This window comes from Mesorhizobium sp. 2RAF45, from assembly GCF_052115225.1.
Lineage (GTDB): Bacteria > Pseudomonadota > Alphaproteobacteria > Rhizobiales > Rhizobiaceae > Mesorhizobium > Mesorhizobium jarvisii.
The window spans coordinates 224,972-276,031 of sequence record NZ_JBFRGG010000007.1 but is presented as its reverse complement, the minus strand read 5'-3'; the positions used below and the strand labels follow the sequence as shown (position 1 = coordinate 276,031).

General features: G+C 63.2%; 47 protein-coding genes, 1 tRNA gene, 1 pseudogene and 1 riboswitch (1 of these 50 running past the window's edge). Of the genes and pseudogenes, 27 read left to right on the top strand and 22 right to left on the bottom strand.

The features are described 5' to 3' along the window. Window positions 1-170: pseudogene (locus AB4Z43_RS20625) on the top strand (5-aminolevulinate synthase); the annotation flags it as partial. A gap of 44 nt (window positions 171-214) precedes the next feature. Here the strand turns inward: AB4Z43_RS20625 and AB4Z43_RS20620 are convergent. Both AB4Z43_RS20620 and mscL read right to left on the bottom strand, forming a co-directional pair. After that, the gene (locus AB4Z43_RS20620) at window positions 215-1,381 is read right to left on the bottom strand and encodes a pyridoxal phosphate-dependent aminotransferase (protein ID WP_441938824.1); all 1,167 of its coding nucleotides are present in this window, start codon (window positions 1,379-1,381) and stop codon (window positions 215-217) included. Between the two features lie 231 nt (window positions 1,382-1,612). Further along, window positions 1,613-2,032 carry a large conductance mechanosensitive channel protein MscL gene (gene mscL, locus AB4Z43_RS20615; protein WP_027047745.1) on the bottom strand — a complete coding sequence of 140 codons (420 nt, stop codon included), beginning with the start codon at window positions 2,030-2,032 and terminating at the stop codon, window positions 1,613-1,615. Window positions 2,033-2,282: 250 nt separating this feature from the next. Between mscL and AB4Z43_RS20610 the strand changes: the two genes are divergently transcribed. After that, entirely contained in the window at window positions 2,283-5,792 is a 3,510-nt protein-coding gene (locus tag AB4Z43_RS20610) for a PAS domain-containing hybrid sensor histidine kinase/response regulator (RefSeq protein ID WP_441938823.1), read from the top strand. A gap of 33 nt (window positions 5,793-5,825) precedes the next feature. Here AB4Z43_RS20610 and AB4Z43_RS20605 read toward each other — a convergent pair whose 3' ends face one another. Next, window positions 5,826-6,461 (bottom strand): TetR family transcriptional regulator, encoded by a 636-nt coding sequence (locus tag AB4Z43_RS20605; protein ID WP_441938822.1) that lies wholly within the window; start codon window positions 6,459-6,461, stop codon window positions 5,826-5,828. A gap of 93 nt (window positions 6,462-6,554) precedes the next feature. Here AB4Z43_RS20605 and AB4Z43_RS20600 point away from each other — a divergent pair, with 93 nt between their 5' ends. Then, the gene (locus AB4Z43_RS20600) at window positions 6,555-7,211 is read left to right on the top strand and encodes an O-methyltransferase (RefSeq protein WP_441938821.1); all 657 of its coding nucleotides are present in this window, start codon (window positions 6,555-6,557) and stop codon (window positions 7,209-7,211) included. A 165-nt stretch (window positions 7,212-7,376) separates the two neighbouring features. Next, the gene (locus AB4Z43_RS20595) at window positions 7,377-8,438 is read left to right on the top strand and encodes an MFS transporter (protein WP_441938829.1); all 1,062 of its coding nucleotides are present in this window, start codon (window positions 7,377-7,379) and stop codon (window positions 8,436-8,438) included. Between the two features lie 42 nt (window positions 8,439-8,480). On the opposite strand, the gene AB4Z43_RS20590 is transcribed toward AB4Z43_RS20595, so the two are convergent. Then, window positions 8,481-9,389 (bottom strand): LysR family transcriptional regulator, encoded by a 909-nt coding sequence (locus AB4Z43_RS20590; RefSeq protein WP_019863168.1) that lies wholly within the window; start codon window positions 9,387-9,389, stop codon window positions 8,481-8,483. Window positions 9,390-9,523: 134 nt separating this feature from the next. Between AB4Z43_RS20590 and AB4Z43_RS20585 the strand changes: the two genes are divergently transcribed. Beyond that, window positions 9,524-11,032, top strand: coding sequence for an MFS transporter (locus tag AB4Z43_RS20585; protein ID WP_441938820.1), 1,509 nt, complete (start codon window positions 9,524-9,526; stop codon window positions 11,030-11,032). A gap of 17 nt (window positions 11,033-11,049) precedes the next feature. Here AB4Z43_RS20585 and AB4Z43_RS20580 read toward each other — a convergent pair whose 3' ends face one another. Then, window positions 11,050-11,709: a response regulator transcription factor gene (locus tag AB4Z43_RS20580; RefSeq protein WP_441938819.1), complete on the bottom strand. Its 660-nt coding sequence runs from the start codon at window positions 11,707-11,709 to the stop codon at window positions 11,050-11,052. 182 nt (window positions 11,710-11,891) lie between these two features. Beyond that, window positions 11,892-12,326 (bottom strand): hypothetical protein, encoded by a 435-nt coding sequence (locus AB4Z43_RS20575; RefSeq protein ID WP_441938818.1) that lies wholly within the window; start codon window positions 12,324-12,326, stop codon window positions 11,892-11,894. A gap of 107 nt (window positions 12,327-12,433) precedes the next feature. Here AB4Z43_RS20575 and AB4Z43_RS20570 point away from each other — a divergent pair, with 107 nt between their 5' ends. Both AB4Z43_RS20570 and AB4Z43_RS20565 read left to right on the top strand, forming a co-directional pair. Then, the gene (locus AB4Z43_RS20570) at window positions 12,434-12,784 is read left to right on the top strand and encodes a DUF952 domain-containing protein (RefSeq protein WP_038644484.1); all 351 of its coding nucleotides are present in this window, start codon (window positions 12,434-12,436) and stop codon (window positions 12,782-12,784) included. After that, entirely contained in the window at window positions 12,781-13,860 is a 1,080-nt protein-coding gene (locus AB4Z43_RS20565) for a quinone-dependent dihydroorotate dehydrogenase (protein WP_441938817.1), read from the top strand. Before AB4Z43_RS20570 ends, AB4Z43_RS20565 begins: the two co-directional genes overlap by 4 nt. Here the strand turns inward: AB4Z43_RS20565 and AB4Z43_RS20560 are convergent. Further along, window positions 13,853-15,193 carry an MATE family efflux transporter gene (locus AB4Z43_RS20560; protein ID WP_027047741.1) on the bottom strand — a complete coding sequence of 447 codons (1,341 nt, stop codon included), beginning with the start codon at window positions 15,191-15,193 and terminating at the stop codon, window positions 13,853-13,855. The genes AB4Z43_RS20565 and AB4Z43_RS20560 overlap by 8 nt on opposite strands. Before the next feature lie 133 nt (window positions 15,194-15,326). Here AB4Z43_RS20560 and AB4Z43_RS20555 point away from each other — a divergent pair, with 133 nt between their 5' ends. Beyond that, entirely contained in the window at window positions 15,327-16,229 is a 903-nt protein-coding gene (locus tag AB4Z43_RS20555; RefSeq protein ID WP_027047740.1) for a histone deacetylase family protein, read from the top strand. 104 nt (window positions 16,230-16,333) lie between these two features. Here AB4Z43_RS20555 and AB4Z43_RS20550 read toward each other — a convergent pair whose 3' ends face one another. Next, complete coding sequence (locus AB4Z43_RS20550; protein ID WP_027047739.1) at window positions 16,334-16,597, bottom strand: DUF6460 domain-containing protein; 264 nt, start codon at window positions 16,595-16,597, stop codon at window positions 16,334-16,336. Between the two features lie 435 nt (window positions 16,598-17,032). Between AB4Z43_RS20550 and AB4Z43_RS20545 the strand changes: the two genes are divergently transcribed. The 9 genes from AB4Z43_RS20545 (at window position 17,033) to AB4Z43_RS20505 (ending at window position 26,006) form a co-directional block, all read left to right on the top strand. Then, window positions 17,033-17,650, top strand: a complete 618-nt coding sequence (locus AB4Z43_RS20545) for an outer membrane protein (protein ID WP_038644480.1) — start codon at window positions 17,033-17,035, stop codon at window positions 17,648-17,650. Between the two features lie 176 nt (window positions 17,651-17,826). After that, the gene (locus tag AB4Z43_RS20540; RefSeq protein WP_051726711.1) at window positions 17,827-18,213 is read left to right on the top strand and encodes a hypothetical protein; all 387 of its coding nucleotides are present in this window, start codon (window positions 17,827-17,829) and stop codon (window positions 18,211-18,213) included. A 49-nt stretch (window positions 18,214-18,262) separates the two neighbouring features. Beyond that, entirely contained in the window at window positions 18,263-18,937 is a 675-nt protein-coding gene (locus AB4Z43_RS20535) for a response regulator transcription factor (protein ID WP_038644477.1), read from the top strand. Beyond that, window positions 18,934-20,364: a sensor histidine kinase gene (locus tag AB4Z43_RS20530; protein WP_064984673.1), complete on the top strand. Its 1,431-nt coding sequence runs from the start codon at window positions 18,934-18,936 to the stop codon at window positions 20,362-20,364. The genes AB4Z43_RS20535 and AB4Z43_RS20530 overlap by 4 nt, the downstream gene beginning before the upstream one ends. A gap of 110 nt (window positions 20,365-20,474) precedes the next feature. Next, window positions 20,475-21,500: a glycosyltransferase family 2 protein gene (locus AB4Z43_RS20525; protein ID WP_019863154.1), complete on the top strand. Its 1,026-nt coding sequence runs from the start codon at window positions 20,475-20,477 to the stop codon at window positions 21,498-21,500. Between the two features lie 151 nt (window positions 21,501-21,651). Continuing rightward, a complete protein-coding gene (locus AB4Z43_RS20520; RefSeq protein WP_441938816.1) occupies window positions 21,652-23,145 on the top strand; it encodes a hypothetical protein in 1,494 nt (497 codons plus the stop codon). Between the two features lie 214 nt (window positions 23,146-23,359). Continuing rightward, window positions 23,360-25,246, top strand: a complete 1,887-nt coding sequence (locus AB4Z43_RS20515; RefSeq protein ID WP_019863152.1) for an acyltransferase family protein — start codon at window positions 23,360-23,362, stop codon at window positions 25,244-25,246. Window positions 25,247-25,343: 97 nt separating this feature from the next. After that, window positions 25,344-25,417: transfer RNA gene (locus tag AB4Z43_RS20510), tRNA-Gly, on the top strand. Between the two features lie 139 nt (window positions 25,418-25,556). Continuing rightward, window positions 25,557-26,006: a hypothetical protein gene (locus tag AB4Z43_RS20505; RefSeq protein WP_069090964.1), complete on the top strand. Its 450-nt coding sequence runs from the start codon at window positions 25,557-25,559 to the stop codon at window positions 26,004-26,006. 84 nt (window positions 26,007-26,090) lie between these two features. Here AB4Z43_RS20505 and AB4Z43_RS20500 read toward each other — a convergent pair whose 3' ends face one another. Further along, on the bottom strand, window positions 26,091-27,080 hold the full coding sequence (locus tag AB4Z43_RS20500) for a LysR family transcriptional regulator (protein WP_027047738.1): 990 nt from the start codon (window positions 27,078-27,080) through the stop codon (window positions 26,091-26,093). 312 nt (window positions 27,081-27,392) lie between these two features. Between AB4Z43_RS20500 and chvE the strand changes: the two genes are divergently transcribed. The 4 genes from chvE (at window position 27,393) to araD1 (ending at window position 32,726) form a co-directional block, all read left to right on the top strand. Next, complete coding sequence (gene chvE, locus AB4Z43_RS20495; protein ID WP_010913404.1) at window positions 27,393-28,463, top strand: multiple monosaccharide ABC transporter substrate-binding protein; 1,071 nt, start codon at window positions 27,393-27,395, stop codon at window positions 28,461-28,463. A gap of 161 nt (window positions 28,464-28,624) precedes the next feature. Then, on the top strand, window positions 28,625-30,157 hold the full coding sequence (gene mmsA, locus AB4Z43_RS20490; RefSeq protein WP_038644461.1) for a multiple monosaccharide ABC transporter ATP-binding protein: 1,533 nt from the start codon (window positions 28,625-28,627) through the stop codon (window positions 30,155-30,157). Then, a complete protein-coding gene (mmsB, locus tag AB4Z43_RS20485; RefSeq protein ID WP_019863148.1) occupies window positions 30,154-31,440 on the top strand; it encodes a multiple monosaccharide ABC transporter permease in 1,287 nt (428 codons plus the stop codon). Before mmsA ends, mmsB begins: the two co-directional genes overlap by 4 nt. A gap of 290 nt (window positions 31,441-31,730) precedes the next feature. Then, entirely contained in the window at window positions 31,731-32,726 is a 996-nt protein-coding gene (gene araD1, locus AB4Z43_RS20480; protein ID WP_441938815.1) for an AraD1 family protein, read from the top strand. 180 nt (window positions 32,727-32,906) lie between these two features. On the opposite strand, the gene AB4Z43_RS20475 is transcribed toward araD1, so the two are convergent. Both AB4Z43_RS20475 and AB4Z43_RS20470 read right to left on the bottom strand, forming a co-directional pair. Next, the gene (locus AB4Z43_RS20475) at window positions 32,907-33,680 is read right to left on the bottom strand and encodes an ABC transporter substrate-binding protein (RefSeq protein ID WP_027047736.1); all 774 of its coding nucleotides are present in this window, start codon (window positions 33,678-33,680) and stop codon (window positions 32,907-32,909) included. A 101-nt stretch (window positions 33,681-33,781) separates the two neighbouring features. Continuing rightward, window positions 33,782-34,876: a 2'-deoxycytidine 5'-triphosphate deaminase gene (locus AB4Z43_RS20470; protein ID WP_019863145.1), complete on the bottom strand. Its 1,095-nt coding sequence runs from the start codon at window positions 34,874-34,876 to the stop codon at window positions 33,782-33,784. 138 nt (window positions 34,877-35,014) lie between these two features. After that, window positions 35,015-35,092, top strand: a riboswitch (SAM riboswitch). A 55-nt stretch (window positions 35,093-35,147) separates the two neighbouring features. Between AB4Z43_RS20470 and AB4Z43_RS20465 the strand changes: the two genes are divergently transcribed. After that, window positions 35,148-36,338 carry an O-succinylhomoserine sulfhydrylase gene (locus AB4Z43_RS20465; RefSeq protein WP_019863144.1) on the top strand — a complete coding sequence of 397 codons (1,191 nt, stop codon included), beginning with the start codon at window positions 35,148-35,150 and terminating at the stop codon, window positions 36,336-36,338. A gap of 32 nt (window positions 36,339-36,370) precedes the next feature. On the opposite strand, the gene AB4Z43_RS20460 is transcribed toward AB4Z43_RS20465, so the two are convergent. Continuing rightward, window positions 36,371-37,522 carry a ceramide glucosyltransferase gene (locus AB4Z43_RS20460; RefSeq protein WP_441938814.1) on the bottom strand — a complete coding sequence of 384 codons (1,152 nt, stop codon included), beginning with the start codon at window positions 37,520-37,522 and terminating at the stop codon, window positions 36,371-36,373. Between the two features lie 279 nt (window positions 37,523-37,801). Between AB4Z43_RS20460 and apaG the strand changes: the two genes are divergently transcribed. Beyond that, window positions 37,802-38,194 carry a Co2+/Mg2+ efflux protein ApaG gene (gene apaG, locus AB4Z43_RS20455; RefSeq protein WP_019863142.1) on the top strand — a complete coding sequence of 131 codons (393 nt, stop codon included), beginning with the start codon at window positions 37,802-37,804 and terminating at the stop codon, window positions 38,192-38,194. A 37-nt stretch (window positions 38,195-38,231) separates the two neighbouring features. Here apaG and AB4Z43_RS20450 read toward each other — a convergent pair whose 3' ends face one another. From AB4Z43_RS20450 to AB4Z43_RS20440, 3 genes are all read right to left on the bottom strand, one after another. Then, on the bottom strand, window positions 38,232-39,263 hold the full coding sequence (locus AB4Z43_RS20450) for an Hsp33 family molecular chaperone (RefSeq protein ID WP_081296126.1): 1,032 nt from the start codon (window positions 39,261-39,263) through the stop codon (window positions 38,232-38,234). Between the two features lie 129 nt (window positions 39,264-39,392). After that, complete coding sequence (gene argF / locus AB4Z43_RS20445) at window positions 39,393-40,304, bottom strand: ornithine carbamoyltransferase (protein ID WP_019863140.1); 912 nt, start codon at window positions 40,302-40,304, stop codon at window positions 39,393-39,395. A 16-nt stretch (window positions 40,305-40,320) separates the two neighbouring features. Further along, the gene (locus tag AB4Z43_RS20440) at window positions 40,321-41,520 is read right to left on the bottom strand and encodes an aspartate aminotransferase family protein (RefSeq protein WP_064984660.1); all 1,200 of its coding nucleotides are present in this window, start codon (window positions 41,518-41,520) and stop codon (window positions 40,321-40,323) included. Between the two features lie 358 nt (window positions 41,521-41,878). Here AB4Z43_RS20440 and AB4Z43_RS20435 point away from each other — a divergent pair, with 358 nt between their 5' ends. Beyond that, complete coding sequence (locus tag AB4Z43_RS20435) at window positions 41,879-42,397, top strand: GcrA family cell cycle regulator (RefSeq protein ID WP_019863137.1); 519 nt, start codon at window positions 41,879-41,881, stop codon at window positions 42,395-42,397. 102 nt (window positions 42,398-42,499) lie between these two features. Here AB4Z43_RS20435 and AB4Z43_RS20430 read toward each other — a convergent pair whose 3' ends face one another. The 3 genes from AB4Z43_RS20430 to AB4Z43_RS20420 form a co-directional block, all read right to left on the bottom strand. Beyond that, window positions 42,500-43,507, bottom strand: a complete 1,008-nt coding sequence (locus tag AB4Z43_RS20430; protein WP_010913391.1) for a magnesium and cobalt transport protein CorA — start codon at window positions 43,505-43,507, stop codon at window positions 42,500-42,502. A 96-nt stretch (window positions 43,508-43,603) separates the two neighbouring features. Further along, entirely contained in the window at window positions 43,604-44,329 is a 726-nt protein-coding gene (phoU, locus tag AB4Z43_RS20425) for a phosphate signaling complex protein PhoU (protein ID WP_019863136.1), read from the bottom strand. A 105-nt stretch (window positions 44,330-44,434) separates the two neighbouring features. Next, the gene (locus tag AB4Z43_RS20420) at window positions 44,435-45,703 is read right to left on the bottom strand and encodes an ATP-binding protein (RefSeq protein ID WP_019863135.1); all 1,269 of its coding nucleotides are present in this window, start codon (window positions 45,701-45,703) and stop codon (window positions 44,435-44,437) included. Between the two features lie 113 nt (window positions 45,704-45,816). Here AB4Z43_RS20420 and ppk2 point away from each other — a divergent pair, with 113 nt between their 5' ends. Further along, the gene (gene ppk2, locus AB4Z43_RS20415; protein WP_019863134.1) at window positions 45,817-46,725 is read left to right on the top strand and encodes a polyphosphate kinase 2; all 909 of its coding nucleotides are present in this window, start codon (window positions 45,817-45,819) and stop codon (window positions 46,723-46,725) included. A gap of 58 nt (window positions 46,726-46,783) precedes the next feature. On the opposite strand, the gene AB4Z43_RS20410 is transcribed toward ppk2, so the two are convergent. From AB4Z43_RS20410 to AB4Z43_RS20400, 3 genes are all read right to left on the bottom strand, one after another. Continuing rightward, window positions 46,784-47,548 (bottom strand): enoyl-CoA hydratase-related protein, encoded by a 765-nt coding sequence (locus AB4Z43_RS20410; protein ID WP_038644448.1) that lies wholly within the window; start codon window positions 47,546-47,548, stop codon window positions 46,784-46,786. Continuing rightward, window positions 47,545-48,183: an acyl-homoserine-lactone synthase gene (locus tag AB4Z43_RS20405; RefSeq protein ID WP_019863132.1), complete on the bottom strand. Its 639-nt coding sequence runs from the start codon at window positions 48,181-48,183 to the stop codon at window positions 47,545-47,547. The genes AB4Z43_RS20410 and AB4Z43_RS20405 overlap by 4 nt, the downstream gene beginning before the upstream one ends. A gap of 98 nt (window positions 48,184-48,281) precedes the next feature. Further along, window positions 48,282-49,013, bottom strand: a complete 732-nt coding sequence (locus tag AB4Z43_RS20400; protein ID WP_019863131.1) for a helix-turn-helix transcriptional regulator — start codon at window positions 49,011-49,013, stop codon at window positions 48,282-48,284. A 299-nt stretch (window positions 49,014-49,312) separates the two neighbouring features. On the opposite strand from AB4Z43_RS20400, the gene AB4Z43_RS20395 reads away from it, so the two are divergent. Continuing rightward, a complete protein-coding gene (locus AB4Z43_RS20395; protein WP_276315163.1) occupies window positions 49,313-50,125 on the top strand; it encodes a transporter substrate-binding domain-containing protein in 813 nt (270 codons plus the stop codon). A 31-nt stretch (window positions 50,126-50,156) separates the two neighbouring features. On the opposite strand, the gene AB4Z43_RS20390 is transcribed toward AB4Z43_RS20395, so the two are convergent. Next, window positions 50,157-50,570: a tellurite resistance TerB family protein gene (locus tag AB4Z43_RS20390; protein ID WP_038644445.1), complete on the bottom strand. Its 414-nt coding sequence runs from the start codon at window positions 50,568-50,570 to the stop codon at window positions 50,157-50,159. Window positions 50,571-50,727: 157 nt separating this feature from the next. Here AB4Z43_RS20390 and AB4Z43_RS20385 point away from each other — a divergent pair, with 157 nt between their 5' ends. Next, window positions 50,728-51,060, top strand: the 5' end (the start) of a protein-coding gene (locus tag AB4Z43_RS20385) for a lysine--tRNA ligase (RefSeq protein WP_038652069.1). It continues 1,314 nt past the right edge of the window; the window shows 333 of its 1,647 coding nt (coding positions 1-333); its start codon is at window positions 50,728-50,730; its stop codon lies beyond the right edge, outside the window.

Below are 51,060 nucleotides of genomic sequence, written 5' to 3'. Positions count from 1 at the left end.
TGCGCATCACGCCGACGCCGTTCCATTCGGATGCGCTGATCGCTGGACTGCAGGACGCGCTGGTCGAGACATGGGACGCGCTCGGCATTCCCTACGGCTCGGCAGGACGGCCCTCGGTCGCCAAAAGCGACCGGATCGTTCCGCTGCTGGTGCCCAAGTCAGGCGGCTGAAGCCCATTTGAAACGCTGTTCGACTGCCGGCCGACGCAAGTCGACTAGACAGTCCTCATCCATTTCGCCAGCCGGTGCGCGGCGTCCTCGACCTGGTCGAGGCGGCGATGGAAGCACAGCCTGAGGAAGGCTTCGCCGCCGGGGCCGAAGGCGGTGCCGGGTGCCAGGCCGACATTGGCCTTGTCGACGATGTCGAAGGCGGCGGCGCGGGAATCGGTGATGCCGTCGACGGCGAAGAACAGATAGAAGGCGCCCTGCGGCACGGTAAACCGAGCGCTGCCGGTGGCGCCGAGAATACCGCAGACCAGGTCGCGCGCTTTTCTCGCCCGCTCCACCTGTTCGGCGACGAAGCCATCGCCCTCGTCAAGAGCTGCGACCGCGCCGCGCTGCATGAACTGGGCAACGCCGGAATTCGAATACTGGATCAGGTTCTCGAACACCTGCTGCAGGCTCGGATGCGTCTTGATCCAGCCGACGCGCCAGCCGGTCATCGCCCAGTTCTTGGAAAAGGAGTTGACGAACAGGATGCGGTCTTCCTCCGTCGCGATGTCGAGGAAGGACGGCGCACGGCCATGGCCATAGTGGAACAGCGAATAGATCTCGTCGGCGATGATCCAGACGTTCCGGGCGCGCGCCAGGTCGAGGATCGCCTGCAAGGTCTCGTGATCGGCGGTCCAGCCGGTCGGGTTCGACGGCGTGTTGATGAACAGCGCCTTGGTGCGCGGCGTGATCGCCGCGGCGATCTTCTCGACGTCGCAGGACCAGCCATTGCCGGAATGATCGAGCGTGACGGGCACCGGAACGGCTCCCGACAGGGCGGCGGCGGCGTCGAAATTCGGCCAGGCCGGCGACAGATAGATCACCTCGTCGCCGGCGCCGGCGAGAGCGGTAAGGGACATCTGGATGGCATGCATGCCGGATCCGGTGACGATGAACTGCTCCTCCGGGAACGTCTTGCCGAAATGCCTGGCGTAGTATCGTGCCAGCGCCTGCCTGAGATCGGGGATGCCCCTCTGCCAGGTGTAGAACGTCTCGCCGCCGGCCAGCGCCTTCGACGCGGCATCGGTGATGAAGGCGGGTGTCGGCAGGTCGCCCTCGCCGGCCCATAACGGGATCAGGCCCTCGCGCAGGCGACCGTAGTTGACGACGGCGACAATGCCGCTTTCCGGTGCGGCGCGGGCTTCGGCGCGAAAGCTATCGATCAGGCTCATGGACAAATCCGTTTTCCCTTAGAGCAGTTCACTGTTTCATGGAAACGGCAAACCGCTCTAACTCTTTGTTTTAACGCAATTCCCCAGGGAAAGCGCTACGCGGTTTCCCTAGGAAACCCGTTTCACACTTTTCCTGGAATTGCTCTAGGCTTGCCGCTCTTTACCAGATACGAAAACAGAAAACCCCAGCCGCGAACGACCGGGGTTTTGGTCCAGCAATGGTCGGCTGAATTATCGTTTGGCGAGCAGATCGCGGATTTCGGTGAGGAGCGCGACATCGGCGGGGGGTGGTGCGGCCGGGGCAGCCGGCTTCTCGCGCTCGAGCCGCCGGCGCAGATTGTTCACCCCCTTGACCATCAGGAAGATGACAAAGGCGATGATCAGGAAGTTCAGCGCCACCGTGATGAAGCTGCCATAGGCAAAGACAGCGCCTTGCTTGCGCGCATCTTCAAGGTTTGTCGCAGTCACGTTGTGCGACAGGCCAATGAAGTAGTTGTTGAAATCGACCCCTCCGAGCGCGCCAATGAAAGGCATGATGACATCATCGACCAGCGAAGTGACGATCTTGCCGAAGGCCGCGCCGATGATGACGCCGACGGCCAAGTCCATCACGTTACCCTTGGAAATGAATTCCTGGAATTCTTTCAGCATTCGACCCTCCTTGTCATGACCGGCCGCGCTGCCGTTCCGTCCTTGCGGCATCGACCCGGCGACAACATAACAAAAACCTCCGGTTGCAACATGGGCAAAAAGGAGAAAGCAACCGCTTTCTCCCTCCCCTGCGTCAACCTCGAGAAATCACGCGCTTCATGCGCCCAAAGCCGCAATGGACTCCGGCGCCAAGCTGTGATTGCGTTCGGATAAGCCGGATAAAAAGACGGCAAAGGAGGAAATTCCAGGCGTGCAAGGCTTGTTCATCGTCATCATCGCGATCGCCTATGTGACGTTGCTGTTCGCCATCGCCAGCCTGGGCGACCGCCGCTCGGCCATCTCCGGGCCCGGTCGTGCGCGACCCTTCATCTATGCACTCAGCCTGGCGATCTATTGTACCTCGTGGACCTTCTTCGGCTCGGTCGGGCTCTCCTCCGAACGCGGGCTCGAATTCCTCGGCATCTATACCGGCCCGGTGCTGGTGTTCGTGTTCGGCTTTCCGCTGCTCAACCGCATCGTGCGGCTGGCCAAGACCGAGAAGATCACCTCGATCGCCGACTTCCTCGGCGCGCGCTACGGCAAAAGCTTCACCGTCGCGGCGATCGCCACGCTGATCGCCACCATCGGGGCGGTGCCCTATATCGCGCTGCAGCTGAAGGCGATTTCCGGTTCGGTCAGCCTGATGGTCGAGCACTATACGGGGTCGCCGCCCTCCTTCGATCCGTTCGTCAGCGACATATCGCTGGTCGTCGCCATGCTGCTGGCCTTGTTTGCCGTCTTGTTCGGCACCCGCCATGCCGACGCCACCGAACACCAGGACGGGCTGGTGCTGGCGGTGGCGGTCGAAACCGTCGTCAAGCTCGCCGCCTTCCTGGCGATCGGCCTGATGGTCACCTTCCTGATCTTCGGCGGCCCGGGCGACATGTTCGCCAAGCTGGCGCAGAATGCTCAGGTGCGCCAGGCGATGGGCTACAACACCTCGCTCGCCACCTGGCTGGTGCTGACTTGTCTGAGCGGCTTTGCCATCGTCATGCTGCCGCGGCAGTTCTACGTCACCATCGTCGAGAACCGCGGCGAGGCCGAGTTGCGTACCGCGACCTGGGTGTTTCCGCTCTACCTCGTGGCGATCAACCTGTTCGTGCTGCCGATCGCCTTTGCCGGCCTGTCGCTGGTCGGCACCGGCACCAGCAGCGATCTCTATGTGCTGTCGCTGCCCCTGTTCAGCGGCCACGACGTGCTGGCCATGGCCGCCTTCATCGGTGGGCTGTCGGCGGCAACGGCCATGGTGATCGTCGAAAGCGTGGCGCTGTCGATCATGATCTCCAACGACCTCGTCATTCCGCTGTTCGTGCGCCGCCTGCTCAAGACCTCGACCTCCGAGAACGAGGACTGGTCGACGCTGATCCTCAATGTGCGGCGCGGGGCGATCTTCATCCTGTTGTTCATCGCCTTCCTCTACTATCGCGAAAGCACCAACTCAGCGCGGCTGTCGTCGATCGGCCTGATGTCCTTCGCGGCCATCGCGCAGTTCGCGCCGGCGCTGATCGGCGGGTTGATCTGGCGCGGCGCCAATGGCAGGGGTGCCGCACTCGGCATGGTCGCCGGCATCATCGTCTGGGGCTACACGCTGCTCCTGCCCTCGCTTGTCGCGCCCGACACCGACATCGTCGTGCACGGGCTCTTCGGCTTCGAGGCGCTGCGCCCGCAAGCCCTGTTCGGTACCGTGGCCGAGCCGCTGAACCACGGCGTGTTGTGGAGCCTGTCGATCAACACGCTGTTTTTTGTCCTTGGCTCGCTGTCGCGCGCGTCGGTGCCGCTGGAGCGCATCCAGGCGTCGATCTTCGTGCCACGCGACGCCGGTCCGATGCCGAGCCTGCGCCGCTTCCGCACCGCCATCACCGTCAACGACCTCAAGGACGCGATCGCCCGCTACCTCGGCGTCGAGCGCACCGAGCGCTCTTTCCAGTCGTTCGAGAAGACCAACGGCACCTCGCTGCACGGCAAGGAGCAGGCGAGCATGGACGTCATCCGCTTCTCAGAGCAGCTGTTGGCCAGCGCCGTCGGCTCCTCCTCGGCGCGGCTGATCCTGTCGCTGCTGTTCCGGCGCCATGACCGTGAATCCAGGGATGCCTTCCGCCTGCTCGACGACGCCACCGAGGCGCTGCAGCACAACCGCGACCTCTTGCAGATCGCGCTCGACCAGATGGAACAGGGCATCACCGTCTTCGACCGCGATTTCCGGCTGATCTGCTGGAACCGCCAATACCGGGTGCTGTTCGACCTGCCCGACGAGATGGGCCAGGTCGGCGTCTCGCTCGATCAGATCCTGCGCCATCTCGCCGAGCGCGGCGACATCCCCGCCGACCAGCGCGTGACGACGCTCAACCGGCTGACCAGTTTCGTCAGCCCCTGGCAGATGGAACTGAAGACCAGCGGCCGCATCCTGGAACTGCGCTCCAATCCGATGCCGGATGGCGGCATCGTCGCCACCTATGCCGACATTTCCGGGCGCGTCGAACAGGATCTGGCGCTAAAGCGCGCCAATGAATCGCTGGAGCAGCGCGTGAAAACCCGCACCATCGAGCTGACTAGCGTCAACGAGGAGTTGACCCGGGTCAACGAGGAACTGGCGCAGGCGCAGATGCTGGCCGAGGAGGCCAATCTCGGCAAGACGCGCTTCCTCGCCGCCGCCGGCCACGATATCCTGCAGCCGCTGAACGCCGCCCGGCTCTATTGCTCCTCGCTGATCGAGAAGGCCGGCAAGGGCCCAGCAGGCAAGGCGGCGGTCAACATCGAATCCTCGCTGGAATCGGTCGAGACGATTCTCGGCGCCGTGCTCGACATCTCGCGCCTCGATGCCGGCGCGATGAAGCCGGACGATACCGCCTTCAACCTCGACGGTTTGCTGCGCCAGATCGGCAATGATTTTCGGCCAATGGCCGCCGAGAAAAAGCTCGGCCTGACGATCATGCCGTCTTCGCTAACGGTGGTGACCGATCGCAATCTGCTGCGCCGCCTGATCCAGAATCTGGTCTCGAACGCCATCAAGTACACGCGCAGGGGCCGCATCCTGGTCGGCGTGCGGCGGCGCGGCGAACTGGCGGAGATCCAGGTGATCGATACCGGCATCGGCATTGCCGGCGAGAAGCTGAACACGGTCTTCCATGAATTCACCCGGCTCGATGAAGGGGCGCGCGAAGCCGAAGGTCTCGGCCTTGGGCTCTCCATTGTCGACCGCATCGCCCGGGTGCTTCGGCTGGAAATCCGCATCTTCTCCAATCCGGGCAAGGGCACGCGCTTTTCCGTCATCCTGCCCGTCGCGGCGGTGCAGGAGCCGCGACGCGAGGTCGAAACCAAGGCTCCCGCCCGTGCCGCGGCTTCGCTCGCCGGGCTGCATGTGCTCTGCATCGACAACGACGCCCGCATCCTCGAGGGCATGCGGCTGCTGCTCGAAGGCTGGGGATGCAAGGTCGATACCGTGTCCGGCTCCCGGGATCTGGAGAAGGCCGCAATACATCGCCCGGATATCGTGCTTGCCGACTACCATCTCGACGGCGAAACCGGCCTCGACATCATCGCCCGACTGCGGGCGACCCATGGCAACGATCTGGCCGCCGTGCTGGTCACCGCCGACCGGTCCAACGAGGTGCGGGCGGCGGCAGGCGGGTTCGATATTGCGGTGATCAACAAGCCGCTGAAACCGGCGGTGCTGCGCTCGATGATGGCCAGGGTGAGGCCGCTGGCATCTGCCGCTGAGTGACGCCAACGGGCCGGCCGGCCACGGCTGGCTATCTCAAGCCCTGTGCCCCAGGCTCCTGAGGTAGGCGCAGAACATATCGGCTATGGCATCGGAATAGGTCTCGATCTCCGCCGGCATTCGCGGACTTGCGGAAAATTCCCGTCCCCCCGCACTGAGCATCGTTATGACCAGGTCGCCGGCCAAGGCTCGGGTGGCATCCGGGGCCTCTGGTAGTGTCTCCTGCATGAATATCTCGACCGTTCGCTGCGCCGAAGCCCTCGCCGCTTGCGCCTCGGGCGCGTCCCGATAAAGCGGTGCCGCGTCGTCGAGCGCGCCACGCACTGCCGCTTCTTCACATTCCGAGCGGACAAAGGCATGAACCAGGACGCGCAACCGTTCGAGGGGAGGCTTCTCGACCTCCTGGAGAATACGGCACAGCAGGTCGGTCGTTTGCTGCCATTCGTCGCTCTGCAGCCGGAACAGAAGCGCCGCCTTGTTGGGGAAATACTGATAGAGCGAGCCAACGCTGACCCCAGCCTTTTCCGCCACCCGCGTGGTGGTGAAACGCTGCGCGCCTTCCTTCTCCAAAACCTGAACAGCAGCTTGCAAAATCGCCGCGACAAGGTCCGTGGCACGAGCCTGTTTGGGCTGTTTTCGTGAGGAAATCGAAGGGCTTGGGCGTCCGGTCATGTCGCGGCTCGGCAATGCGAATTGGAAACCTGAAGGATTATTCGTATTTTTCGGCACAACACAAGCACGCAGCCATTTCGACCGGAGACTTTCATGACGACGCTGACCAATGTCCCGCTGGCCCCGCTGCTCGCCCGCCTGTTCGAAGAAGCCAATGCCGCGACCAGTCCGGCGGTGGCCGCACTCTCGCACGAGGAACGGGCGCGCCTGCTCAACAGCAAGACCGAATATCTCGATTTCTACGGACGGTTGAAGGACCTCTGGCTGGCGATCTCGCCGGAGACCGGCACGCTGCTCTACATGCTGGCGCGCAGCAGCGGGGCGCGCATCATCATCGAATTCGGCACCTCGTTCGGCATCTCGACGCTCTATCTTGCCGCGGCGCTGCGCGATAATGGCGGCGGTCGCCTGATCACCACCGAATTCGAGCCGTCCAAGGCGATGCGGGCCAAGGCCAATCTGGTCGAGGGCGGCCTCATCGACCTGGTTGAGATCCGCGAAGGCGACGCGCTTGAAACGCTGAGCGCCGACCTGCCCGAAACGATCGACCTCTTGCTGCTCGACGGCGCCAAGGCGATCTATCCGGAGATCCTCAGCCTGGTCGAGAGCCGCTTGCGGCCAGGCGCGCTGGTCATCGCCGACAATGCCGATTTCTCGCCTGAATATCTGGAACGGGTGCGCTCGCCGGCATCGGGCTACATGTCCACGCCGTTCGGCGAGGACGTCGAACTGTCGGTGCGGCTCGGCTGAAGCCGGCCCCATCGCCGTCTGGGATTCTACCACGCGGCTCAAACCTCCCTGTCGCTCCAGGGCGACCGTAGGCGTTCACGTCAATCAACGCGCGAACCCCGGGCCGTCGACCAAAGTCAGGCCACCATGCGCAGGTGACGTCATGATCAACATGCTTCCTTCCTCATAGCCGACCGCGTCGGCCGGCGGCCGGTGCTGATTGCATCCTCGCTCGGCGTCGGCACCGGCTTCCTGGCCCTGTTCTTTGTGCACGGCGTCGCCGTTACCGCGATCGTTCTGCTTGCGACCGGCATATGCGAATCGGTGCTTCATCCGACGATCTTGACCGCGATCGCCGACGTGACCCCGCCATCCGCCCATCCGCGCTGGTTCAGCCTGGCGCGCGTGAGTTCGAGCGTCGGGCAGATTCTCGGGCCGGCCTGCGGCGCCCTGCTTGCGCTCGTATCGCTACGCAGCGTTTTCCTCGCCGGCGGCACGATACTTGTGCTGGGCGGGATCGTGATGCTCTTCGCCCTGAACGAGACGAGCGGCATTGGCCGCGCCGCCGGCGACGATCGCCTCGACGGTGGGGACGATGAAGAGGAAGGGCTGTCCGCGCTGCTGCCGGCGTTCCGCGACGGCCGGCTGGCGAAGCTGCTGCTCTGGGTCATGCTGTTCGAGGTCGCCGGCAACTGGATCGAGGCGGTGATCCCGCTCTATGCGCAGGATGCCGCGACGCTGACGCCATCCGGCGTCGGCGCACTGTTCGCCTATGCCGCCGCGCTGACGGTCGGCCTGCAGATGCTGGTCAGCCGCCTGGTCGAGGTGCGATCCGCTCTCTGGTTGACGGTCGGTGCCGGCCTGGCGACGATCCTCGCCTTTGCACTGCTCGCCGCCTCGCCGGCGATGCTGACGCTGATCGGAGCCGTCAGCCTGTGCTCGATCGCGCAGATGCTGGTCGGGCCATTGGTGCCGACCGCCGTCAATGCGTTGGCGCCGCCCGCGCGACGCGCCTCCTACATGGCGGCCTCGTCGGTGGCGGTCGACCTCAAGGACTCGCTTGGGCCATCGATCGGCACGGCGCTCTACGCGCAGGCGCCACGCCTGCCCTGGATCGCCGGCATCCCGCTGGTGGCGATCGCATCGCTCGGCCTTGGCGCCGCGATAGGCCGTGCGCGGCGCCCTTCGCGGCCGACCGAGGATGATGCCACGCCGCAACTGGGCTCAGCCGTCGAAAACTATCGCTGAGATAGTCGTTCGACATCATCGCGCAGACACGGGTCGGAAACCTCAGACGGGGTTGTCGACCATCTGCGAACTGCGGAACCGGGGCCTCGCGCCGTTGGCCGCCGCGGACGGACGATGCTCGCGAAACGCCATGGCAAGGGTGCGCAACGCATCACGCGATTGAGCGTCCGAGAGCGTGGACAAAAGCATGATCTCCGACGCCGGCAACGGCGGCAGGCCGAATTTGCGGCTGACCTCGATGGTGCCGGGCGGAACCAGGCGAGACGAGAAGGCCCCGGCTGCGAGGCCGGCGGAAACGGCCTCGGCAACGGCGAAGGATCCGCAGCCGAGGAAAACCTGCGTCCACGGTATTCCAACCGCATCGAGCGTGCCGGTGATGACGTCGCGGATGCTGCAGGATGGGGCGGAGGCGGCCAGCCGCAGTGGCTCGCCGGCGCGGTAGACGAAATCCGGCGTGGCGTACCAGCCGAAATGTTCGGGCGCCAGCACCTCACCATCGCGGCGGTCGTTCTCGCGCCGGACGATCGCGGCATCGAGCTCGCCGCGATCGAACGCAGCAATCAACTCGCGTGTATCGTCAAGCCGCACCTCGATGGTCAAGGCCGGATCATGCGCATTGAGGCGTGCCAGCAAGGTCGGCACTTCGGCACCGCCGACATGGGTGGCAATGCCCAGCCGAAAATGGCGGCGAACAGCAGCGAGACTGGCGACGGCACGGTCGTGCGCGGCGAGCAGCTCGCGCGCCGGTTCGAGGAACACCGCACCACGCGCTGAAAGGCGCACCAGTCGCGGCGTCCGCTCGATCAGCTTCTGCCCCACCCGATCCTCCAACCGCTTCAGCTTGACGCTGATTGCGCCTTGCGTGCTGCCAAGCGCCTCGGCCGCGCGCGTAAAACTGCGCAACTCGGCGACGGCGACGAAAGCTTTCACCGCATCTACGTCCAGCGTCATGTCAGTTATCTCGCTTTGTTGTCTCTGAAATAGCCAACCATGCAATTCTAAAATGATCAAGCCTGCCCTAGTCTGGCTTGGCGTGGCGGCCGTCATACCGGTTCGTCCTGCCCAAGAAGTCGAAAGGTTTGATCATGCCCACTGCCCTGACCCGTCGAGGCATCGTCGTTCTGTCCGCCGCATGCCTGGCGTGCCTGACGTTCGGGCTGGAGATTTCGAGCATTCCCACCATCCTGCCGACATTGGAGCAAGAGCTGCATGCCGACTTCAGGCAATTGCAATGGGTGATGAACGCTTACACGATCGCGGTCACCACCGTGCTGATGGCGGTCGGCACCATCGCGGACCGCTACGGACGCAAGCGCGTCTTCCTGGTCTCCATCGCCGCCTTCGGCCTGACGTCGCTGATCTGCGGCCTGGCGGACGATGTATCGACCTTGATCGTCGCCAGGTTCCTGCAGGGTTTGAGCGGCGGCGCGATGCTGATCTGCCAGCTCGCCGTGCTGTCGCACGAATTCAGGGAAGGGCGTGAGCGCGCCGTCGCCTGGGGCTGGTGGGGCGTGATCTTCGGTGTCGGCCTCGGCTTCGGACCCATCATCGGCGGTGGCATCGTCGCGGTCTCGAGCTGGGAATGGGTGTTCCTCATCCACGTGCCGGCAACCGCCGTGGCGTTCGTGCTGGCCTGGACCGGCGTCCACGAATCGAAGGATCCGGAGGCGGGCAAGCTCGACCTTGCGGGCATCGTGACGCTGTCGCCGTCGGTCTTCTGCCTGGTCTTCTATATCACCCAGGGACCGGATCTCGGCTTCGCCAGTCCGGCCGCGCTGACGATCCTCGGCCTCTCGATCGCGAGCTTCATCGCCTTCTTCATCGCCGAGCGGGTCAGCAAGCGGCCCATGTTCGACTTCTCGGTCTTCCGGATCCGGCCCTTTTCGGGCGCCATCGTCGGTTCGGCGGCGATGAACCTCTCCTATTGGCCTTTCATGATCTACCTGCCGATCTGGTTTCATGCCGGACTGGGCTATGACAGCGTCTCGACCGGTCTTGCCTTGCTTGCCTACACGCTGCCGACGCTCGTCATGCCGCCCCTGGCGGAGCGGCTTTCGCTGCGCTACCAGCCCGGCATCATCATTCCGGCCGGGCTTGCCATCATCGGCGTCGGTTTCATCCTGATGAAGTTCGGCAGCGCCGCCGCGCGGCCTGACTGGTTGACGATGTTGCCCGGCTGCCTGATCGCCGGAGCCGGTCTTGGCATCACCAACACGCCCGTCACCAACACCACGACGGGCTCCGTTTCGAGCGACCGGGCGGGCATGGCCTCGGGCATCGACATGAGCGCCCGCATGGTTTCGCTGGCGGTGAACATAGCGGTGATGGGCTTCATCCTGGCAAGCGGCGTGCTGGCGCATCTGAGCACAGCACTGCCCGACCTCGACCCCAGCCAGCTGCGTCACTTCGCCGGCGGGATCGCTGCCGGAAATCCCAACCCCGGTCTTGCCGATTCCGTTGTCCACAATGCACTGCGCAACGGCTTTGGCTGGGTGATGCTCTATGGCGGCATCGGCGTCTGGATGATGGCCGCCATCAGTTTCGTGAGCTTCAACGCCCGACCTGTGCGGACGGAGGTTCAGTGTCCCGATTGAACGGGCGACGCAGACGCTCAGCTGTTGGTCTGCAACGGGTCGGTGCCGATCTTGGACAGAAGGATCACCGCCTGGGTGCGGCTGTCGACGCCGAGCTTCTGCAGGATGGCCGAGACATGCGCCTTGATGGTCGCCTCGGAAACGCCGAGCTCATAGGCGATCTGCTTGTTGAGCAAGCCTTCGGCCAGCATGCCGAGCACGCGGGTCTGCTGCGGCGTCAGCGCCTGCAGCCGCTTGATCAGGTCCGATATTTCGGGATCGCGCTCGACACCGAGATCGACGCCGACGGGCGCGGCGATGTCGCCGGCCAGCACCGATTGCACGGCGTTGCGGATCTCCTCCATGCTGGCCGATTTGGAGATGAAGCCGGATGCGCCGAGATCGAGCGCCCGCCTGATGGTCGTCGGATCGTCATGCGCCGAGACCACGATCAGCGGTACCGCAGGATGAATGCCGCGCAGCGAGACCAGGCCGGAGAGGCCGCTGGCGCCCGGCATCGACAAATCGAGCAGCACCAGATCGACATCCTCATTGGCCACGACCAATGCCTTGGCGCTTTCGAAATCGCCGGCCTCGTGGATGGCGGCGACATTGCCGATGCCGGCAAGCGCCTCGCGCAGCGCGCCGCGAAACAGCGGGTGATCGTCGGCGATGACGAAAGAATAGCCTGACGGCAAATGTTCCTCCCCGAATCCCGTCGATGATTTTTAAGCTTTTCGGGACCAGTCGGACGATTATGAGGGGCAGCGCGCGGTTTTCAAGCGGCAAAACCAGCGCGCCGCGTTTTCCCTACTTCGCAAGATCAAAGTGCTACAGCGTCCTTTGCGCGTCCAAAAGGACGCGCGGCGCTGCCGGAAGCTCAGGTCTTCTGCGAGTTGAGCTGGGCGCCGCCGCCATTGTCCTTGTCCATATCCTTGACGATGCCCATGAAGCCGCGCAGGAAGCGCTCCATATAGCTCATCGTCTTGTTGAAATCCTCCTCGCTCGGCAGTTTCGATTCGAGGCGGACGGAGAGCGAATTCTCCAGCTTGGTGACGCGCTCGTCCATTGCCTTCATCGAGGTCTGCAGGCGGTCGATTTCGTCCTGGAACGCGGCGCGTTCGTCGGCCGCCACCTTGCAGACGAGCTGACCCGAGCGTTCCTCGCAGATCGACATCGCACCGGTCTGCGTGTCCATGCGGACATAGCCGTTGGCGGATTTTTCCAGCCGGTAGCGGTCGGTCTCTTCCGAATAAGCAGATACCGCGACCAGTGAAACCAGCGCGGCGGGGATCAAGATGTGTTGCAGACGCATGTTGTCCTCCATGGCCAAGGCTTGAAATATCGCATGTTTGCGCCGGAAATGGCGAAGACCTTTGGCGTGGTCTTCCCCGCACGACTGGTTCGGACTATAGCGCAACCATGTCTCAGTTTATCTACAAGATAACCCCGCAAGCGCTTTGGCGCGAGGCCGAAGCCAGTGGCCGCTTCACCGGCGCGCCGATCGACGTCGCCGACGGCTTCATACATTTCTCCACGGCGGCGCAGGTCCGGGAAACCGCGGCAAGGCATTTTTCCGGCCAGACAGACCTTCTGCTGGTCGCCGTCGACGAAGTCAGCCTGGGCGACGCCCTGAAATACGAGGTTTCACGCGGCGGCGCGCTGTTTCCGCATCTTTACGGTGTGCTGGAGCTGGATACCGTCAAATGGGTGCGGCCGCTGCCGCTCGGTGCCGACGGTACGCATCAATTCCCGCCGTTGGAGGGCCAATGAGCGTGCTCGACCGGCTCGGCCAGAAGCTGCTGTTCACCTTCGATCCTGAAACCGCGCACGGCCTGTCGATCGCAGCGCTGCGCTGCGGCCTGCCGGCCGGCGTGCGGACGGTGCGCGACATCAGGCTGAAGGTCAGCCTTTGCGGCCTCGATTTCCCCAACCCGCTCGGCATGGCGGCCGGATACGACAAGAATGCCGAGGTGCCCGACGCACTGCTTAGCCTTGGCTTCGGCTTTGCCGAGGTCGGCACCGTCACGCCGCTGTCGCAGGCCGGCAATCCGAAGCCGCGCATCTTCCGGCTGACGGCGGATGAAGCCGTGATCAACCGGCTGGGCTTCAACAATGAAGGTCATGCGGCGGCTGAAAGACGCCTTGCCGCGCGCAAGGGACGTTCCGGCATTGTCGGCGTCAACATCGGCGCCAACAAGGACAGCGCCGATCGCATCGGCGACTATGAGCGCGGCGTCACCCGCTTTGCCCCCTATGCCAGCTACCTCACGGTCAACATCTCCTCGCCCAACACGCCCGGCCTGCGCAACATGCAAGCACGCGAGCAGCTCGGCGAACTCTTGTCGCGTTTCATGGCCGCGCGTGCGTCAGCCGCAGCCCAGCCGCCCATTTTCCTCAAGATCGCGCCGGATCTGGTCGAGGCCGAGCTGGAGGATATCGCCGCCGAGGTTATTGAAAAACGGATCGACGGCATCATCGTCTCCAACACCACCATTTCGCGGCCGCCGCTGCGCAGCGGCGACGTCGCACGCGAAACCGGCGGGCTTTCGGGAAAACCGCTGTTCGAACGCTCGACCACCGTGCTGGCGAAGATGCGCAAGCTGCTCGGGCCGGGCATCGCCATCATCGGGGTCGGCGGCGTCGATTCCGCCGAGACCACGCTGGAGAAAATCCGCGCCGGAGCCGATCTGGTGCAGCTCTACACCGGCATGATCTATGCCGGACCCGCGCTGCCGGGCCGTATCGTCGCCGGCATGGCACGCTTTTGCGAGGCGGAGCGGTTGAAGTCCATTGGCGAATTGCGCGACAGCCACCTCGATCGGTGGGCGTCCAAGCCGCTCAGCTGAACGCCGTCCGCACCCGCAGCCGCAAAATGGTCAGCAGGCTGAAACCGCGCGCCAGCAGGAAAACGTGCAGCGCCGCCCACAGGCCATGATTGCCGAAGGCAGGCGCCAGCGTCAGCAGCGCGACGGCAAAGACCAGGAACGACAGCAACATCATGTTGCGCATGTCGCGCGACCAGGTTGCGCCGATGAAGACGCCATCCATCTGGAACGCCAGCACGCCGCTCAGCGCGGTGAACGCCGCCCAGGGCAAATAGATGTCGGCCACGGAGCGCACCTCCTGCGAGGTTGTGACGATGGCGACCAGATTGGCGCCTGCCGACAGCAGCACCAGGGTCGCGGCGCCGGCCAGCCCTAACCCCCAGAACAGGGTCAGCCGCACCGCCTGCCGGAAGGGCTGTTCGGCGCGCGCGCCGACGGCGCGGCCCGCGAGCTGCTCGGCCGCGGTGGCAAATCCGTCGAGGAAATAGCCGGCGACAAGGAAGAAGTTCATCAACACCGCGTTGGCGGCCAACGTCACCGTGCCGAACTGCGCGCCCTGGCGGGTGAACAGTGCGAAGGCGGCAAGCAGCGAGAACGAGCGGATCATGATATCGCGGTTGAGCGACAGCATGCGCAGGAAGGCGGCCATGTCGAGCAGCCGATGGCGCGGCAAGGGCGAGGTCGCGCGGAAGCGGCGGACCACGATGGCGAGGCCCAGCAGCATGGCCAGGAATTCGCCCGTGACGGTCGCCCAGGCGACGCCGGCAACGCCCCAGCCAAGCTCCAGGCCAAGCAGGAAGCAGAGCGCGATGTTGATGCCGTTGAGCACCAGTTGCAGCACAAGGCCGAGCCCGCCCTCGCCACGCCCCAACACATAGCCGAGAATGGCGTAGTTGATCAGCGAGAACGGTGCGGCAAGCAGCCTGATCCTGATGTAGACGCCCATCGCTTCGCTGACGCGCGGTTCGGCGCCCATGAACCATTGGCCTGCGATAGCGATCAGCGGCGAAAGCGCCGCCAGCACGATGCCGGCAACGACCGCGATCAGCACGGCGCGCCAGAACACCGCCTGTTCCTCCAGCGCGTCGCCACGCCCGAAAGCCTGGGCAACGAGGCCGGTGGTGCCAGAACGCAGGAAATTGAAGCTGGTGAAGACGACGTCGAAAACGAGCGCGCCCGCCGCAAGGCCGCCGAGAAGAGCCGCGTCGCCGAACTGGCCGACAACAGCTGTGTCGACCAGGCCGAGCATCGGCGTGGTCAAATAGGCGAGTGTCATTGGCACCGCTATGGCGAGCACGGAACGGTTGGTGACGACAAAAGATCTGGCGTCGACTGGAGTTGCGCCCTTGTCCAAGGGATTGCTGCCTTGCTGATTTGCGGCTTGATCGAAGAGCCGATGTGCCCCATTTTCCGGCCACCGCGCAATCATTCTTCCCGCGATGGCCAACCGAAATCCCGGTCTGGCGCGAAGCCGCCGGATTCTGTTCATGCCCCTGCAGATCGTCCACCACCCCGACTACGACGCCGGCTTTGCCACCAACCATCGCTTCCCGATGAGCAAGTACCCGCTGCTGATGGAGGCTTTGCGCGCACGCGGCCTGGCCAGGCCTGAAGCGCTCAACACGGCTGAGCCGGCGCCTGCATCATGGTTGAAGCTTGCCCATGCCGCCGACTATGTCGACCAGGTCATCAGCTGTTCGGTGCCGGAAAAAATCGAACGCGAGATCGGCTTTCCGGTCGGCCCCCGCGTTTCGCTGCGCGCGCAGCTTGCCACCGGCGGCACGATGCTGGCGGCGCGGCTCGCCTTGCGCCATGGCATCGCCTGCAACACCGCGGGCGGCAGCCATCATGCGCGGCGCGCGCAAGGCGCCGGCTTCTGCACCTTCAACGACGTTGCCGTGGCCTCGCTGGTGCTGCTCGGCGAGGGTGCCGCGCAAAACATCCTGGTCGTCGATCTCGACGTGCATCAGGGCGATGGCACCGCGGACATTCTGGGAGACGAGCCAGGCGTGTTCACCTTCTCCATGCATGGCGAGCGCAACTATCCCGTGCGCAAGATCGCCTCCGATCTCGACATCGCGCTTCCCGACGGCACGGGCGATGCCGGCTATCTCCGGAGGCTGGCCACGATCCTGCCGGAGCTGTCGGCCCGGGCGCGCTGGGACATCGTTTTCTACAACGCCGGCGTCGACGTCCACGCCGAGGACCGGCTTGGCAGGCTGGCGCTTTCCAATGACGGCCTGCGCGCCCGCGACGAGATGGTCATCGGCCATTTTCGTGCGCTCGGCATTCCGGTCTGCGGCGTCATCGGCGGCGGCTATTCCACTGATGTGCCGGCCCTTGCCGCACGGCACGCCATCCTGTTCGAGGTTGCCTCGGCCTGCGCCTAGAGCAGTTCACCGTTTTACGGAAACGGCGAACCGCTCTAACTCTTTGTTTTGACGCAATTCCCAAGGGAAAGCGCTACGCGCGTTTCCTGGAATTGCTCTAAAAATCACTTCCGATAGTTGGCGATCCTGAGCAGGATGAAAGCCGGCACGACGATCGCGGCACCAAGCAGGATGTAGCCGAGGAAGCGGTCAATGGCGTGGAAGCCCAGGTTCCAGAGGTCGATAAAGAACTTCTGGATGCCGTAGAAGACATCCATCGGCGACCAGCCGAAGGCATTCATGACAAGGCCGACGAGGAACGACACCACCAGCAGCTTCAGGATCACCCTGAGCGGCGAGTCGCCGAGGAAGCGCGTCAGTGCGGACAAGGTCGTCTCCCGATTGAGATGCCCAGACTCACAGGCATGGCCCAGAGATACGTGCTTGGCGGCCATCCATCAAGCGCGGTTGTGCCCGGGGAAGCCTGGAACAGGTGATCGAGACGCCGAGCCTCAGACGGCTCGCAATTCTTAAATATAGGTAAACAAGATCATTTTAATTTGTTGAAAATAAAGCACAAAATCGTCATTTTTCGATTTCGCGCAATGTGCGTGCAATTTTCACTTGCGAGACAGTCGGCGTCTTTCAGGTGACTGGTTGCGCGGCGCTCCGCCCCCCTACCACAGCTGGCGAACGCCAGTCTCAGGGCCGTGCAGCCACCCTGAAAGACACCAAACCGGAGCCTGACCGCCCTAACGGCCAAGCTCCTCGGGAGTTAACCTGCGTGTCGATTGCTGGATGCGCGTTTGTGTTGGAGTAATGCTGTGTCCTCTCGAGTAAAGATCGTCCTGACGGCGGCTGGCCTCGCCTTTTGCCTTCTCGGGCCGGCGATGGCCGCCGACCTTTCACCCACCTACAACGACCCGCCCGCCTTCCAGTGGAGCGGCGCCTATGTCGGCGTCCATGGCGGCACGGCGTCCACCGGGATGCCAAACCCGTTTGCAGGCCGCAATGGCTTCAGCGGCGGGGTCCAGGCCGGCTACAACCAGCAGATGGGTCCCACGGTTCTCGGCGCCGAGATCGAAGGCTCCTATCTGGGCGGCGCCGAACACGACGTCCAGGGCGGCAAGATCAAGGAGAAATGGCGCGGTGCCGCCAAGGCCAAGGCTGGATTGAGCTTCGACCAGACGCTGCTGTTTGGCACCGGCGGTGTGGCCCTGACCAAGTTCGACAAGGGCGACAACGTCAGCAGCACCGACGGATGGAAGGTCGGCTACCTCCTGGGCGCCGGCATCGAGCAGGGCTTCGCCGGCGGGCTGTCCGCCAAGGTCGAGTACGACTATGTCCGCACCCCCAGCGTCGAGACGACATCGGCTCTTGGCACGTCGAAGACGACGATCGGCAGCCATGAACTGAAGGCCGGCATCAACTACCGGTTCTAGTACGAGCGAACCGGATTGCGCGATGCCGCTGGGCACAGCGCAATCCGGTGTCTCGATATCCACCGCACAGCGGCTTTTTCCGCAATGGCGCCCTTCCCGCGCCGCGCTGCAATGTCGATGCAATCTTCGCGATCTAGGTCCGTGCGTGAATTTTCACCATGGGAATCTGTTCCAATATGTCCACGCATGGCGCCAGCCTCCTGACACAGGCCCCGAAGGTCTTTTTCATCGCAATCGCGCTCGCAGGCTGTGCCTCCGACATCATGAAGAACTATGTCGGGCAGCCGGTCGAATCGGTCGTCCTTGATTATGGTCCGCCCACGGCGATCGTCGATCTTGGCCAGGGTGAGCGCGCCTATCAGTGGCGCAAGGTGTCGACGTCGGCGGTTTCCGGAACATCGAGCGGCGAGGTTCGCGAGACAAAGCACGGAACCGTCTATGAAGAGACCGAGACGCCCGGCTATATCGAGCGTCAGGAATGCTTCTACACATTCTATGCCCGCGCTTCCGGCGGCCGCTGGTTCATCACCAATTTCCGCCAGCCAAAGCTGGAATGCGAATGAATTGCCGCGGCCGCAGACCCGGACCGGCCGCGGATAAAGGAGACTATTCATGCGCGTCCTGTTGATCGAGGACGAACCGGAAATGGCCTCCGTGCTGAAGGCCGCGCTCGAGCGTGTGGACATCATCGTCGACCATGCAGCGACATTGGCCGATGCCGAGGCGATGGCCCGCCTGGGCTATCACGACGCGGTGGTGCTGGACCGCCGGCTGCCGGATGGCGACGGTCTCAGCCTCATACCGCGCCTGCGTGCCTTGCATCTGGATGTGCCTGTCATCGCACTGACGGCGATGAGCGGGTTGGACGACCGGGTCGCCGGGCTCGATGCCGGCGCCGACGATTACATGGTCAAGCCCTTCGCCACGGTGGAACTCGTCGCGCGGCTTCATGCCTTGCACCGGCGCTCGTTCACCTCGCGCGCCAACCAGACGATGGTCGGCCGCCTCACCTATGATTTCCGCCATCGCGAAGCGCTGATCGAGGACCAGGCGCTCGATCTGCCGCGGCGCGAGAGGCTGGTGCTTGAAACGCTGCTCCGCCGGCCGGGCCGGACCATCATGCGCAGCGCGCTAGAAGAGGCCGTCTACGCGTTCGACGACGAGATCGGCTCCAATGCGCTCGATGCGCATATTTCGCGGCTGCGCCGCAAGCTCGACGATGTCGCCGCCGGCATCGAGATCCGGGCGATCCGCAACCTCGGCTATCTTCTGCGGGCGGTCTCGTGAAGAAGGTCCGTACCGGCTCGCTGCAATGGATCCTGGTCCGGCGGCTGATCCTGCTGCAGGCGGCGACGCTGCTCATCTTCATCGTGCTTTGCGCGGCAGCCCTTTGGATCGCCAACCCGCGCCTGCTGATCGACAATGAGGCCGCCGTCGCGGCCGTCAAGGATGCGGTCGACCGGGACAAGGACGGCAGGCTGATCGTGCGTGAAACGGAAGAACTCACCGCGTTTCGCGAGAGCTTCCCCAATGTCTGGTACATCGTTCGCGACGGCAGCGGCGGGAGCGTCCGTGCCGGCAACATACCCGACATCTACACCAAAGGCTTCGGCGAGCTGCTTGACAGGGCCGATCACGCCACGATCGGATTCTCCGACAAGGACATGCGGCCGGAAGCCTTTATCGAAAACGCGTCGACCAAGGCCGGCACGGTGCAGATCGTCGCCGCGACGCAGTCGTCGCGCCAACAGACAGACGGCCTCGAGATCAACATTTCGGCCACTGTCGAAGTCGCCCGCAATCCAGACGGCAGCAGGAATTGGGAGCGCGCCCTGCCGGCCCTCGCGCTCGTCATCGCGATCCTGCTTTTGCCCATAATCCTCGTCATGGGCGCGACGACGCTGGTGACGACGCCAGCCGTGGTGCGCCGTTCCTTCGCCGGCCTTGTCGAAACGGTCCGCCAGGCAGCGCGCATCGACATCGGCACCCGCGCCATGCAACTGCCGGTCAAGCAGGTGCCGCAGGAAATCGCGCCGCTCGTGCATGCCTTCAACGAGGCGCTTGCCCGCCTCGCCCACGGCTATGACCGCCACAACCGCTTCCTCACCGACGCGGCGCATGAACTGCGCACGCCGATCGCCATCCTGCGCACACGCGCTGAATTGCTGAAGCAGGAGCCACAGAGCGCCCGGCTGCTGCAAGATATCGAACGCCTGTCGCATCTTGCCCAGCAACTGCTCGACCATCAGTTGCTCGACCGCTCGTCGGACCAGCGCCAGATCGTCGATCTCGACGATCTCGTCAGCCGGGTGGCGGCCGACTTCGCACCGCTGGCCATCGAGGCTGGCTATGACCTTGCCTTCGAGCCGTCGCCAAACAAGGCCCGAGTAGAAATCAATGTCCTGCAGATCGACCGGGCGCTCGCCAACCTCGTGCGCAACGCGATCGAGCATGGCGGCGGCAGCGGCACGATCACGATCGCCATCGACGAGGCCGGTGGAATCGAGGTGCGCGACGAAGGGCCGGGCATTCCCGCGGAAGAGCGCGAGAACGTCTTCGAGCCCTTCTATCGCTTGCAGCCGCAGTCGCGCGGCGCGGGGCTGGGACTGAACCTCGCCCGGCAGATCGCGCTGCTGCATGACGGGACGATCCGCATCCTGACGGGCTCCTGGCGCGGCGCCCGCATCCGCATGGAGTTGCCGGTGCGTTCGTGACGTGCCGAGCCATCGTCTCGGCCGGCCGAAGCCCCCATGTCGATCCCTGGCTTATCTGTTTTCTAACCAATTGCCGCTATTGCCATTCCAAGAGCGGGAGCCAGGCTTTGGTGGGAACGGGAAAAATCGGCGCGCGCCGCGCGGTCACGCTTTCGGTCGTCGTGCCATGCTACAATGAGCGTGACGGCGTGGCCGAGCTTCACCGACGCGTCAGCGCCGTATGCCTTGAGCAAAGCCATTCCTACGAGATCGTGCTTGTCATCGACGGGGCGACCGACGGCACCCGCGAGGCCATTTTCGAACTGGCCGAAAAGGACGACCATGTCGTCGCCATCGACCTTGCCCGCAATTACGGCCACCAGATCGCCTTGAGCGCGGGGCTGGAATTCTGCCGCGGCGAGCGCATCCTCATTCTCGACGCCGATCTCCAGGATCCGCCCGAATTGCTCGGCGCGATGATGGCGAAGATGGATGAAGGCTTCGATGTCGTCTACGGCCAGAGGGTGAAGCGCGACGGTGAAGGCTGGTTCAAGCTGGCCTCCGCCTCGATGTTCTACCGCCTGCTCGGCCGGATGGTCGATGTCGAGATCGCACCGGACTCCGGAGACTTCCGGCTGATGAGCCGCCGGGCGCTCGACCATCTGAATGCGATGCCCGAACGCTACAGGTTCATTCGCGGCATGGTGAGCTGGATCGGGCTCAGGCAGGTCGCCTTCCCCTATGAGAGGCACCGCCGCTTTGCCGGCACCACCCACTATCCGCTGAAGAAGATGATCCTGCTGGCGGTCGACGCGATGACCAGCTTTTCGATCGTGCCTTTGCGGTTTGCCTCGATGCTGGGGATGATGTTCGGCCTGCTCGGCCTGGTCGTGCTCGGCTATACACTGCTTGAATGGTCCAGGGGCAACGTGGTGCCCGGCTGGACGAGCCTTGCCGCGATCATGCTGATCCTGGGCAGCGTCCAGCTTCTGGTGCTCGGCATTTTCGGCGAGTATCTCGGCCGCATGTACATGGAGACGAAGCGGCGGCCGCTCTACTTCGTTAACGAAATCGTTTCGCGCGACCAGCCGGCCAAGGACAGCGACCTGCCCGTCCATCGCCTGCAGGAGATGGCGAAAAGAGCCGCGCGTGGCTGAGGCGAAGGTCGAGCGGATGCAAGGGGAACGGCATGGGCAGGATGCGGTCGGCTCTTCCGTTTGACGTCTCGCGGATGCTGCGCTTTGGCGCCGTCATGTATGCAGGCCTCATCGCAATCGCGAAGGCGACACCGTCACCTGGAGCCGTGACATGACCCAGGCCGCTGCAATCGCGACGGCGACGCCATCGCTCGGGGACGCGCAACGCAGCAGGCTGATACTTTGCCTTCTCTGCGCCTGCCTGGTGGCCTATTGGCTTGCCACCTCTGCCAGCGCGATGCTTCAGGATCCCGACAGTTGGTGGCAAGTGAAGGTCGGGCTGGACTTTCTGGACAACCGGACGTTTCCCGTCGTCGACCCCTATTCCTATACGTTCGCCGGTCAGCCCTGGATCGCCAAGGAATGGCTGGGGCAGGTCTTTCTGGCCCTCGCCTACCGTGCCGGCGGCTGGAATGGCGTCGTCACACTGATCATCGCCACGGTCAGCTTGACGGTCTTCCTGATGGGATGGTTCCTCAGCGCATGGCTGAAGCCGACACTGGCGATAGCGCTGGCCTTCGCCGCGGCTTTGCTGATCGCCCCGATCTATACGGCTCGTCCACACGTCTTCACCTTGCCGATCATCGTCGTCTGGACGGCAATGCTGTTTCGCGCCGCGCAGGAAGAGAGAGCCCCGCCTTTGTGGCTGCTCGTGCTTGTGGTCTTGTGGGCCAACCTTCATGCCACGTTCACCCTTAGCTTCGTCATTGCTGCCTTTGCCGGGCTCGATCTCCTGGCGCGCTCGGGCTTGTCGAAACCCGCCCTCCTGGCAAAATGGGTTGCTTTCGGCCTGCTCTGTCCGCTGGTCAGCCTGATGCATCCCTATGGGATGAAAGCCATCCTGGCGACGTTCACGGTGGCCTATGGCAACGAGGCGGTGCCACTCATCCTGGAGTGGCGGGCGTTCAACGCGCAGGAGCAGGTCTTCCAGGAAGCGGTGATGCTGTTGGCGCTTTTCGGACTTTTAGTATCGAGGCTGCGGATCGGCTGGGCCAAGGCGGTGTTCATCGTCTTCGCCTTGCATGTCTATCTCGCCCATCTGCGGTTTGTATATCTGCCCTTCCTGCTGATCCCCCTGGTGATCGCGGTCGAGGTCGCCCGGCAATACCCCACAGTCTCGACCACGACCTGGCTGGCGGAAAAGCGTGACGGACTGGAAAAACTCTTCGCCAGCCAGTTTTACGCGATCTGCGGCGCAATCGCTGTCCTGCTGGTCGGTGCGGTCGTCATCCTCGGCAGTGCCTACCAGGTTGCGCCGAGCCCGAAGACGGCGGCCAGCGGCGCCCTCGCATACGCACGGGATCACCAGCTTTCCGGCAACGTGCTGAATTCCTATAATTTCGGCGGCACGCTGATTTTCCACGACATCAAGACCTATGTCGACGGCAGGACGGACCAGTTGTTCCTCGGCGGCTTCACGAAAGCCGAGGACGCGACGGGACACAGCGACGGAAAACCACTGCTCGAGGCCCAACTGAAGAAATACGCCATCGGCTGGGCACTCCTTACATCAGACGATACCCGCATCCCCTTCTTCGCGGAGTTGGGCTGGAAGCGAGCCTATGCGGACGACGACGCCGTGATCTACCTGCCCCCCGGCGCCTGACTTACAGCGTCCGGACGAAACCGGTTTCGTCAGCGTTCGAAGGTCTGGCGTCCGCCTTGACATGGATGTTGCAGTGCAGCAAACTTGTGTTGCAGAGCACAGTCCGTAAAGCCCACGAGCCACGATTTTTCGAACGACGGGGACATCGCCGCATGAGGAGCATGTCAGGTTCTGCCGCACGGCTGCCAAGGACCTCGGCGTACGGACCCGCCGAATGAACTACAGGCGCGATATTGATGGCCTGCGGGCCGTTGCGGTGCTGCCCGTCGTGCTCTTCCATTTCGGCGTATCGGCCATTCCCGGCGGCTTCACCGGTGTCGATATCTTCTTCGTCATATCGGGCTATCTGATCAGCGGCAGCCTGCTCGACGATCTCGAGCGCGGCCAGTTCTCGATCGGCCGCTTTTACTGGCGCCGCGCGCGGCGCATCCTGCCGGCGCTGACCTTCGTCATCCTGCTCGCCAGTATCGCCGCCTGGTTCATCCTCCTGCCGTCGGATCTCCATGAGTACAGCCTCAGCGTGATCGCGGCCTCGACCTTCTGGTCGAACATCTATTTCTGGAAAACGACCAACTATTTCTCCATCGACGCGGAATTGCGGCCGCTTTTGCACACATGGTCGCTTTCGGTCGAGGAGCAGTATTATATCTTCGCGCCGGTCCTCGTATATCTGATCTACCGATACGCCTCGAAGCGCTGGCTGACGATATTGCTGCCGATTGCCATAGGCAGTTTTGCCCTGGCGGTCATGGCAACCACGCTGGCGCCGACCGCCGGCTTCTACCTCTTGCCGACGCGCATCTGGGAACTGGCGCTGGGCGCCATGCTCATGCTGAGAAAGCCGCCGGCGCTTGCCAGCCGTCCGCTGACTGAACTGATCGGGCTGGCCGGTTTTGGCCTGATCGCCTTCGGCTTCCTGACGATTTCGGAAAGCGATCCGTTTCCGGGCTACAATGCCCTGTTTCCCTGCATCGGAACGGCGCTGCTCATCTATGCTGGCCAGCCCCATGCGGACAGGCCGGTCCCTGTCGCCACGCAGGTGCTGCGGCTCACACCGCTGGTGTGGATCGGCCTTATCTCCTATTCGCTCTACCTCGTTCACTGGCCGATCAATTCGTTCGTCCATTATCTCTCGCTCAAGGCCATCGGCGTGCCGACGATCATGGCGATGATCGTGGCCAGCGTCGCGCTGGCGACGTTCTCGTGGAAATATGTCGAGCAGCCCTTCCGCCAGAAGCGGGCCTTCACTGCCCCCCTGCCCATCTTCGCGTTCTCGGCGACGGCGATCGCCCTGTTGTGCGTCGTCGGCTTGGCTGGTGCGCTGGGCAAGGGTTTTCCGCAGCGGTTCCCCGATTTCTCGACGGAACGGGTCCTGGTGGGTGACTGGCGCAACGGCGTCTGTTTCAACGAGGGCGGGAGCCGGATCGAGAACTGGAACCTCGCCGACTGCACGCGGACGCATGGCTTTGCCACCAATGTGCTGCTGTGGGGCGATTCCTTCGCCGCGCACTACGTGTCGGGGCTGGAGGCCAATGCACAGAAGATCCAGGCCAACGTCGTCCAGTACACCTATGCCGGCTGCCCGCCCAATCTGAGCTACTTCTCCTATGCTCGGCCGGCCTGCACGCGCTTCAACGAACGGGCGCTGTCGATCATCCGCGATGCCAACATCCAGGCGGTGATCCTGAGCGGCAGATGGACCGACTACCAGGCAAGGGGCTTTGACGGTCTGCAGAAGACGGTGGACCGGCTGCGCGACATGGGCGTCAAGGTCTATGTCATCGGCCAGTCTCCGGAGTTCATCGCCGACGTCCAGAAAATCGCGTTCTTCGCAAAACGGGAGCACGCCGCGAACACATCCTGGCCGATGGCCATGGATCCGGACATCAACAAGCAGGTGTTGCCATTCGTCAAAGGGGCAACTTTCATCGACCCGTTGGCCTATCTGTGCGACCCAGCAGGCTGCTCCTATGCCGACGCCGGCACCCGGCAGTTCCTCTACTTCGACTACGGTCATTTCTCGTCCGCCGGCGCGACGCTCGCCATCTCGAAATACTGGCCAAGCTTTGCCGCCAGCAACAAGGTCGCCAAGGCAAAATAGGAATCGCGGCCAGCGCCGAGGGAGGCGAAAGAGCGTTTGTTCGAGGAACCGCTTTGCGATTGCCCGAAGGCCGAACCTCATGGTAACGAGAGCACGCGCGGGTATGATGTAATGGTAGCCTGTCAGCTTCCCAAGCTGAACGCGCGGGTTCGATTCCCGCTACCCGCTCCAGTTTGCCGCCCCGGATTTTGCTGCTGATTTGATCGGTGCCGGAACCTGCCGAAATGGCTGAGCCGGCACGAATTGGTCACGCGTAACTATCCCTAGCCAATGCGCATCTGCTTCTTGAGAAAGCCGGGCGAGGTTGTCGATGTTTCGCGGCGCCACCTTACCCGCACAGCCGCGTGGCGACGACACCGGCCACGTCGCTGTGGCCGGCCTTTTCGTCAACGGTTCGTCACAGCCAGACGCGGAGCCACACCCGCTCGCGCCAGCAACGCACATGACGGCGTCCATGGCGCCAGTAACGACGGCAAACCCGTCTCCAGCCGCGGCGCCGCCGCCTCTCTCCGTAATGGCGATCTCCGTAGTAGCGATGATGCCAACGACGGTGAGAGACCTTTTCCACTTCGAGGTCGTCATCGCCTTCGAAGACAGCCGGATCCGGCTTGTCCAGTTCATCGAGAATTCCGTTGCCCTGAGGAATACCGGCAACCGCGCGGCCGGGTCCGACTACACCCGCAAACGCTACGGCCCCCGCAACGCCCAGCATTCCAGTGAGAAACAACCGACGTTCCATCAAAACCTCCCGAGTTGTTGACATCGGCACCTCGTTCCCTCGCCCAAAACGGGCTCCAGCGAGCATGCCGATTTGGCTGAACGCGCGACTGCACTTCTTGTTCCATCACCCCACTTCGCGCAGGATGAAGTCGTGAAGCATCTTGGCGGCCGGCGACAGGGCGCGATTCCTGACCGTGATCAGGCTGTAGGGCCTGACCTCGATGTCGAATTCGGTCTGGACGACATCGATGGCGCCGGCGAGCCCGTCGGGGTTCTGGATGAATTTCGCCACCTGCACCGAGACCGGCGCGATGGCGTCGGACTGCGCGACCATGACCAGCGTCAGGAGCAGCGAACTGGTGTTGAGGATCCGGTCCGGCAGCGCGATGTTGCGGTTGAGGAAATTGCTCTCCATCGCCTGACGCAAAGGCGAGCCGCCCGACTGGAAGACCCAGTCATAGGCGGCAGTGTCTTCCAGCCGCACCACGCTGCCCCTGGTCAGCGGGTGGCCCCGACGCACGATCAGGCAGGCTTTCTCGACACCGATGACACGCGATTCGAACAGCCGCGGATTGAGATCGTCGGGGATGCGCGCAATGATGAAATCATGGCGTGAGGCGATCAGTTCGCGCGCCAGCACATTCGAGGTCTCGACCTGCATCGTGATCTCGATGCGTGGATAGATGCGGCGGATTTCGCGGATCGCCGGCACCGCCAGTTCGATCGCCGGCGCCGTCACGGCACCGAGAAACACGGAACCGCCCTTGCCCGCCTTGAGTTCGGAAATCTCGCGGTCGACCTCGCGCATCTCCAGCAGGATCGAACGCGCACGCCTGGCCAAGGCCTTGCCGTAGGGCGTCAGCGTGATGCCGCGCGGCAGCCTCTCGCACAGCTTGACCTCGAGCACCGCCTCCATCTCGGCAATCATGCGCGATGCCGCCGGCTGCGAAATGTTCATGACCTGCGCAGCCGCGCTCACCCGGCCATGATCGTCGAGCGCGACGATCATGCGCATATGACGCAGGCTGAGGCCGCTGCGCAGCAGGGTTTCGCCATCGCCCGGAGTCTCGTTGTAACTATTTGAACCCGCAGCCGGATTCCGTAACACCGCCATGGTTTTTTCCTGCCTCCGCTCGCGGCCCGCCGGCATTTGCCAGCAACCCGTCACGCGTCATAACATATACCACTTGCGGTATAGCAACCATCAAAGATCGCATTTGACAGTTATGGCAAAAGGGCGGCAACGTCACCGTGTTCCGAGACGCAACGGTCGCCAACGATAAAATCGTATCGATTGAAATCAGCGGCTCGGGGCCATGGGAGGATACCGGAGATCGATATGACGGCAGCAGTGCCTTGGCGCTTCTGCACGATTGCGCGGCCCGCGACCCCCGGGGTGCTGCGTCCATCAACCAGGGAGAGTTACGTGAAAATCATCAAGACACTGGCCGCAGTCGCGGCTCTTGGCATCGCTGCCATGACCTATTCGGCGCACGCGGCCGACAAGGGTCTCGTCGGCGTGCTGATGCCGACCAAGACTTCGCAGCGCTGGATCAATGACGGCGACGCCGTCAAGTCCCAGCTCGAGGCACTCGGCTACACTGTCGACCTGCAGTATGCGCAGGACGACATCCCCAACCAGCTCAGCCAGCTGGAAAACGAAATCACCAAGGGCCCGAAGGCGCTGATCATCGCCTCGATCGACGGCACCACCCTGTCGGACGCGCTGCAGAAGGCCGCTGACGCGGGCGTCGTCGTCGTCGCCTATGACCGCCTGATCAAGAAGACCGCCAATGTCGACTATTACACCACCTTCGACAATTTCGGCGTCGGCGTGATCCAGGCGAATTCGCTGGTGAAGGGTCTCAAGGAGCGCTTCCCGAACACCAAGCCGTGGAACGTCGAACTGTTCGGCGGCTCGCCCGACGACAACAATGCCTTCTTCTTCTACAATGGTGCGATTTCCGTCCTGCAGCCGCTGATCGACGACGGCTCGATCAAGATCAAGTCCGGTCAGATGGGCATGGACAAGGTCGGCACGCTGCGCTGGCTCGCCGCCACCGCCCAGGCGCGCATGGACAACCTGCTCTCGGCCAACTACTCGGACGGCAGCCGCGTCGATGGCGTTCTGTCGCCCTATGACGGCCTGTCGCGCGGCATCACCGCCTCGCTGCGCGCCGTGGGCTACGGCACGGCCGCCCAGCCCTGGCCTGTTGTGACCGGTCAGGACGCCGAGACCGCCTCGGTCAAGCTGATCATCTCGGGCGAGCAGTATTCGACCGTGTTCAAGGACACCCGCGAACTGGCCAAGTCGACTGTCGAACTGGTCGACAAGGTGCTGTCGGGCGGCAAGCCTGACGGCCTCGACACCAAGACCTACAACAACGACGTCAAGGTGGTTCCCTCGATCCTGCTGACGCCGCATGAGGTCGACAAGTCGAACTACCAGAAGCTGGTCGTCGACTCCGGCTACATCAAGGCCGAAGACCTGAAGTAATCTCGGTTATAAAATCTGGGGTCCTGCGCGACGCAGGGCCCCTTTTCGTTCACAAGCGACCCCGGTATTGTTTCTGCCGGCCTAGAGCAATTCCAGGAAAAGTGCGTAGCGCCATCCCCTGGGAATTGCGTAAAAACAAGAAAGTCTGGGAGCTTGCCCTTATGACCTCGACGATTTTGGAGATGCGCGACATCACCAAGACGTTTCCCGGCGTGAAGGCGCTGTCGAATGTCAACCTCAGCGTCGAGGAAGGCGAAATCCACGCCGTGGTCGGCGAGAACGGCGCCGGCAAGTCGACGCTGATGAAAGTGCTGTCGGGCGTCTATCCCGCGGGCACATATGACGGCCAGATCATCTTTCAAGGCCAGGAATGCCAGTTCAAAGGCATCCATGACAGCGAACACAAGGGCATCGTCATCATCCACCAGGAGCTTGCGCTGGTGCCGATGCTGTCGATTGCCGAAAACATTTTCCTCGGCAACGAACACGCCAAATACGGCGTGATCGACTGGGATGCCAACGAGGCGCGCACCAGCGCGCTGTTGAAGAAGGTGGGCCTCAAGGAGGACCCCAAGACGCTGATCACCAATATCGGCGTCGGCAAGCAGCAGTTGGTCGAGATCGCCAAGGCGCTGAGCAAGGAAGTCAAGCTCCTGATCCTCGACGAGCCCACCGCATCGCTCAGCGAGAAGGACAGCCAGGCGCTGCTCGACCTTTTGCTCGAGTTCAAGCGGCAAGGCATGACCTCGATCCTGATCTCGCACAAACTCAACGAAGTGAACCGGGTCGCCGACAAGGTTACCGTCATCCGCGACGGGCGCACCATCGAGACGCTGGCCAAGAAGGATATCTCGGAAGACCGTATCATCACCTCGATGGTCGGCCGCTCGCTCGACGACCGCTATCCGCCGCGCGAACCAAAGATCGGCGAGGTCGTCTTCGAAGTGAAGAACTGGTCGGTCTATCACCCGATCCATGCCGAACGGCAGGTGATCAAGGGCATCGACATCAATGTGCGCAAGGGCGAGGTGGTCGGCATAGCCGGGCTGATGGGCGCCGGTCGCACCGAATTCGCCATGAGCCTGTTCGGCCGTTCCTATGGCCGCCGCATCACGGGCGAGGTGCTGCTCAAAGGCAAGCCGATCGATGTCTCATCCGTGAGCAAGGCGGTCGAACACGGCATCGCCTACGTGACCGAGGACCGCAAGACTTACGGTCTCAACCTGATCGACCATATCAAGCACAACATCACGCTTGCCAATCTCGGCGGCGTGTCGCGTCACAGCGTGATCGACGATCTGCGCGAACTCGCCGTTGCCAACGATTATCGCAAGAAGACCAATATCCGCGCTTCGAGCGTCTATCAGATGACGGGCAATCTTTCCGGCGGCAACCAGCAGAAGGTGGTGCTGTCGAAATGGCTGTTCGCCGACCCGGAATTGCTGATCCTCGACGAGCCGACACGCGGCATCGATGTCGGCGCCAAGTATGAAATCTATACGATCATCGCGCGTCTTGCCTCGGAGGGTAAGGCGATCGTGGTCATCTCGTCGGAAATGCCGGAATTGCTCGGCATCACCGACCGCATCTACGTCATGAACGAAGGCCGCATCGTCGGCGAAATGCCCGCGGCGGACGCAAGTCAGGAAAAAATAATGCGCGCCATCGTTCGGGGAGAAGGAAAAGCAGCATGAGCACCGACAGCGCCCCCGCCCCACAGGGCAACATCGCCGAGGACCAGCGTCCACGCATTGCCGTCTCGGCGCTGACGACGAACCTGCGCGAATACGGTCTCATCATCGCGCTGATCGTCATCATGCTGTTCTTCCAGTTCACCACGTCGGGAACGCTGTTCAAGCCGGTCAACCTCAGCAATCTGGTGCAGCAGAACTCGTTCATCATCGTGATGGCGCTGGGCATGCTGCTGGTCATCGTTTCTGGCTATATCGACCTCAGCGTAGGCTCGGTCGCCGGTTTCATCGGCGCGCTGGCGGCAAACATGATGGTCATCTGGCAGCTCGGACCGCTCAGCAATCCGCTGGTGGTTTCAATCGTCTGCCTGGTCGTGGGCGGCCTGATCGGTGCGGCGCAAGGCTATTGGATCGCCTATCACCGGATACCGAGCTTCATCGTGACGCTGGCCGGCATGCTGATCTTCCGCGGCATCTGCCAGGCGCTGCTGGGCGGCGGCTCGTCGGTAGGCCCACTTCCGGACGGCTTCAAGGCGCTGAGCTCGGGCTTCATCCCGGACGTTATCGGCCCGCTGACGCTGATCCCGCCCACGGTGAACGCCGCCGGCAAGACCATCGTGGGCAGCGGCCTGACACTGCACATGACGACGATCGTGCTCGGCCTGATCGCCGTGGTGGCCTATGCCTATTTCGGGGTGAGGACACGACGCAAGCGCGAGCGCCACGGCTATGAAGCCGAGCCCTTCCCCCTGTTCGTCGTCAAGACGCTGGTCGCCAGCGCGCTGGCGCTGTTCCTGGTCTATGAGTTCGCCAGCTACAGGGGCCTGCCGGTGGTGCTGCTCGTCATGGGCGTGCTGATCTCGCTGTTCGTCTTCGTCACCAAGCGCATGACCATCGGCCGCCGCATCTACGCCATGGGCGGCAATCCCAAGGCGGCGCAGCTGTCGGGCATCAACACCGAGCGGCTGACGCTGCTGGTGTTCATCAATATGGGCGTGCTGTCGGCGCTGGGCGGCCTGATCATCGCGGCTCGCCTTGGCCAGGCAGTGCCGGCGGCCGGTCTGGGCTCAGAGCTCGACGTCATCGCCGCCGTCTTCATCGGCGGCGCCTCGGCGATGGGCGGCGTCGGCCAGGTCATCGGCGCCGTGGTCGGTGGCTTCATCATGGGCGTGATGAACAACGGCATGTCGATCATGGGTGTCAATGTCGACTGGCAGCAGGTCGTCAAAGGCCTGGTGCTGCTCGGCGCCGTGATCTTCGACGTCTACAACAAGAACAAGGCCTGAAAGGGGCAGTTCCAGGAAAGCGCATCGCGGTTTTCCCACAGGAATTGCGCAGAAACAAAAATACCAGGAGCGGGCCGAACCGCTCCGGCGAGGCAACGAGGAAGGCATACGGGTCACATCGCGGCGCTGCCGGCAACCAGCCGGCGCGAAGAAGTTCCCTCAAGGAACCAGGCCCCGCGAGCGCAATCCGAACGGACAATTTCACCCGTGGCATGGGCGACGTCCCAGCCGCGCTTGGGAAGGTTTGCCGCAGCGGCAGCCATGCCAAGGCACATGAGAGAGGATTGATCATGCTGATCTCGCAGATTCTCGATGACGCCGAGACCATCCGCGTCGTTGCCCGCAATGGCGGCAAGACCCGGATCATCAACGGCGCCCGCAGCGTCTATTCGCTGGCGATGGAGGCAGCCCGCACCGGCGTCGGCCTAGCCACCCTGATCGAGCGCAAGGGGCTCGGCGAGGCGGTCGATCTCGATGCCGCCTACAAGAAAGGGCGGCTGTTGTCGCCGATCAATCACCCCGATCCGGCGCATCTGCATCTCACCGGCACCGGCCTGACGCATCTCGGCTCGGCGGCGACGCGCGATTCCATGCACAAGAAGCTCAGCAGCGCCGATGGCGAGGAGCAGCTCACCGATTCCATGAAGATGTTCCGCATGGGTCTGGAGGGCGGCAAGCCCGCCAAGGGCCAGGTCGGCGTGCAGCCGGAATGGTTCTACAAGGGCAACGGCACGATGGCCGTGGCGCCGGGAGCCGCACTCCTGTCACCGGCCTTCGCCAAGGACGCCGGCGAGGAACCCGAAATCGCCGGCATCTATGTCATCGGCGATGACGGCGCGCCCTTCCGCGTCGGCTTCACGCTGTCGAACGAATTTTCCGACCACGTGACTGAGCGGGTAAACTATCTCTTTCTCGCCCATTCCAAGCTGCGCAATGCCTCGTTCGGACCTGAGATCCTGATCGGCGACCTGCCTTCCGACATCGGCGGCACCTCGCGCATCGTGCGCGATGGTAAGACGCTTTGGGAAAAGCCGTTCCTGTCGGGCGAGGCGAACATGTCGCACACCATCGCCAATCTCGAACACCATCACTTCAAATATTTGGCGTTCCGCCAGCCGGGCGACGTGCACGTGCATATGTTCGGCACCGCGACACTGTCCTTCGCCGACGGCGTCAAGACCGAGGCCGGCGATGTGTTCGAGATCGAAGCCGGTGATTTCGGCCTGCCACTGCGCAACCCGCTCGAGATCGAAAAGCCGGTGAAGGTGGCGGTGAAGGCGCTTTGAGATAGCGCCCCTTCCTTCTCCCCTTGTGGGAGAAGGTGGATCGGCGCGCAGCGCCGAGACGGATGAGGGGTGTTCCAGCGAAGTGAGGCGTTGGCGTTCCCTGGAACACCCCTCATCCGACCTCGCTTCGCGAGGCCACCTTCTCCCACAAGGGGAGAAGGAAGAGGCAGCTTCGACGTCTCAATAAATATCGAAGTCGAAATACTTGGCCTGGATCTTCTTGTAGGTGCCGTCGGCGACGATCGCGTCGATGGCCGTGTTGAGCTTGTCGCGCAAGGCGGTGTCGTCGAGGCGCACGGCGATGCCGGCTTGCGTTTCCGTGCCCTTGACGTCGCCGACCAGCTTGCAGCAGCCGTCGCTTGCCTTCTTCAGCCAGTCCACCAGGACGAACTTGTCCGAGATCACGGCATCAAGCCGGCCGTTGGTCAGGTCGGTGATCGCTTCTTCCTGGGTTGGGTAGAGCTTTGCCTCGGCACCTGCCTTGCCATAGGTGTTCTGGGCATAGTCGGCCTGCGTGGTCGAAGCCTGGGCGCCCACCGTCTTGCCGGCCAGGGCCGCCGGGTCGGCCGACGTCAGATCGCTGTCCTTCGGCGCCACCAGCGCGAGCGGGGTGGTGTAGTATTTGTTGGTGAAGGCGACCTGCTTCTTGCGCTCTTCGGTGATGCTCATCGAGGCGATGATGGCGTCGAACTTCTTGGCCTGCAGGGCGGGGATGATGCCGTCCCAGTCCTGGGTGACGATCTCGCACTCGACCTTCATCTGAGCACACAGCGCATTGGCGATGTCTATGTCGAAACCGACAACCTTGCCGTCCGAGGTGATGGTGTTGAACGGCGGATAGGCGCCCTCGGTGCCGATCTTCAGTTTCTCGGCAGCCTGCGCCGACAAAGAGCCGGCGGCCATCGACAACAGGGCGGCGCCTGCCGCCGACAGTATCCGTTTCGAGATCTGCATTTTCTTGTCCCCTTGAGCGCCGCCATCTCGACGGCCGACAAGCCAGCCAAGCATGATGTACCGGCGCAGGCAAGTATCTTGCCTGGCGGCAAAACCGGGGTTCAGCGCGCAGCGCGGAAATGCTTGGAGAGCTTCAGGCCCTGTGCCTGGTAGTTGGAGCCGAGAGCGGTGCCGTAGAGCGCCTGCGGCCGCTTCAGCATGTGCTCGTAGACCAGCCGGCCGACGATCTGGCCATGGTCGAGGATGAACGGCACCTCGTGGCTGCGCACTTCAAGCACGGCCCGGCTGCCGGTGCCACCGGCCGCCGAATGGCCGAAGCCCGGATCGAAGAAGCCGGCATAATGGACGCGAAATTCGCCGACCAGCGGGTCGAAGGGCGTCATCTCGGCGGCGTAGAGCGGCGGCACATGCACCGCCTCCTGGCTGACGAGGATGTAGAATTCGTCTGGATCGAGCACCAGTTCGCCGGCGCCGCTCTTGTGGATCGGTTCCCAGAAATCGACGACATCCTGGGCGGCGCGCTTGTCGACATCGACGAGGCCGGTGTGATGCTTGCCGCGATAGCCGACCAGCCCTTCACTGTTGCCCTTGAGATCGATCGACAGCGCGATGCCACCGCCCGAAATATTCGGCGGCTCGGTGGCGACCAGCATCTGCGCGCGGTGCAATTCATGCAATTCGGTCTCCGAGAGCAGCGCGTTGCCGGTGCGGAAGCGGATTTGCGACAGGCGCGAACCGGTGCGCACGACGATCGGAAAGGTGCGCGGGCTGACTTCCAGATAGAGCGGACCGTTGTAGCCGGCGGCGATCTTGTCGAACTCGTGGCCACGGTCGGTCATGACACGGGTGAAAATGTCGAGCCGCCCGGTCGAACTCTTCGGATTGGCCGAGGCCGAAATGTCCGCCGGCAATGCCAGGCTTTCAAGCAAGGGCACGATATAGACGCAGCCGGTCTCCAGCACCGCGCCCTCGGCAAGATTGATTTCGTGCAGTTGCAGCCGGTCGAGCTTTTCCGAAACCCTGTGGTTGGGACCCGGCAGGAACGAGGCCCGCACCCGCCAGGCCTTGTCGCCGAGCCGCAGATCAAGGCTCGCCGGCTGGATCTGGTCGGCGTCGAGCGCGCGCGGCGACTTCAGCGCGCCGGACTGGAACAGCGCCGAGATGTCCTGATCGGGAAGAATGCCTGTCTGCCGCAAGGCTCCGCTCCTAGGCCAGACGAATTTCCTACCAACAGGTTCTCACCGGAAAACATGGAACATTCTTGCGGAACCTGCCTGGTACAAACCTCTTAATGAAGCCGGCAATTGACGCAAGCGTGGTACGGGTCTAAAGGGTCGTTATCCCGTGGTGATTTGGCCGGTCGGCTTGCAGCCACGTTAAACAAGTCGCTAAAGGACCGTTGGCCGCGAGGCCGTATGGACCGGTTGCGACTTTCGCGGCCGGTTTTTTTGTGTCTGGAACAAAGCGATGAGCAACAAGAAGCGCAACTGGAAGCCTCAGACAGCCCTCGTGCATAGCGGAACCCTGCGTTCCGGCTTCGGCGAGACCTCCGAGGCAATGTACCTGACCCAGGGCTATGTCTATCAAACGGCGCAAGCCGCCGAAGCCCGTTTTAAGGGCGAGGAACCCGGTTTCATCTATTCGCGCTACGCCAATCCGACCGTCGACATGTTCGAAAAGCGCATGTGCGCGCTGGAAGGCGCGGAAGACGCACGCGCCACGGCATCGGGCATGGCGGCCGTGACAGCGGCGCTTCTGTGCAGCGTCAAGGCCGGGGACCATATCGTGGCGGCGCGCGCGCTGTTCGGCTCCTGCCGCTGGGTGGTCGAGACGCTGGCACCGCGCTACGGCATCGAGGCGACGCTGGTCGACGGCACCGATATCGCCAACTGGGAAAAGGCGGTCAGGCCCAACACCAAGCTGTTCTTCCTGGAAAGCCCGACCAACCCGACGCTGGAAGTGGTCGACATCGCCGCTGTGGCTGCGCTCGCCAACTCGATCGGCGCGCGGCTTGTCGTCGACAATGTCTTTGCCACGCCACTGCAGCAGAAGCCGTTGCAGCTCGGCGCGCATATCGTCGTCTATTCGGCAACCAAGCACATCGACGGCCAGGGCCGCTGTCTCGGCGGCGTGATCCTGTCGGACAAGAAGTGGATCGACGAGAATTTGCATGATTATTTCCGCCACACCGGCCCCAGCCTGTCGCCCTTCAACGCCTGGACGCTGCTGAAGGGCCTGGAGACGCTGCCGCTGCGCGTGCGCCAGCAGACGGAGAGCGCCGGCAAGATCGCAGATTTCCTCGCCGAGCAGCCGCAGATCGCCCGCGTCATCTATCCCGGCCGCGCCGACCATCCGCAGGCCGCGATCGTCAAGAAGCAGATGTCGGGCGGCTCGACGCTGATCTGCCTCGACGTCAAGGGCGGCAAGCAGGCGGCCTTCGCCCTGCAGAACGCGCTCGACATCGTGCTGATCTCCAACAATCTCGGCGACGCCAAGAGCCTGATCACCCATCCGGCGACGACCACGCACAAGAACTTGAGCGACGAGGCGCGCGCCGAACTCGGCATCGGGCCAGGAACGCTCAGGCTGTCGGTCGGCCTGGAGGATACCGATGACCTTCTGGAAGACATCGCGCAGGCTCTCAAGGCCGCTAAATAGAGGGTCGTCGAGGTAGGTCGTCCGCGCCGCGATCAGGCGCGCGACGACGCCTCTTCCAGTTCGGCCGCCTTGGTGCCGATGGTCATCGCATTGCCGCGCCAGTCGACGGCGCCGCCGAGCCAGCCGCGCCCCCACATGGTTGGAAGCAGCAAGTCCCGCGCAATCATCGCCGCGACCGTGCGCGGCGAAAGGTGCCAGCCCTTGGACCAGGCCAGGGCGCATTCCGCGAGATAAAAGGCCGCCAGCACGGCGATGGCCGTCAGCGGCAGGCTGAAGCCGGCGCTTGCCGCCGCAACCAGCGCAAGCGCCAGCGGCACCACCGCGCCGGTCAGGATTTCCGGCGCGAAGAACCGTGGGAAGGTGACGCGGCGCAAGCGCGCCCAGCGGGCCTGGCGCGACCAGATCGTGCCAAGCGTGCGTCGGCCAAGCGGCTGCTCGAAGGGTGCCGCGACGAGATTGACGCGCAGGCCAAGCCCACTGACCAGCTTGGTCGCGGCGGCGTCTTCGGCGATTTCGGCGGCCAGCGCGCGGATGCCGCCATTGGCATCCAGCATCGGCTTGTTCCACAACATGCTCTTGCCCTGGGCAAAGCCAAGGCCGAGCGCCTCGCCGGCATATTGCCAGCGCGCCTGCAGCGTGTTGAGGAAGGCGCATTCGACCTCGGCCCAGAAGCCCTCCGGCCGCGAACCGATCGGTGTCGAGCAGACAAGGCCGGTGTCCGGCCGCCACGCCGCCATCAGATGCTGGACGTAGTCTCTCGGCATCAGCACGTTGGAGTCGGCCAGGACAACCCAATTGTGCCGCGCGGCTTCCCAGCCCTTGACGCAATTGTTGAGCTTGGGATTGGCGCTGACGCGGTCGTCGCCGATCAACAGCCGGGCCGGCACTTTTGGAAAGCGGCCAATGGCGGCACGGATCAGCCTGACCACTGGGTCGTCTCCATGAGCGACGCAGAAGATCAGCTCGTAGCGGGGCCAGTCTAGCGAGAAGGCGCGCTCCAGCGTCTCCTGCGTGAACGGCTCGACGCCGCGCGAGGGTATGACAATCGATACCGGCGGCGATTTGCCGGCCGGCGGTGCGATCGTCGTGCGCCGTCTCAGCTGTGAGGCGGCGAGAAGGATACTTGCAGTGTTTGAAAGGATAAGAGCAGTCGAAAGCGAGGCGGCTATGAGAGCGAGTTCCATCGAGATCTGGTCACTCCAGAAGAGACGGCCCGCATCGTGGCCGTTTTCAACAGTTCGACAGAGCGCGGAGTCGCCCGGTTCGTGCACACCACCATTGTCATGTGTCACTTAAATGACATTCTTTGCCGGCACCTGCGTTTCAAGACGAGGCGCGACAAGACGCGCACGTTGACCTGCTCGCCGGGAGCGCCGAAAGGTTCTGTTGGTTTGAGCATGATCTTTTCCGAAAACCGGTTCCCACTTTTCGGGATCATGCTCTAGATTGTTTTGGAGCCGCTTATGTACCGCGCCGTCACGCGCAAAATCGAAGTGCAGGTCAGGCCGTTCTATCTCGAGGACCGCTCCGATCCTTCCGAGAACCGCTATGTCTGGGGCTATCAGATAACGATCGACAACCAGTCGGACGAATTCGTGCAGCTTCTGTCGCGCTATTGGCACATCACCGACGGTGCCGGCCGAGTCGAGGAAGTGCGCGGCCCGGGCGTCGTCGGCGACCAGCCCGAACTCAATCCCGGCGACAGCTATCAATACACGTCCGGCTGCCCGCTCTCGACGCCCTCAGGCATCATGGTCGGGCACTATACGATGCGCAACAAGCGCGGCGAGACCTTCGACATCGCCATCCCGGCGTTCTCGCTGGATCTGCCGGGGACGCGGCGGACGGTGAATTAGCGTCCTTCTCCCCGTTCCACGGGGAGAAGGAATGGCTTTACTGTGCGGCAAATTCCGCCGGATCGAAGTCGTACTGTGTCGAGCAGAATTCGCAGGCGACGTGGATGCCGCCATCCTCGGTGCTGTCCTCGATCTCCTGCGCGGAGAAGCCCTCGAGGATGCCGCGGATCTTGTCGCGCGAGCATGAGCACTGGTCGGCCACGGGAACGCCGCCGAAGACGCGTACGCCATGCTCGTGGAACAGGCGATAAAGCAGCCGTTCGGCACCGATCGTCGGGTCGATCAACTCGGTCGGCTCGATCGTGCCGAGCAGCGCCAGCAATTCCTGCCAGGAATTGTCCGTGGGATCATGGATCTCCTCGCGTGGATCGCCGTCGCCGCCGTGCAGGTCCGGAACGCGCATGCGCTCGGGCGATTGCGGCAGGAACTGCGCCAGGATGCCGCCGGCGCGCCACTGCTCGCGCGCCCCGCCGACGCCTGGCGTCAACAGCTTGGCGACCGAGAGCCTGATATCCGTCGGGATCTGCTCCGACTGGCGGAAATAGGTGCGCGCCGCGTCTTCCAGGGTTTCGCCATCGAGCTGGACGATGCCCTGATAGCGCTGCGTATGGGCGCCCTGGTCGATGGTCAGTGCCAGCACGCCGCCGCCGAGCAGCGTCTGCTGGGACGTTTCGCCTGCGGCGACCAGCGCCTCGAGCCTATCGGCATCGAAGCGCGCATAGGCGCGCAGCGCCGACGGCGTGGTGAAATCCGCCACCAGCATGTCGACCGGCCCATCGGTGCGGGTCTGCAGGATGAACTTGCCCTCGAATTTGAGCGAGGTGCCGAGCAGCACCGTCAGCACACAGGCTTCCGCCAGCAGGCGGGCGACCGGCTCGGGATAATCGTGGCGGCTGAGAATGGCGTCGAGCATCGGCCCGAGCTGCACGGTACGGCCGCGCACGTCGAGCGGGCCGACCTCAAAGGGCACGACATGATCGTCGCCGGCATAGCCGAACTCGCCGAGTTTGGGGTGATGTTCAGTCACTTGATGCGTTTCCAACATGACAAAGCTCCAGGGCGCGGCCATGCCGCCCCCTGGGGTGCATGCGTCCAAACGCGCTTGATTTGCGTGATGCGGCGCAGATAGGCATCGCGCCCCCGCAGATCAAGCGCCCGGACCTTTCAAACTCCAAGCCACCTCAAGCCCCAAGACACTTCAAGCCCCAAGACACCAGGCAAGCACCGCCTTCTGGGCGTGGAGCCGGTTCTCGGCCTCGTCGAAGACCACCGAATGGGGTCCGTCGATAACCTCGTCGGTCACTTCCTCACCGCGATGCGCCGGCAGACAGTGCATGAACAGCGCATCCGGCTTGGCATGCGCCATCAGCTTGGCATTGACCTGGTAGGGCGAGAACACGTTATGGCCGCGGGCGCGATGCTCCTGGCCCATGGACACCCAGCAATCGGTGACGACACAGTCGGCCTGGTCGACGGCTTCCTCGGGCGAGCGGGTGAAGTGCAGCTTCCCGCCATGGGCCTTGGACCAGTCGATATGCTTCTGCGCCGGCTCGCTGCCTTCCGGCACGGCGACGTTGAGGTTGAAGCGGAACCGCGCCGAGGCTTCGAGCAGCGAATGCAGCACATTGTTGCCGTCGCCGGTCCAGGCGATGGTCTTGCCGGCCACCGGACCGCGATGCTCCTCGAAGGTCATGATGTCGGCCATCAGCTGGCACGGATGGGTGTCATCCGTCAGCCCGTTGATCACCGGAACCGTGGCGTTCTCGGTCAGCTCCAGCAGCCGCTCATGCGAGGTGGTGCGGATCATGATCGCGTCGACATAGCGCGACAACACCTTGGCGGTGTCGGCGATGGTCTCGGAGCGGCCAAGCTGCATTTCGGTGCCGGTCAGCATGATGGTCTCGCCGCCGAGCTGGCGCATGCCGACATCGAAGGAGACGCGCGTGCGCGTCGACGGCTTGTCGAAGATCATCGCCAGCACCTTGCCTTCGAGCGGCCGGGTGCGCTCGCCGGCCTTGAGGCGCGCCTTTCGCACCACCGCGTCGTCGAGCATGACGCGCAGGTCGCCCTCGGAAACGGTGGAAAGATCGGTGAAATGGCGAACTGACATCAGCAATTTTCCGGAATTACTTCGCGGCGGCCACGGCGATGGCATCCGCCAGGCCTTTGGCACCGGCGCGGATGCGGTTGAGCGCTTCGTGGATCTCGGCGTCGGTGACGGTGAGCGGCGGCAGCAGGCGAATGACGTTGTCGCCGGCCGGAACCGCCAGCAAATGCTGGTCGCGCAGTGCCATGTTCACCTTGTTGTTGGGCATGGCGCATTTGAGGCCAAGCATGAGGCCGGTGCCGCGGATGTCTTCGATGACATCGGGAAACTCGTCGGCGATCGCCGCCAGACCTTGCTTCATCAGCAATGCCTTGCGCTGGACGTCTTCGAGGAAGCCGTCTTCGAGCACCACGTCGAGCACGGCATTGCCGACGGCCATGGCCAACGGATTGCCGCCAAATGTGGTGCCGTGCACGCCAGCCGTCATGCCGACAGCTGCTTCGTCGGTTGCAAGGCAAGCGCCCATCGGGAAGCCGCCGCCAATGCCTTTGGCGATCGCCATGATGTCGGGCGCAACACCTGACCATTCATGCGCGAACAGCTTTCCGGTGCGGCCAATGCCGCATTGGACCTCGTCATAAATCAACAACAGGCCGTGCTGGTCGCAAAGCTGCCGCAGCCGCTTCAGGGACTGCGTCGGGACCGGGCGGATGCCGCCCTCGCCCTGCACCGGTTCGATCAGGATCGCGGCGGTTTCCGGCGTGATCGCCTTCTCGGCGGCATCGATGTCGTCGAAGCCGACCTGGTCGAAGCCTTCGACCTTGGGGCCGAAGCCTTCAAGGTATTTGTACTGGCCGCCGGCCGCGATGGTCGCCAGCGTGCGGCCATGGAAGGCGCCTTCGAAGGTGATGACGCGGAAGCGCTCGGGATGCCCCTTGACGAAATGGTAGCGCCGCGCCGTCTTGATCGCGCATTCCAGCGCCTCGGCGCCGGAGTTGGTGAAGAACACCTTGTCGGCGAATGTGGCATCGGCCAGGCGCTCGCCAAGCCGGCTCTGCGCGGGAATCTCGTAGAGATTGGAGACGTGCCACAACTTCGCCGCCTGCTCGGTCAGCGCCGCGACCAGATGCGGATGGCTGTGGCCGAGCGAATTGACCGCGATGCCGCCGGCGAAATCGAGATATCGCTCGCCCTTGTCGGTAACCAGCCAGGTGCCTTCCCCGTGGTCGAAAGCCAGGGGAGCGCGAGCAAAGGTCTCGTAAAGCGCCGAACCGCTCATTATATGCGTCTCCGGTACCGGAAAATCAAAAAAGCCGCCAAAGCGGCGGCGTTGTGCGGCTTATCGTGTTTTTCGGCCATGAAGTCAACGAAAACGTCGCGTAGTGGCACGCGGCAAGCCCCCTGACGAGACGCCGGCTCACAAGCGACCGGGCAAGTTGGGGAAAACCGAAAAAACCGATTCGTGTTGCACTTGGGACTCTTGTCACCGAGTCTGCGCATAAGGTAATTGTAGTCGAGAAATAACTAGATTTCGTGCGGCGGACCTAATCACCAGGTATATGTGGTGTCTGCCCCAGCAGTGGTGCTGGGTCGGGAAAGGATTCTGATTGCCGCACGCTTAGCAGGAGCGCGGTCTCATGAACTGGACTGACGAGCGGGTCGAACTTCTCAGAAAATTGTGGTCGGAGGGTCTGAGCGCAAGCCAGATTGCTGCCCAGCTTGGAGGGGTGAGCCGAAATGCCGTCATCGGCAAGGTGCACCGTCTGAAGCTGTCGGGCCGCGGCCGCGCAACGGCGACGCCGGCACGCCAGAAGAAGACGACACAGGGCTCGACCGTTCAGAAATCGGTGGCGCGCGCCGCGAGCACGGCTCGCCACGTCACGACATCGATCGGCGCGACCGCCCTTCAGACGCAATTCGACGCCGAGCCGGTGGCGCGGCACTATATCCGCCCGGTCGAGAATGTCGTGGTACCGATCTCACGGCATCTGCAGCTCGTCGAGCTGACCGAGCGGACCTGCAAATGGCCGAACGGCGATCCGCTGTCGGAGGACTTCAACTTCTGCGGCAACGAGGCCGCCGAAACGGGGCCCTACTGCAAATATCATGCTCGCGTGGCGTTCCAGCCGGCGGCGGAGCGGCGGCGGAATCGATAGGTAGGGAATAGGCAGTGGGGATTGGGCAGTAGGACAATACTGCCTGTATGCCTTGGGCGGCGCTCGCGAGGCGCTTCTTAGCCTACTGCCTACTGCCTACCCTCACAGCCAGCCATTCTTGCGAAACCGCCAGTAGAGAAACGCGCAGATCGTCGCGATGGTGGCCAGCACGATCGGGTAGCCATACTCCATCTTCAGTTCCGGCATGTCGGTGAAGTTCATGCCATAGATGCCGGCGAATGCCGTCGGCACCGCCAGTATGGCCGCCCATGAGGCGAGTTTCTTGGAAATCGCGGTTTCCTGGCTCTGACCGACCAGCAGGCTCGCCTCGAAGGCGAAGGCCAGCACCTCGCGCAGGCTGTCGATCTTTTCCTGGACGGTGCGGATGTGGTCGGTCACGTCGCGAAACAGCGGGTGCATGGCTGAATGGATCTGCGGCAGGTCGGCGCTGGTCAGGCGGCGGCAGACCTCCACCAGCGGAAGTGCCGCATTGCGCAGGCGCAGCAGATCGCGGCGCAGCATGTAGAGTCGCTCGATATCAGGACCGGTCATCGGCTTCAAAAGCACCCGGTCCTCGATCACCTCGACCTCGTCCTCTATCTGCTCGAGCACCGGCATGTAGTTGTCGACGATGAAATCGAGAATGGCGTAGAGGACGAAATCCTCGCCCTTGGCCAGCGAATGCGGACAGCTTTCCCAGTGCTGACGCACGGCGGCGTAGGAGGTCGACGGGCCGTGCCTGACGCTGACGATGTAGCCCGAGCCGACGAACAGATGCGTCTCGCCGAAAGTCACCCGTCCTTCGATCAATTGCGCGGTGCGGGCGACGATGAACAGCGCATCGCCATATTGCTCGATCTTCGGCCGCTGGTGCGGATGCTCGGCATCCTCGATCGCCAGCTCGTGCAGATGGAACTGCGCCTGGACACGCAACAAAAGCTCGCGATCCGGTTCGAGCAGCCCGATCCAGACGACATGTCCCGATTTCTTGGCCCATTCGCCGGCTTCCTCGATCGGAATGTCGGCGATGCGCCGCCCGGCCGTGTAGACACTGGAGGCGATGATGCCTGATGTCGGCGCCGCGGGCTTGAACTCTCGGACATATTCCATCGCGGCCTCCTGAAGCAGGCCCCTTATAAAGGCCTGAGAAGCTTAACGCCGGGATAGTTTAGCGCAATATGATCTGGCGTTCGAGAGGATGAACGTTCATTTCGCCGGAAGCGGCGCCGAAAGGCTGATCTTGTCGGTCTTGTCGCCTTTCGGCCGCTCGGCCGGCATCTGGTCGCCGGTGACGATGTAATAGATGGTCTCGGCGATGTTGGTGGCATGATCGCCGATGCGCTCGATGTTCTTGGCGCAGAACAGAAGATGCGTGCAGGGCGTGATGTTGCGCGGATCTTCCATCATGTAGGTCAGCAATTCGCGAAACAGCGACGTGTACATGGCATCGATCTGATCGTCACGGTCGCGCACGAAGCTGATCTTGTCGACTGAGCGCGATGCGTAGACGTCGAGAACTTCCTTGAGCTGGGTCAGCGCCAAATTGGCCAGGGCCTCCAGGCCGCGAAACAGGCTGGTCGGCTGGCGGCCGTCGGTGACGGCGACCACCCGCTTGGCCACGTTCTTGCCGAGGTCGCCGACCCGTTCGAGGTCGGCCGAAATGCGGATGGCGCCGACGATCTCGCGCAGGTCCGTCGCCATCGGCTGGCGCTTGGCGATGATGATGATCGCCTTGTCGTCGATCTCGCGCTGCCCCTCATCCAGGACTGCATCGTCGTTGATGACCTTCTGGGCCAGCCCCGGATCGGCATTGACGAGAGCGGCGACCGCCTGTTCGACCATGCGCTCGGCATGACCGCCCATCGCCGCAATGCGCTTCGACAGATATTTCAGCTCCTCGTCAAAGGCGCTCATTATGTGCACGGACTGCATGGATGAAATGCCTTCCCACGGGTTCTTGAGTCGTTTCCTCGAATCCCCGCTGATACGCTAGCCGAATGACAGAAAAAAGAAACGGTTCCAGGGGAAACTAGGGCACTATCCGTGCGTCGGCAAATGAACCGAGAAGGCGGCGCCCTTACCGACCTCGGATTTGATCGTCAGCCTGGCATTGTGGCGCGTCAGGATGTGCTTGACGATGGACAGGCCAAGGCCGGTGCCTTTCTGGGTCCGGCTGGTCTCGACATCGATGCGATAGAAGCGCTCGGTGATGCGCGGAATGTGCTCCTCGGGAATGCCGGGACCGAAATCCCGGATGGTGACGTCGATGCCGGGTTCGGAACCGTCATCGGCGTGCGCGATCGACACCACCACACGGCCGCCGGACTGGCCGTATTTGCAGGCGTTTTCCAGAAGATTCTCGAAAACCTGGAACAACTCGTCGCGATCGCCCGGCACATTGAGGGGTCCCTTGGCGAAATCGCGCTCGATGACGACGCTGTTTTCGTGGGCAAGCGGGGCCAGCGAATCGATGACACTGTCGACGGTCTGGCGCAGGTCGACCTCTGTTCCGGGCTTCAGATAGGGCTTCATCTCCAGCCGGGACAGCGACAGCAGGTCATCGATCAGGCGCGCCATGCGGCCGGTCTGGTTCTGCATGATCTGCAGGAACTGCTCGCGTGCCGCCGGGTCGTTGCGGGCCGGTCCGCGCAATGTTTCGATGAAACCGGCGATCGAGGCCAGCGGGGTGCGCAATTCGTGGCTGGCATTGGCGATGAAATCGGCGCGCATGCGGTCGATCCTGCGCGTTTCGCTCTGGTCCTTGAACACCAGCACATAGAGGTCGGTGCCGTGCCCGACCGAGGACGCGCTGACCCGGTAGGCCCGTTCGACCGGCAGCTTCTCGGTATAGTCGACGACATCGGAGGCGATCGTGCCCGACAGCACGCTGTCGAGCAGCGTCTGCATTTCCGGCGCCCGGAATTTCAGCGGCAGCGACAGGCCCGGTGCGATGCCGCCAAAAGCGGCAAAGGCGGCGGCGTTGGCATGGACGATGGCGGCCGAGCGGTCGAAGATGATCAGCGGATCGGCGACGGCGGCCGCCAGATATTCGCCCGACAGGCGCTGCAGGCCGATCGCCTCGATCGCGGTGGCATTCTCGCCGGAATGGCGCAGGCCGGTGGCCGGCAACAGCGCGGCAGCCAGCAGCAGAAGCAGCGCCGGCACCAGCACATAGGCAGAGATCCCCGCGAAGGCAAAAGCGACTAGGATACCGATAACGCCAGCGACGAGCAGCCAGCGACTGTTCCACAGCCGGATGGCCATGGCTTGCGCCACACTTGCCTGCTCTGCGCTTTGCTCAGCCATCCCCGGGTCCTATAGCCCTCTCGGGCGCTGTCCGGCCGTATGGCAACTTCCTGCTAGACCGGCATGGAGGCTCCCAATAGCATGAGTCCGTAAGCTGGAAAGGGTTCGTCTCGATGAAAAAGGCCAAGGAAAATCCCGCAACGCCGACGTCAGGTCCGCTGAAGATCAGGATCGGGGGCAAGGAGCGGGAGTTCGACATCGAGAATCCCGAGCTCCCGGACTGGGTCGAGGACCACAAGCTGACCGCGGGCGGCTACCCCTACGACAAGAAGATGAACAGCGACGACTATAACGAGACGCTCGAGAAATTGCAGATCGAGCTGGTGAAGGCGCAGGCATGGCTGCAGGCGACCGGCAAGCGGGTGATGGCGCTGTTCGAGGGCCGCGACGCCGCCGGCAAGGGCGGCACGATCTTCGTGGTGCACCAGTATCTCAACCCGCGCACGGCGCGCAACGTGGCGCTGACCAAGCCGACCCCGCCCGAGCTGGGACAATGGTACTACCAGCGTTATGTCGACCATTTCCCGACGTCGGGCGAATTCGTCACCTTCGACCGCTCCTGGTACAACCGCGCCGGCGTCGAGCCGGTGATGGGCTTCTGCACGCCCGAACAGCACGAAAAGTTTCTCGACGAGACGCCGCATTTCGAACGGATGATCGTCAACGACGACATCCATTTCTTCAAATTCTGGCTGAACATCGGTCGGGAAACGCAGCTCGAGCGTTTTCACGATCGCCGCTACAGCCCGCTGAAGAGCTGGAAGTTCTCGCCGATCGATGTCGCCGGCATCACCAAATGGGACGATTATACCAAGGCGCGCGACACCATGTTCGAGCGCACCCACAAGGCGTTCGCGCCATGGATTATCGTGCGGGCCAATGACAAGCGCCGCGCGCGGCTGGCGGTGATGCGGCGCATCCTGTTGTCGGTACCCTATGAGGGGCGTGATCTCGATATCATCGGCAAGGAAGACAAGAAGATCATCGGCGAAGGGCCGTCATTCCTAGGCAAGGAAGGCTAGGCCTTCTCGCGCCGCGCGGCCACCAGGCAGCGCGGCGCGTGGTTCTTGACGTCGTTGCTCAGGCCGCGAGCCGGGCGATCCGCTGCAGGCGCCGCAGCGTGGTGTCGTCCTGCAACGCCTGCTGGAACAGCGATATCTCCTGGTCGATGCGGTCGCACAGCGCGCCGGTATTGCCCTTGAGCAGGCCGCGGGTCTGCAGCAGGGCGGCAACCGGCTTCTTGGCGAGCTGCCTGGCGCGGCCGAGTGTCGCCTCCTCCACGCCGTCATGCACGATCTCGGCGACGAGGCCGAGTGCCCTGGCGTCCTCGGCGTGGAGCGTGTCGCCGAGGCAGAAGAAGCGGAAGGCGCCGGCATAGCCGAGCTTCTGCGGCGCCAGGATGCTGGTCGCCGCATCCGGCACAAGGCCGAAATCGACGAACGGCACCCTGAACGTGCTTTCATTCGAGGCGATCACCATGTCGCAGTGGAACAGGATGGTGCAGCCGACACCGACGGCATCGCCGTCGACGCAAGCGAGGATGGGCTTGGGGAATGTCGCCAGCGTGCGGAACATGTCGGTGACGGCGGCGATCAGCTTCTGGTGCTTGGTGGCGTCGAGGAATTCTGAAAAGTCGCCGCCGAGGCAGAAGCAGCCTGCCAGGCCACGCAGCACGACAACACGGACCTCGTCATTGTCGGCGGCTTCATGGAACGTCTTGGCAAGGCTTTCATAGGCCCTCCTGTCCAGCACCGGCCGGCCATCATTCGACGACACGGTGACGATCAGCGTGTGGTTGCGCAGTTCCGGTTGCGGGTGCGGGTTCATGGCGGTCTCCGACCTCATGACGCCCTCCTTTGGCCGAACATGTCGGGATATCCCCGGGCCAGGACGGGAGCGTGGTGGTTGCGGCGCGAACGCACAACGTCCAGCGTGTGCTCATTGAAGGAGAGCAGGGTCGCCACGACCTGCTGATTGCCGTAGGTGCGCTGATAGCCCAGCGGCGTCGCCAGGAAATGCAGCTGCAAGGCGCGCAGCACCCACATCGGCTCGAACTCGATGATCACCTTGTCGACACCGCGCTTCAGCCCCCACTCGACGAAGCCGGCGATCAATTCGGTACCAACGGTCGAGACGCCGCGACGGCCATCGCGAAAGCCGGGAGCCACCGCATAGCGGGTCAATTCCCAGATGTCGGGGCCCGATGGCGGCGTTCCTTCGGAAAGGTCGGTCAAGACCTCGGTCAGCAGATGGGGCCGCGTGGTCGGCAACATCCGCTGATAGCCCGCGACTTCGTTGCCTCTGATGACGATCTGATGCACCGCCTCGTCATGGTCGAACTGGTCGACCTCGAATCCGTCCGGGCGCCGCAGGTCCTCCCACCCCATTTCCTCGACAAATATCTGGTAGCGCAGGCGATGGACGGCCTCCCAAAGGTCGGGACGTTCCATCAATTCTTGAGTTGTAAGACAAAAAAGCATGCCGTCGTCTCCTGGGTTTAAGAGGAAGATACGGCCGTGCTTCAACGAGAAAATTGCGTGATCACGTAGGCAAGAAATTCCAGGTCGGCACGGCCGACCTAGCTAATGTAGCCGCGCCTTATCGCTTCGGCGACCGCCTGGACCCGGTTGACGGCACCGAGTTTGCTTTTGGCGTTAAGAAGATGTTTCTCCGACGTGTGTTCGGAGATGCCGAGGATTTGCGAAATCTCCCATTCCGACTTGCCGACGGCGGCCCATTGCAGGCATTCGCGCTCGCGCGGGGTCAGTTCGATATGGTCGATGGTACTGGTCGCCATGGTGTGGATTTGCATGGCGCGGCCGACGGCATACGTCGAGACCAGCGACACAAGGCCGAACTCGGCACCCGACAGCTGCACGGCCTCGCCACCCAGCGACACCATGACGATCTGGCCATCGAGTGTGATCAGCGGGAAGGCCAGCCCGTCGCGCAACTTGAAGGCGCCGGCATCGCCCATCACCTCATCGCTGCTCTTGTCGAAGCTAATGCCCTGGGCGGCTTCGCGCCACTGGAACGGCGCCTGCAGCTGCTTCATGTGGCTGACCACGGGATCGTGGTCGACATAGTTGCGCGCCACGTAGCGCTCCAGCCATTCGACGGGCCAGTCGCAAAGCAGCACATGTTGCTTCTGCTGCCCGCTCGGCGTGCCTGGCTGCGGAACGGTTCCCGCCATCAGCGCGGTCAGACCGAAATCCGATGTAATGCCTAGCAATTTCTCGCAAACCGCCGCCGCCGTTCCGGCGTGTTGCAGTTGGTCTATGTATTCCAGCGTACGATCAAATTGACCCATCGCAACATCAACCCCATGTTGCCTCATGCATTGAGATCAATGGTCCATGCGTTGTCTGCATTTCGCCACCGACCACGGATTGCAACACGCACATTCTCGGTTGTGGTTCTCGACCCTAATTCCCCAACCAGGGCAGCCACCGCTGTTTGCAAACGTGCTAAAGCATAGCCTGAAATTGGCGCGTTGAAATCAAAAACCATTGTGCCTGTACCATTTTCGTACCAAAACCGGTGCGAACACGAGTGCGGCGGAGTTCTATCGTGGCGTTCCAATGGAGGTTCCTGGTCCTGGCGTCGCTGCTGATCGCCGCCCTGCCACTGGCTCCTGGGGCGCGCGCGGCCGAACCGCAGGTACCAGTGTTGTGGGACGCCAAGGAACGGTTGCCGAAGCCCGACCTTTCGGCACTGCCACGGCTGCGATTCCTGACGACCACGGATTTTCCGCCCTTCAATTTCCTCGATGGCGCGGGAAAGCTGTCCGGTTTCCATATCGACCTAGCGCGCGCCATCTGCGCCGAACTCGGCATTGCCGACAAATGCCAGATCCAGGCATTGCCCTGGGGTGAGCTTGAAGGGGCGCTCGAGAAAGGCGAAGGCGAAGCGATCATCGCCGGCATCGCCGCGACGCCGCAATCGCGCCAGACATACGCCTTCTCGCGCTCCTATCTGCAGTTTCCGGCGCGCTTCATCACGCCGAAGAACAAGGCGTTTGCCGAACCGGTCTTCGACAAGCTGCGCAGCAAGCGCGTCGGCGTTCTCGCCGGCTCGGCGCATGAGCGCATGCTGCGCGACTATTTCAACACGGTCCAAATCGTCTCCTTCGACGGACCGGAAGCCCTCTACGGCGATCTCAAGGCGGGCAAGATCGATGCCGCCTTCGGTGACGGCATGCGTTTCGCATTCTGGCTGGGCGGCTCGGATGCAGGCGGGTGCTGCCGTTTTGCCGGCGGTCCCTATCTGGCGCCCGAATATCTGGGCACGGGCATGGCTATCGCCACAAGGGCGGACAATCCGGCGCTGGCCGCCGCGATCGATTACGCGCTGCAGGAGATCTCGATGAAAGGCACCTTCGCCGAATTCTACCTGCGCTATTTTCCGGTCAGTTTTTTCTGATCCGGTCCCGGTCAGCTTTTTCTAGTGATGCTCAGGTCAGCGTGCGCAGCCGCGCCTTGGCCGCGCGGCCGATGGCGGCGACGGTCAGCGTGTCGAGATCGAGCTTGCGGCGGATCAACTGCAGCACGCGCACTTCCTCCATGCGCATTTCGAGATCGACGGCGGCCACTTCGAAGGCGGCGGCATACGCGGTGTCGCGCAGGCGCTCTGGCAGGGCTTCGGCAATTTGGGCCAGGACACCCTCGAGGCCATCCTTTTCATGCAGCAGCTTCTGGCAAGCCTGGGCGACGGGAACCAGGCGGTCCTGCTTGAAATCCTCGAACACCGGCCATGAGCGGACAACGTCGCCGATCCGGGCCAGTTCGACATCGGTCATGTCGCGGTCGGAGGCCGAGGTGATGACCATCAGGTAGATCAGGGCTTCATGCGGGGTCGGCGACGGCATTCTTTACTCCTTGAACGGGTTTCGAAGGTAGGAACGGGGGTCGAAGGTCGCAAGGAAAAAGCGCCCAACGCGTTGACGCTCCGGCCATGCGCGCCTAGAGGACCGGTTGAAAATCGACACTGCGACCATACCGGCGAACAATTTGGAAAACACGACCATGGCGGGATCAAACATAATCGATCTCAACCCCGAACTGCTGGCGGCAGCGGCCGAGAGCAAGGCATGGCCGTTCGAGGAAGCCAAGAAGATCATCGAGCGCTACAAAGGCAGCGACTTTCCCGAAACGATCCTGTTCGAGACCGGCTATGGCCCATCGGGCCTTCCGCATATCGGCACGTTCGGCGAGGTGGCGCGCACCTCGATGGTGCGCCATGCGTTCCGCGTGCTCACGCAAGACAGGGTCGCCACCAAGCTGCTGTGCTTCTCCGACGATATGGATGGGATGCGCAAGATACCCGACAACGTGCCGGATCGCGCGGCACTCGAGCCG

Coding starts and splice junctions, on each gene's coding strand:
- AB4Z43_RS20515 (WP_019863152.1), top strand. CDS start 23,360: ATGAACTACAGGCGCGATATTGATGGCCTGCGGGCCGTTGCGGTGCTG.
- AB4Z43_RS20405 (WP_019863132.1), bottom strand. CDS start 48,183: ATGCTTTTTTGTCTTACAACTCAAGAATTGATGGAACGTCCCGACCTT.
- AB4Z43_RS20570 (WP_038644484.1), top strand. CDS start 12,434: ATGTCTCAGTTTATCTACAAGATAACCCCGCAAGCGCTTTGGCGCGAG.
- AB4Z43_RS20475 (WP_027047736.1), bottom strand. CDS start 33,680: ATGCAGATCTCGAAACGGATACTGTCGGCGGCAGGCGCCGCCCTGTTG.
- AB4Z43_RS20605 (WP_441938822.1), bottom strand. CDS start 6,461: ATGACCGGACGCCCAAGCCCTTCGATTTCCTCACGAAAACAGCCCAAA.
- AB4Z43_RS20420 (WP_019863135.1), bottom strand. CDS start 45,703: ATGGCTGAGCAAAGCGCAGAGCAGGCAAGTGTGGCGCAAGCCATGGCC.
- araD1 (WP_441938815.1), top strand. CDS start 31,731: ATGCTGATCTCGCAGATTCTCGATGACGCCGAGACCATCCGCGTCGTT.
- AB4Z43_RS20585 (WP_441938820.1), top strand. CDS start 9,524: ATGCCCACTGCCCTGACCCGTCGAGGCATCGTCGTTCTGTCCGCCGCA.
- AB4Z43_RS20390 (WP_038644445.1), bottom strand. CDS start 50,570: ATGCCGTCGCCGACCCCGCATGAAGCCCTGATCTACCTGATGGTCATC.
- AB4Z43_RS20430 (WP_010913391.1), bottom strand. CDS start 43,507: ATGGAATATGTCCGAGAGTTCAAGCCCGCGGCGCCGACATCAGGCATC.
- AB4Z43_RS20555 (WP_027047740.1), top strand. CDS start 15,327: ATGCCCCTGCAGATCGTCCACCACCCCGACTACGACGCCGGCTTTGCC.
- AB4Z43_RS20440 (WP_064984660.1), bottom strand. CDS start 41,520: ATGAGCGGTTCGGCGCTTTACGAGACCTTTGCTCGCGCTCCCCTGGCT.
- AB4Z43_RS20505 (WP_069090964.1), top strand. CDS start 25,557: ATGTTTCGCGGCGCCACCTTACCCGCACAGCCGCGTGGCGACGACACC.
- AB4Z43_RS20450 (WP_081296126.1), bottom strand. CDS start 39,263: ATGGCCGCGCCCTGGAGCTTTGTCATGTTGGAAACGCATCAAGTGACT.
- AB4Z43_RS20600 (WP_441938821.1), top strand. CDS start 6,555: ATGACGACGCTGACCAATGTCCCGCTGGCCCCGCTGCTCGCCCGCCTG.
- phoU (WP_019863136.1), bottom strand. CDS start 44,329: ATGCAGTCCGTGCACATAATGAGCGCCTTTGACGAGGAGCTGAAATAT.
- AB4Z43_RS20535 (WP_038644477.1), top strand. CDS start 18,263: ATGCGCGTCCTGTTGATCGAGGACGAACCGGAAATGGCCTCCGTGCTG.
- AB4Z43_RS20435 (WP_019863137.1), top strand. CDS start 41,879: ATGAACTGGACTGACGAGCGGGTCGAACTTCTCAGAAAATTGTGGTCG.
- ppk2 (WP_019863134.1), top strand. CDS start 45,817: ATGAAAAAGGCCAAGGAAAATCCCGCAACGCCGACGTCAGGTCCGCTG.
- AB4Z43_RS20500 (WP_027047738.1), bottom strand. CDS start 27,080: ATGGCGGTGTTACGGAATCCGGCTGCGGGTTCAAATAGTTACAACGAG.
- AB4Z43_RS20540 (WP_051726711.1), top strand. CDS start 17,827: ATGTCCACGCATGGCGCCAGCCTCCTGACACAGGCCCCGAAGGTCTTT.
- argF (WP_019863140.1), bottom strand. CDS start 40,304: ATGTCAGTTCGCCATTTCACCGATCTTTCCACCGTTTCCGAGGGCGAC.
- AB4Z43_RS20410 (WP_038644448.1), bottom strand. CDS start 47,548: ATGAGGTCGGAGACCGCCATGAACCCGCACCCGCAACCGGAACTGCGC.
- apaG (WP_019863142.1), top strand. CDS start 37,802: ATGTACCGCGCCGTCACGCGCAAAATCGAAGTGCAGGTCAGGCCGTTC.
- mmsA (WP_038644461.1), top strand. CDS start 28,625: ATGACCTCGACGATTTTGGAGATGCGCGACATCACCAAGACGTTTCCC.
- AB4Z43_RS20400 (WP_019863131.1), bottom strand. CDS start 49,013: ATGGGTCAATTTGATCGTACGCTGGAATACATAGACCAACTGCAACAC.
- AB4Z43_RS20620 (WP_441938824.1), bottom strand. CDS start 1,381: ATGAGCCTGATCGATAGCTTTCGCGCCGAAGCCCGCGCCGCACCGGAA.
- AB4Z43_RS20590 (WP_019863168.1), bottom strand. CDS start 9,389: ATGACGCTGGACGTAGATGCGGTGAAAGCTTTCGTCGCCGTCGCCGAG.
- AB4Z43_RS20460 (WP_441938814.1), bottom strand. CDS start 37,522: ATGGAACTCGCTCTCATAGCCGCCTCGCTTTCGACTGCTCTTATCCTT.
- AB4Z43_RS20575 (WP_441938818.1), bottom strand. CDS start 12,326: ATGCGTCTGCAACACATCTTGATCCCCGCCGCGCTGGTTTCACTGGTC.
- AB4Z43_RS20465 (WP_019863144.1), top strand. CDS start 35,148: ATGAGCAACAAGAAGCGCAACTGGAAGCCTCAGACAGCCCTCGTGCAT.
- mmsB (WP_019863148.1), top strand. CDS start 30,154: ATGAGCACCGACAGCGCCCCCGCCCCACAGGGCAACATCGCCGAGGAC.
- AB4Z43_RS20565 (WP_441938817.1), top strand. CDS start 12,781: ATGAGCGTGCTCGACCGGCTCGGCCAGAAGCTGCTGTTCACCTTCGAT.
- mscL (WP_027047745.1), bottom strand. CDS start 2,032: ATGCTGAAAGAATTCCAGGAATTCATTTCCAAGGGTAACGTGATGGAC.
- AB4Z43_RS20520 (WP_441938816.1), top strand. CDS start 21,652: ATGACCCAGGCCGCTGCAATCGCGACGGCGACGCCATCGCTCGGGGAC.